Source organism: Vibrio penaeicida (genome assembly GCF_030689305.1).
Taxonomy (GTDB): Bacteria; Pseudomonadota; Gammaproteobacteria; order Enterobacterales; family Vibrionaceae; genus Vibrio; species Vibrio penaeicida_B.
Window position 1 is genome coordinate 1 of sequence record NZ_JAUYVM010000022.1, and the last position, 57,316, is coordinate 57,316.

The 57,316-nt window shown below is 46.1% G+C and carries 61 protein-coding genes and 1 tRNA gene (1 of these 62 cut by a window edge); 47 read left to right on the top strand and 15 right to left on the bottom strand.

What is annotated here, in order from left to right; all coding sequences use genetic code 11:
• A partial coding sequence (locus tag Q8W40_RS24250; RefSeq protein ID WP_305400936.1) for a hypothetical protein occupies positions 1-658 on the top strand: 658 nt, incomplete at its 5' end.
• A 164-nt stretch (positions 659-822) separates the two neighbouring features.
• Here the strand turns inward: Q8W40_RS24250 and Q8W40_RS24255 are convergent.
• From Q8W40_RS24255 to Q8W40_RS24270, 4 genes are all read right to left on the bottom strand, one after another.
• Positions 823-2,181 carry an anti-phage deoxyguanosine triphosphatase gene (locus Q8W40_RS24255; protein ID WP_305400938.1) on the bottom strand — a complete coding sequence of 453 codons (1,359 nt, stop codon included), beginning with the start codon at positions 2,179-2,181 and terminating at the stop codon, positions 823-825.
• Between the two features lie 441 nt (positions 2,182-2,622).
• A complete protein-coding gene (locus tag Q8W40_RS24260) occupies positions 2,623-8,700 on the bottom strand; it encodes a TcdA/TcdB pore-forming domain-containing protein (protein WP_305400940.1) in 6,078 nt (2,025 codons plus the stop codon).
• A gap of 816 nt (positions 8,701-9,516) precedes the next feature.
• Positions 9,517-9,607 (bottom strand) — tRNA-Ser (locus Q8W40_RS24265).
• 128 nt (positions 9,608-9,735) lie between these two features.
• Positions 9,736-11,661, bottom strand: a complete 1,926-nt coding sequence (locus tag Q8W40_RS24270; protein ID WP_305400942.1) for a sigma-54-dependent Fis family transcriptional regulator — start codon at positions 11,659-11,661, stop codon at positions 9,736-9,738.
• Positions 11,662-11,950: 289 nt separating this feature from the next.
• Here Q8W40_RS24270 and Q8W40_RS24275 point away from each other — a divergent pair, with 289 nt between their 5' ends.
• From Q8W40_RS24275 to Q8W40_RS24300, 6 genes are all read left to right on the top strand, one after another.
• The gene (locus Q8W40_RS24275; protein WP_305400944.1) at positions 11,951-13,102 is read left to right on the top strand and encodes an NAD(+)/NADH kinase; all 1,152 of its coding nucleotides are present in this window, start codon (positions 11,951-11,953) and stop codon (positions 13,100-13,102) included.
• Positions 13,095-14,078: a thiamine pyrophosphate-dependent dehydrogenase E1 component subunit alpha gene (locus Q8W40_RS24280; RefSeq protein ID WP_305400945.1), complete on the top strand. Its 984-nt coding sequence runs from the start codon at positions 13,095-13,097 to the stop codon at positions 14,076-14,078. Before Q8W40_RS24275 ends, Q8W40_RS24280 begins: the two co-directional genes overlap by 8 nt.
• 20 nt (positions 14,079-14,098) lie before the next feature.
• Entirely contained in the window at positions 14,099-15,112 is a 1,014-nt protein-coding gene (locus Q8W40_RS24285) for an alpha-ketoacid dehydrogenase subunit beta (RefSeq protein ID WP_305400946.1), read from the top strand.
• Positions 15,109-16,230 (top strand): acetoin dehydrogenase dihydrolipoyllysine-residue acetyltransferase subunit, encoded by a 1,122-nt coding sequence (locus Q8W40_RS24290; protein WP_305400947.1) that lies wholly within the window; start codon positions 15,109-15,111, stop codon positions 16,228-16,230. The genes Q8W40_RS24285 and Q8W40_RS24290 overlap by 4 nt, the downstream gene beginning before the upstream one ends.
• 278 nt (positions 16,231-16,508) lie before the next feature.
• Positions 16,509-16,958, top strand: coding sequence for a hypothetical protein (locus tag Q8W40_RS24295; RefSeq protein ID WP_305400948.1), 450 nt, complete (start codon positions 16,509-16,511; stop codon positions 16,956-16,958).
• Complete coding sequence (locus Q8W40_RS24300; RefSeq protein WP_305400950.1) at positions 16,955-17,446, top strand: hypothetical protein; 492 nt, start codon at positions 16,955-16,957, stop codon at positions 17,444-17,446. Before Q8W40_RS24295 ends, Q8W40_RS24300 begins: the two co-directional genes overlap by 4 nt.
• A 258-nt stretch (positions 17,447-17,704) precedes the next feature.
• Here Q8W40_RS24300 and Q8W40_RS24305 read toward each other — a convergent pair whose 3' ends face one another.
• The 6 genes from Q8W40_RS24305 to Q8W40_RS24330 form a co-directional block, all read right to left on the bottom strand.
• Positions 17,705-18,919: a tyrosine-type recombinase/integrase gene (locus tag Q8W40_RS24305; RefSeq protein ID WP_305400952.1), complete on the bottom strand. Its 1,215-nt coding sequence runs from the start codon at positions 18,917-18,919 to the stop codon at positions 17,705-17,707.
• Complete coding sequence (locus tag Q8W40_RS24310; RefSeq protein ID WP_022612936.1) at positions 18,919-19,116, bottom strand: hypothetical protein; 198 nt, start codon at positions 19,114-19,116, stop codon at positions 18,919-18,921. The genes Q8W40_RS24305 and Q8W40_RS24310 overlap by 1 nt, the downstream gene beginning before the upstream one ends.
• Positions 19,117-19,211: 95 nt before the next feature.
• On the bottom strand, positions 19,212-20,165 hold the full coding sequence (locus Q8W40_RS24315; RefSeq protein ID WP_305400954.1) for a RecT family recombinase: 954 nt from the start codon (positions 20,163-20,165) through the stop codon (positions 19,212-19,214).
• Positions 20,166-20,175: 10 nt separating this feature from the next.
• Positions 20,176-21,249, bottom strand: coding sequence for a YqaJ viral recombinase family nuclease (locus Q8W40_RS24320; RefSeq protein WP_305400956.1), 1,074 nt, complete (start codon positions 21,247-21,249; stop codon positions 20,176-20,178).
• The gene (locus Q8W40_RS24325) at positions 21,236-21,607 is read right to left on the bottom strand and encodes a hypothetical protein (RefSeq protein WP_305400957.1); all 372 of its coding nucleotides are present in this window, start codon (positions 21,605-21,607) and stop codon (positions 21,236-21,238) included. The genes Q8W40_RS24320 and Q8W40_RS24325 overlap by 14 nt, the downstream gene beginning before the upstream one ends.
• 266 nt (positions 21,608-21,873) lie before the next feature.
• Positions 21,874-22,497, bottom strand: a complete 624-nt coding sequence (locus tag Q8W40_RS24330) for a LexA family protein (RefSeq protein ID WP_305400958.1) — start codon at positions 22,495-22,497, stop codon at positions 21,874-21,876.
• A 93-nt stretch (positions 22,498-22,590) separates the two neighbouring features.
• On the opposite strand from Q8W40_RS24330, the gene Q8W40_RS24335 reads away from it, so the two are divergent.
• The 17 genes from Q8W40_RS24335 to Q8W40_RS24420 all read left to right on the top strand — a co-directional run bounded on the left by Q8W40_RS24335 (position 22,591) and on the right by Q8W40_RS24420 (position 35,204).
• Positions 22,591-22,794 carry a YdaS family helix-turn-helix protein gene (locus Q8W40_RS24335; protein ID WP_104401793.1) on the top strand — a complete coding sequence of 68 codons (204 nt, stop codon included), beginning with the start codon at positions 22,591-22,593 and terminating at the stop codon, positions 22,792-22,794.
• Between the two features lie 71 nt (positions 22,795-22,865).
• Complete coding sequence (locus Q8W40_RS24340) at positions 22,866-23,474, top strand: toxin YdaT family protein (protein WP_305400959.1); 609 nt, start codon at positions 22,866-22,868, stop codon at positions 23,472-23,474.
• Positions 23,471-24,370: a replication protein gene (locus Q8W40_RS24345; protein WP_305400960.1), complete on the top strand. Its 900-nt coding sequence runs from the start codon at positions 23,471-23,473 to the stop codon at positions 24,368-24,370. Before Q8W40_RS24340 ends, Q8W40_RS24345 begins: the two co-directional genes overlap by 4 nt.
• Before the next feature lie 12 nt (positions 24,371-24,382).
• On the top strand, positions 24,383-25,087 hold the full coding sequence (locus Q8W40_RS24350; RefSeq protein WP_305400962.1) for a replication protein P: 705 nt from the start codon (positions 24,383-24,385) through the stop codon (positions 25,085-25,087).
• Between the two features lie 212 nt (positions 25,088-25,299).
• Positions 25,300-26,178, top strand: a complete 879-nt coding sequence (locus Q8W40_RS24355; protein WP_305400964.1) for a hypothetical protein — start codon at positions 25,300-25,302, stop codon at positions 26,176-26,178.
• 211 nt (positions 26,179-26,389) lie between these two features.
• Positions 26,390-26,953 (top strand): hypothetical protein, encoded by a 564-nt coding sequence (locus Q8W40_RS24360; RefSeq protein ID WP_305400966.1) that lies wholly within the window; start codon positions 26,390-26,392, stop codon positions 26,951-26,953.
• 166 nt (positions 26,954-27,119) lie between these two features.
• On the top strand, positions 27,120-28,073 hold the full coding sequence (locus Q8W40_RS24365; protein ID WP_305400968.1) for a hypothetical protein: 954 nt from the start codon (positions 27,120-27,122) through the stop codon (positions 28,071-28,073).
• A gap of 118 nt (positions 28,074-28,191) precedes the next feature.
• Positions 28,192-28,623: a hypothetical protein gene (locus Q8W40_RS24370; RefSeq protein ID WP_305400969.1), complete on the top strand. Its 432-nt coding sequence runs from the start codon at positions 28,192-28,194 to the stop codon at positions 28,621-28,623.
• Between the two features lie 148 nt (positions 28,624-28,771).
• A complete protein-coding gene (locus Q8W40_RS24375; protein ID WP_305400970.1) occupies positions 28,772-29,548 on the top strand; it encodes an Abi-alpha family protein in 777 nt (258 codons plus the stop codon).
• A 394-nt stretch (positions 29,549-29,942) separates the two neighbouring features.
• Entirely contained in the window at positions 29,943-30,485 is a 543-nt protein-coding gene (locus Q8W40_RS24385) for a super-infection exclusion protein B (RefSeq protein WP_305400972.1), read from the top strand.
• Between the two features lie 154 nt (positions 30,486-30,639).
• Complete coding sequence (locus tag Q8W40_RS24390; protein WP_305400974.1) at positions 30,640-31,197, top strand: hypothetical protein; 558 nt, start codon at positions 30,640-30,642, stop codon at positions 31,195-31,197.
• 385 nt (positions 31,198-31,582) lie between these two features.
• Positions 31,583-32,395 (top strand): deaminase, encoded by an 813-nt coding sequence (locus Q8W40_RS24395; RefSeq protein ID WP_305400976.1) that lies wholly within the window; start codon positions 31,583-31,585, stop codon positions 32,393-32,395.
• A 178-nt stretch (positions 32,396-32,573) separates the two neighbouring features.
• A complete protein-coding gene (locus Q8W40_RS24400; protein WP_305400977.1) occupies positions 32,574-33,212 on the top strand; it encodes a hypothetical protein in 639 nt (212 codons plus the stop codon).
• 145 nt (positions 33,213-33,357) lie between these two features.
• A complete protein-coding gene (locus Q8W40_RS24405) occupies positions 33,358-33,783 on the top strand; it encodes a hypothetical protein (RefSeq protein WP_305400978.1) in 426 nt (141 codons plus the stop codon).
• 109 nt (positions 33,784-33,892) lie between these two features.
• Positions 33,893-34,411, top strand: a complete 519-nt coding sequence (locus tag Q8W40_RS24410) for a hypothetical protein (RefSeq protein WP_305400980.1) — start codon at positions 33,893-33,895, stop codon at positions 34,409-34,411.
• A gap of 138 nt (positions 34,412-34,549) precedes the next feature.
• On the top strand, positions 34,550-34,915 hold the full coding sequence (locus Q8W40_RS24415; protein WP_305400981.1) for a hypothetical protein: 366 nt from the start codon (positions 34,550-34,552) through the stop codon (positions 34,913-34,915).
• Entirely contained in the window at positions 34,890-35,204 is a 315-nt protein-coding gene (locus tag Q8W40_RS24420) for a hypothetical protein (protein ID WP_305400982.1), read from the top strand. Before Q8W40_RS24415 ends, Q8W40_RS24420 begins: the two co-directional genes overlap by 26 nt.
• Before the next feature lie 30 nt (positions 35,205-35,234).
• Here Q8W40_RS24420 and Q8W40_RS24425 read toward each other — a convergent pair whose 3' ends face one another.
• From Q8W40_RS24425 to Q8W40_RS24440, 4 genes are all read right to left on the bottom strand, one after another.
• Positions 35,235-35,447, bottom strand: coding sequence for a hypothetical protein (locus tag Q8W40_RS24425; protein WP_305400984.1), 213 nt, complete (start codon positions 35,445-35,447; stop codon positions 35,235-35,237).
• A 318-nt stretch (positions 35,448-35,765) separates the two neighbouring features.
• Positions 35,766-36,344, bottom strand: coding sequence for an imm11 family protein (locus Q8W40_RS24430; protein ID WP_305400986.1), 579 nt, complete (start codon positions 36,342-36,344; stop codon positions 35,766-35,768).
• An 83-nt stretch (positions 36,345-36,427) separates the two neighbouring features.
• A complete protein-coding gene (locus Q8W40_RS24435) occupies positions 36,428-37,000 on the bottom strand; it encodes a hypothetical protein (RefSeq protein ID WP_305400987.1) in 573 nt (190 codons plus the stop codon).
• Positions 36,997-37,728: an AHH domain-containing protein gene (locus tag Q8W40_RS24440; RefSeq protein ID WP_305400988.1), complete on the bottom strand. Its 732-nt coding sequence runs from the start codon at positions 37,726-37,728 to the stop codon at positions 36,997-36,999. Before Q8W40_RS24440 ends, Q8W40_RS24435 begins: the two co-directional genes overlap by 4 nt.
• 130 nt (positions 37,729-37,858) lie before the next feature.
• On the opposite strand from Q8W40_RS24440, the gene Q8W40_RS24445 reads away from it, so the two are divergent.
• The 22 genes from Q8W40_RS24445 (at position 37,859) to Q8W40_RS24550 (ending at position 56,093) form a co-directional block, all read left to right on the top strand.
• Positions 37,859-38,449 carry a hypothetical protein gene (locus tag Q8W40_RS24445; protein ID WP_305400990.1) on the top strand — a complete coding sequence of 197 codons (591 nt, stop codon included), beginning with the start codon at positions 37,859-37,861 and terminating at the stop codon, positions 38,447-38,449.
• A gap of 186 nt (positions 38,450-38,635) precedes the next feature.
• Positions 38,636-38,992: an antiterminator Q family protein gene (locus Q8W40_RS24450; protein ID WP_305400992.1), complete on the top strand. Its 357-nt coding sequence runs from the start codon at positions 38,636-38,638 to the stop codon at positions 38,990-38,992.
• Between the two features lie 152 nt (positions 38,993-39,144).
• Complete coding sequence (locus Q8W40_RS24455) at positions 39,145-39,555, top strand: glycoside hydrolase family protein (protein WP_305400994.1); 411 nt, start codon at positions 39,145-39,147, stop codon at positions 39,553-39,555.
• Positions 39,552-39,956 carry a 3TM-type holin gene (locus Q8W40_RS24460; RefSeq protein ID WP_305400996.1) on the top strand — a complete coding sequence of 135 codons (405 nt, stop codon included), beginning with the start codon at positions 39,552-39,554 and terminating at the stop codon, positions 39,954-39,956. The genes Q8W40_RS24455 and Q8W40_RS24460 overlap by 4 nt, the downstream gene beginning before the upstream one ends.
• A 3-nt stretch (positions 39,957-39,959) precedes the next feature.
• On the top strand, positions 39,960-40,154 hold the full coding sequence (locus Q8W40_RS24465; protein ID WP_200765797.1) for a phage holin: 195 nt from the start codon (positions 39,960-39,962) through the stop codon (positions 40,152-40,154).
• A gap of 30 nt (positions 40,155-40,184) precedes the next feature.
• Complete coding sequence (locus tag Q8W40_RS24470) at positions 40,185-40,619, top strand: hypothetical protein (protein WP_305401000.1); 435 nt, start codon at positions 40,185-40,187, stop codon at positions 40,617-40,619.
• Positions 40,597-42,090 carry a hypothetical protein gene (locus Q8W40_RS24475; RefSeq protein ID WP_305401001.1) on the top strand — a complete coding sequence of 498 codons (1,494 nt, stop codon included), beginning with the start codon at positions 40,597-40,599 and terminating at the stop codon, positions 42,088-42,090. The genes Q8W40_RS24470 and Q8W40_RS24475 overlap by 23 nt, the downstream gene beginning before the upstream one ends.
• The gene (locus tag Q8W40_RS24480; RefSeq protein WP_305401003.1) at positions 42,091-42,348 is read left to right on the top strand and encodes a hypothetical protein; all 258 of its coding nucleotides are present in this window, start codon (positions 42,091-42,093) and stop codon (positions 42,346-42,348) included.
• Positions 42,348-43,088 (top strand): hypothetical protein, encoded by a 741-nt coding sequence (locus tag Q8W40_RS24485; protein ID WP_305401004.1) that lies wholly within the window; start codon positions 42,348-42,350, stop codon positions 43,086-43,088. Before Q8W40_RS24480 ends, Q8W40_RS24485 begins: the two co-directional genes overlap by 1 nt.
• The gene (locus Q8W40_RS24490) at positions 43,085-45,211 is read left to right on the top strand and encodes a portal protein (protein ID WP_305401005.1); all 2,127 of its coding nucleotides are present in this window, start codon (positions 43,085-43,087) and stop codon (positions 45,209-45,211) included. Before Q8W40_RS24485 ends, Q8W40_RS24490 begins: the two co-directional genes overlap by 4 nt.
• Entirely contained in the window at positions 45,201-45,437 is a 237-nt protein-coding gene (locus Q8W40_RS24495) for a hypothetical protein (RefSeq protein WP_104401822.1), read from the top strand. Before Q8W40_RS24490 ends, Q8W40_RS24495 begins: the two co-directional genes overlap by 11 nt.
• A gap of 39 nt (positions 45,438-45,476) precedes the next feature.
• The gene (locus Q8W40_RS24500; protein WP_305401008.1) at positions 45,477-46,442 is read left to right on the top strand and encodes a hypothetical protein; all 966 of its coding nucleotides are present in this window, start codon (positions 45,477-45,479) and stop codon (positions 46,440-46,442) included.
• A gap of 26 nt (positions 46,443-46,468) precedes the next feature.
• On the top strand, positions 46,469-47,458 hold the full coding sequence (locus Q8W40_RS24505) for a DUF5309 domain-containing protein (RefSeq protein ID WP_104401824.1): 990 nt from the start codon (positions 46,469-46,471) through the stop codon (positions 47,456-47,458).
• Positions 47,459-47,517: 59 nt separating this feature from the next.
• Positions 47,518-47,724 (top strand): hypothetical protein, encoded by a 207-nt coding sequence (locus tag Q8W40_RS24510; protein WP_305401009.1) that lies wholly within the window; start codon positions 47,518-47,520, stop codon positions 47,722-47,724.
• Positions 47,721-48,041, top strand: a complete 321-nt coding sequence (locus Q8W40_RS24515; protein ID WP_022609971.1) for a hypothetical protein — start codon at positions 47,721-47,723, stop codon at positions 48,039-48,041. The genes Q8W40_RS24510 and Q8W40_RS24515 overlap by 4 nt, the downstream gene beginning before the upstream one ends.
• On the top strand, positions 48,041-48,613 hold the full coding sequence (locus Q8W40_RS24520) for a phage adaptor protein (RefSeq protein WP_305401010.1): 573 nt from the start codon (positions 48,041-48,043) through the stop codon (positions 48,611-48,613). Before Q8W40_RS24515 ends, Q8W40_RS24520 begins: the two co-directional genes overlap by 1 nt.
• A complete protein-coding gene (locus Q8W40_RS24525; protein ID WP_305401012.1) occupies positions 48,610-49,218 on the top strand; it encodes a phage adaptor protein in 609 nt (202 codons plus the stop codon). The genes Q8W40_RS24520 and Q8W40_RS24525 overlap by 4 nt, the downstream gene beginning before the upstream one ends.
• A 379-nt stretch (positions 49,219-49,597) precedes the next feature.
• Positions 49,598-50,833 (top strand): hypothetical protein, encoded by a 1,236-nt coding sequence (locus Q8W40_RS24530; RefSeq protein WP_305401014.1) that lies wholly within the window; start codon positions 49,598-49,600, stop codon positions 50,831-50,833.
• Positions 50,830-51,282, top strand: coding sequence for a hypothetical protein (locus Q8W40_RS24535; RefSeq protein WP_305401016.1), 453 nt, complete (start codon positions 50,830-50,832; stop codon positions 51,280-51,282). The genes Q8W40_RS24530 and Q8W40_RS24535 overlap by 4 nt, the downstream gene beginning before the upstream one ends.
• Positions 51,275-52,747, top strand: a complete 1,473-nt coding sequence (locus Q8W40_RS24540; RefSeq protein ID WP_305401017.1) for a tail fiber domain-containing protein — start codon at positions 51,275-51,277, stop codon at positions 52,745-52,747. The genes Q8W40_RS24535 and Q8W40_RS24540 overlap by 8 nt, the downstream gene beginning before the upstream one ends.
• The gene (locus tag Q8W40_RS24545) at positions 52,744-53,994 is read left to right on the top strand and encodes a hypothetical protein (protein WP_305401018.1); all 1,251 of its coding nucleotides are present in this window, start codon (positions 52,744-52,746) and stop codon (positions 53,992-53,994) included. The genes Q8W40_RS24540 and Q8W40_RS24545 overlap by 4 nt, the downstream gene beginning before the upstream one ends.
• Positions 53,994-56,093, top strand: a complete 2,100-nt coding sequence (locus Q8W40_RS24550; RefSeq protein WP_305401019.1) for a hypothetical protein — start codon at positions 53,994-53,996, stop codon at positions 56,091-56,093. Before Q8W40_RS24545 ends, Q8W40_RS24550 begins: the two co-directional genes overlap by 1 nt.
• On the opposite strand, the gene Q8W40_RS24555 is transcribed toward Q8W40_RS24550, so the two are convergent.
• Complete coding sequence (locus Q8W40_RS24555) at positions 56,090-56,290, bottom strand: hypothetical protein (RefSeq protein WP_305401021.1); 201 nt, start codon at positions 56,288-56,290, stop codon at positions 56,090-56,092. The two genes, Q8W40_RS24550 and Q8W40_RS24555, sit on opposite strands and share 4 nt — an antisense overlap.
• A 166-nt stretch (positions 56,291-56,456) precedes the next feature.
• On the opposite strand from Q8W40_RS24555, the gene Q8W40_RS24560 reads away from it, so the two are divergent.
• On the top strand, positions 56,457-57,316 hold the 5' portion of the coding sequence (locus Q8W40_RS24560; RefSeq protein WP_305401022.1) for a hypothetical protein. It continues 778 nt past the right edge of the window; 860 of the gene's 1,638 nt are visible here — the first part of the coding sequence; the start codon lies at positions 56,457-56,459; the stop codon falls past the right edge of the window.

The window sequence follows — 57,316 nt, forward strand, 5'->3', positions numbered from 1 at the left end:
CATAGTTCCACCTGTTGTGTACGAGGTGCATCTTAACACCTCTAATCAGGTGGCCAAATTCACTATGCCACTACACTCAGAGGTTTTGCATCTTGCATATTACATGGGGAACGACTTCAAAGAAGTATGGGATGTACCGCCAGAAGAAGACGGAAGCTCTAGAGACCAGAACATACTGAATACTTTCAGTGCCATTGAAGAAGTTATTCGTGGTCACATGGGTGTAGTTGGAGAGGCAAGCTTTAGCAACCTACAGCATGACGTATCATCTAGAGAAGTTATGAAGATGTTCAATGCGACACCTTTACAGAATCTCGTCAATGAATCATGTCAGAAGTTACTGGGAGACCTAACCAATCACTTTGAGTTTGACGATATAGCCGTAGTAGAAGGTAAATACGAAAAATACCAGTTCCCTATGAGGGAAGAACTCTCAACACTTGAATTATGGTTTGATGAAATCTCAGATAGTGAGGGAGATTTAGTGCTAACTACGCCAGACAGCGAGCATAGAGCTAGATTCACTATCCTAGATAAAAAGGTTGAAGTTGATGGAAAAGAACAGACTAAATACACCATTGATGACGATATGGGTGAGAATTTCATAAAACTATCTTTACAATCTCTTAGCTCTGTTTTTTGTAGATCGGCAGACTAACTTTGATAAAACCTACAGACTTGTAGATGCTCTATAGTTAGAAAAAGTAAGTTATGGCACCACTTGATCTACGCTATTAATAGATTTAACTAAAATGGAACGGGGCATAGCTGAGCCAGCGTATATTTAGCTGGCTCGATAATGGTTACTCCATAGCCAAGCGATTAGAGTCTATCAAAGATAGAGCCTTTTCTTGGACTGAATAACTTCTCGTAAAACCTAGTTGCATAATCATCCGTCATCCCTGAAACGAAATCACAAACTACACGCATTTGAGCTGCTACTTTCTTATCTCCATCAAGATCTTCACCAGCTTTTTTCCATCTTGCCAAAGTTGCCTTTGGAAGAAATCTTTCTGGATCTTTGGTTAGAGTTTGAAATAATTCAATAATTAGTTTCTGCCCTTTAAATTCTAATTGCTGAACGTTCTCATCTTGAATTACTTTTTCTACAACCAACTTAAATATACAAACTCTGAGTTTCTCTACCTGTTCAGTCAACTCTATGTTGAAGCGTAAAAGTGGGTCCTCACATCCTGAACCATTGTCCACAAACTTAGTACTAGTAATCATTAGGTTCACCAAAGCGCCAATAGTTTCCTTACGCTTATGACTAGCTCCAAATAGATTTGCCAAAATGCTCTTATATCGAAGGGATTCGTTATCATTTGCCACGTCATTGAACAAGGACTCTTTACCTTGAAAATGTTCTTCCCAAGAAGTTTTGGTTATCATGCCTAGAGAAAGAGCATCTTCTAAGTCATGAAGGCTATATGAGATGTTGTCAGCTAAGTTCATAATTGAGCAATCTAGTGACTTGTACAACGTTAGTTTGTGTGGCTTTTTTTTATCAACTTCAGTCTTGGTAAATTTCTTAATATCCTCTAGAGAAAAGCCATCAGATATGAATTCAAATATGTCGGCGTCTATTTCGTGATAACACTTTGGCGGTTTCTGAGTGTTAGCTTCGAAGAGCCAATATGGTGCGTGTTCATCCTTTTCAAACTTATAGGAGTCTTCATTAACCAGTTCCTTGTATGTAACCGGATATTTAAGGATGCCCAGTAACATTCTCCGAGTAGGATTCAACCCGTGATACTCAGTATATTTATCTAGTTTTCCAAGAATTCTTAATGTTTGACCGTTCCCTTCAAAGCCACCATAAGCTCTCATACAGTAATTTAATGCTACTTCTCCACCGTGACCAAATGGGGGATGACCGATATCATGAGCTAGGCATATGCTAGAAATTAGAGCTGATTCTGGCAAGTGTTTCCTTAAACTCTTATCACCATTTTTGTCAAGAAATTGAACAATCCCTCGTCCAATCTGAGCGACTTCCATAGAGTGTGTTAAACGTGTTCTATAGAAATCATTTTCGCCTAAACCTAATACCTGAGTTTTAGACTGCAATCGGCGAAAAGCAGCCGAGTGTATCAGTCTTGATTCATCTCTTTCATATTCACTACGAGTATCATTAGGTCTCGAATCTTGTTCTAATCTTCTTTGTGTTAACTTATTCATTCAGAATTTCCTGTTCATCAGGTGTCATATTGACAGGTTATTCTAGTTTAATGTTAACTCTTGTAAATCAATTATCTAGCAAACTTTAAACTACGACACCATGTGAGAGTAATAGCTTTCCCCTGCTCACAGCAGGTGAGCAGACTGAAAAAACAGAGCTTTAGAGCCGTCCAACCAGCCAAACAAGGAAATACAATTGAGATTAGAATTAGTAGGATAAACATACATTAACAGTATGTGAATGAGTAAAAGTACTAACAATTAATGGGACAAAAACCGTTTACCAAACGCGTGTTCGCATACCGAAAAAGAAAAGCTGGTAGATGCCATTGAATTTGCCATAGAAGAGGAACAAGAAGCGGTCAAAGCGTCAGCTAACGCTAGTGAAGTGAACTTGTGCTGAATGTGTTAAGCCCGCCGATTTGGCGGGCTTGTGAGTGGTTATGGGGTGTTCGAGGTAACGACGTCACTATAACTGACAACGTAACCGGTCTGCCCTGAGAGTTGGTCGACTTGATTTAAGATACCTTCAAGGCGCTTTCCTCCAATACTCATGTTTCTTTGCGCGGCTTGATCCGCATTTTGGATCAGAATGCCAGTGTTAGACTGAGGATCGTACAGAGCCAAAGCATTGCCTCTGCGTTGGAGAATCACATTGGTTGCGTTGGCAAATGGCAAGTCGAGTTTTCCATTGTTTCCTCTAGGAACAATCACGATTTCCTCATAATGGCCGAGCGCATCTTGATCAATCCGGTAATGGTAATTTTCGGCGCTGCCGCTCCAAACCACATTATGGATACCCGTGATTTGAGGTAACTCACTACTGGTTGATCCTTTTGCACCCTGAAGCACCAAACTGTGGCCAGATTCGGTCACGGCAGTGGCATACAGACCCAGTGACTTGAGTGAATCGATGATCGCGTTTGGTGAAGAGCTGTAGAGGCTTTGAGTATCACTGTCGTAAATGTAATGGTTTCCTCTTTTCCCCTGACCTAGGTAGTTCAAGACGTGCGACGTGTCCAAGTTAGGGGCTGTTATCAATTGTCTCTCGCTAGGCAGATACCAAGAGGCTTCCAAACCGAGCAATCGGACGGGTTGTGGCTGCTCGTAGATGCCACTCATCGCCTGAATACCCGCACGAATATTCTGATGTGCTTGTTGCCATTGCTCTGTTACACCACGAAGTATCGGTTTGTCTCCACGAGTTGCGTTGGCGCTCAGTTCAACGATGACACCATCTTTGGTGGTGACCTCTATAGATTCTCCTTGCTGACGGACTTTAAGGATATTTCCTTCCATTGTTGGGAACAGGTCGGCATCTGGTGCTTGAACCTGAACAACCAACTCTTCGTTTAGCATGCCATCGTGCTCAAGCACTGCCTGACGATATAAACTGGCGTCATCTTGATTGAAGATCCACGCGTGTTTTTGGTCCGCGGTCAGCCCAAGCAAAGTTAAAGACTTTCCAGCCAGGTTTCTACCCGCCTGTACGAGACGTGCGGATTGCGTGTCGTACCAGATACTGGTGGCTTGAAGCGTGTTGTTAATGTCTCTTTCTTTGGCACCCAATATCACCAATTGACTCAGTTTTGCATCGTGAGTATCGCTAATATCATGCAGACGAGCTAAGAGTTGAGTCCGGTTTGCCTTAACCCATTTTTCCGTAACACCAGCGAGTAGCGGTTTCTTATCCGCGAGCCACAGAGTGTTGTCTTTCGCGAACGCGAATAAGTGGGCTTTGTCGTTGGCGACTTTTTCAACGCCACCTACGGAACTCGGCAAACTCAGCACCGTAGCCGCCTGGTTTCTACCTGTCTGGTGATACACGGTTTTTTGATCATGAGAGTAAAAGTAGTAACTTTCACTCGCTTTACCCTGGTTTTCTACCAGTGCAAGTATCAAGTCTTTGGGGTGATTGGTCACATTGGCTTTCACCACGCCGCGTTTACCCGCTTGTTCCTCCAATACCCAGAATCGATGGTTCTGATCCTGATGCGTCGCCGAAATGGAAATCACCTCTCCCAAGGTTGCATCAATCCATTGATTCGCTCCTAAGTCCACTTGTCCACCAACACCGGTGTTTTGGGTTTTAAAGAGCTGACCCGTAGGGATATCGTTCCCCAAACCGCCGGACGTCAGTGTTGTTATGGTTTCAGTATCACCGTTGATATCCACCAACTGCAAAGTGCGTTCATCCAGTACATACGTCCATGTGGCTTTTTGACCTGACTGGGTTGATTGTTCTACCGCCCAGTACAATCGCTGATTTTCTTGCCAAACGCGGTTTGTGGTTGCGCCCTGAGCGTGATCCCAGCCGAAGGTACGGTATTGAGCGAGAATGGTGGATTGATTCACGTCGACCAACCAGACTTCACTGCCTTTATTAAACCACGCAAGATCACCGTTTATTGCGACCAGCTGTGCCTGAGCGAGAAAGTCCGCGTGAGCCGGAGCGGGGGTGTAAACAAAGCGCTTTTTATCAACCTGATAGAACGCTTGGCCTACTGCTTGTTGCTGACCTTGTGGCGTAAAGTTTTCTACGGCGACAAAGTCACTTTCAAGGTGATGTTTGTCGACTTCAGATTGAATATGCTGATGCAATTGATCCGCATTGGCCCATTGAGAGGCATTTTCTGAAGAAAGTGCCGCCGTTGTATTGGCTCTGTCTATCGTGAATACTTCCTCACGATTACCGATCACCAAAATTTGCCCAAGGTCGGCGCTGCGAAGATTGACTCGGATACCGCCAACCGTTAAGTGATCACTGGCGACGTGAATGTCACTTGCTGGCAACTGTCGAGCGTCTAGGATCCAGCGTGTTCCGGCTTGTGCTTGAGGCTCGACTTCAAGCGACAGTGTTGCTCCTGGCTGAAGGTTGACTCGGTATTCGCCACCTTTGCCTTTCAGAACATAGTTCAGCTTGCCTTTTAGCTCTTTACCCAGTTTACGCATTAGAATTTGACGATTTTGTGCGCCTAAGTTGATTGCAACGTCTGTGTTCACGTATTTTTGGGTAATTCTGGTAAGGATGAATTCAGACGGGAATGCATAGAAATCGAAGTCGAATCGACCATCAACCTCTAAGCGACGAATCACATCGAACCCTGCGTCGTGTCGGGTAGTTGCACCTGGCAATGCCGTGTATGTTGAATACCCAATGTAAGATTTAGGGGTTGCGGGCAATACGAGTGCACCTTCGGTTGAGGTGAGGGTTGCGTGGTTCCCGTATCCTATGCCCTCACGAACGTTGATTGCTTGATCTTCCTTCCTGACGATTCTGGGTTGATCCCCAATCCAGAAGAAGTAGTTGATTGCCCCAGAACCTGTGCTGCCATGATGGGTTCTGTAAATGTACTGACTGTCGAACGTAATCTGTTTCGACTCTAAATCGAGCTGAGCGATCACTGCGCCATCTTTAGGCTGAAGGAGCTGATACGATGCACCATCACCTAACGTTTTGTTCACGTGGGCATAACCGCCTTCACGATAGGCTGTGTCCACCAAGGCAAAGTATTGACCCACACCTTGGGCTCTTTGTGCTATTTCACCAAAACCTTGTGCCAATGCGGTGAAACCAATACCCAATCCGCCTAAGATGACACCCGCACCCCCAATAACCGCAGAGGCCGTACTGGCGCCAACGATGCCTGCTCCTATGCCGACGGCACTAGTGGCTAGCGACGCAGAATCAAACGCCAACTGGGTACCAAAAACGGCTTTTTGAACTTCATTCTGAGCGTGTGCTAGTTCGTACGAATCCAGAACCACAGAGGCCAACCCTAAGCCAATGCCGACTGCGGTGTTTGCCACATGGCTCACTGCCGAAAGCGTTGATTTGGTGACACTTTGCCCTTCTTGCAGAGCAGTACGATATAGGCTGACAAGCTTTGCGGCATCCATGACGGTACCATGCGCAATTTGCGTCAGGTTGATGTAGGTATGAACCTTAAGCGCTTTGCTTAGCCCATTTGGTAGTGAATCACCTGCGGCAGAGGCACGACTGTGGTTATTGAACCATGTGAGTATGGTTTGCACGGCAAACGCTGCATTCAACCCATCGACATGCTCCACATCGCTGATGTTTGCTCGGCGGATCAGTTCACCTTCGCTATAATGGTAGTTTTCTTTTAAGCGCCCAAGTGACTCTTCAAAGTGCTGTTTAAACTTCCAGATTCGGTCATCGGGTGTGATCAGCTCTCTTGTCAGGTTGTCTTCGGCATGAACCAGAGGTATGGCATAGTTCCCATCTTGCGTGCGTTTCATGTTTTCGAAAACGGGAACCCAGTCGTGCGATAGATTGTTGGTTCGATACAAGTCATCGGCTGCTTCTAAGAATCCTTGTGCTAAGTTCGCGCCTTCCAATACGCTCAGTGCCGATTGTAATTTAAGATCGGCAGATACCGCGTCACTGGTATATGCCAACCGAGCGGCGTTGTTTGATGCGCTTATGTTTGCAGCACGCTCAGAAGGGAGAGCCAAATCTAGGACATCAAAGCCGGTCGCAAGCCGAACTCTAGCCATCTGATCCGTATCGATAACCCGCATCTCGAATTCAGGGTTTTGCTCGGTACCCATTGCTTGGTAATAACGCGCAAACTTATGTTTAAGTAAGTGCGCTCTCAATGCGTTGCGCATGGCTTTGGGGGAATCGAAGTTAAATACCGCGAAGTTCGGGTCGTAGAAGAAGTAACGATCACGTCCTTCCGACATCTGTTTGCCGACAAGCATACTGTGTCTAGCGGTGTTCATGAGCATGAATTTACTTCCACCGTCAGTCAGAGGTGTCGCCGCCAAATTGTCCGTAATCGCTCGGATGTTCAGCCGACCAATGTCGCTCTCGGCGTATCTCGCGTCGGTATTGGCATGCAGAGCCCCAATCGTTTGGTAGACAGCGTTAGCCGAGGAAGAGCCTGCGCTGGCAGCGGAATCGTACAGAGACGAAGAAAAGTCCCGCGCTCCCATCTCTCCATTTTGAGCGATGGCTGTAGACATGATACGAGAGAGCGGTAAGCAGCGGCCTGGACCACAAGATAATACAAAATCTTGTGGGAGAAGCTGAGTAACGTTGGCACCGCTTGCGGTCATGTACTCACTCACCTTCGCCGTTTGATTCAATGCGATACTTTTTGTCTCGTCGCGGAATTTGTTTTCTATGTGCTTGACCAGCGCCCCTTTTTGTCTGAGGTCCAGAGGCTGAGTGTCGTCCAGCAGTAAATCTATCATTTTCAGAGACGTCAGGTTGTCAATGGGAACCGGAAGATCAACAGTAGTATGATTGACCACACCAAACTGGTAACGTTCACCTCGTTGACCCTTAAGATTTTCAAAGACTCGTTTCTGTGTATTGAATTTTTCGATGAGACGCTGATTAGGGTTGGTTTTCAAATTGACGTCGATGCCAACGACAGCATCTATGCCTTCCAGTTTCTTTTTCTCAAGCCATATCCATAGACGGTCGGTATCGACACTTTTTTCGATACTGCCCAGAAACTCTTCTTCGTAATAGGCTTTGGTGGTTTTTATCAATTCAAGCTTTTTCTCAATCTCTTGCTTTTGCGTCCCTGTAGCGCCGCGAAGTTGTGCGAACAATGCGTCTTTTTGTTGAATGGCAGGCGCAAGTTCTTTTTTCACCTCTTCTCTCAACTGGTTTCTGAACGCTTCCCACTCCGTGAGCGCAGGGTTTTCATCCACTTTGACTGTGCTGTCTTTTGTGTAAGCGCCGTCCTGCGGGACACTCGTCACTTTTATGCCAAGTCTTTTCGCATCCTGAATGAGGTGGTTCTGCGCGTTAATGCGTTCTCGGTTAAAGGCGTGAATGCGGGCTTGATCATCGGGGACCTGAGGTCGCTGAATCACCGCTTCTCCTTCTTTTCCAGTTCGTTTAACCCACGTGAAAGTGCCTTTGTCGTCGAGGATCTGTTTTTGTTTCTGAAGCATTAACTGCCATTCGCCATCTTTGACAATCAAGTAAGCTCCGGCGATTTGTTCGGTGGATTTTTTGCCTTCGTAATCGGCATAATCGACCGACATCACGACGTTGTCGTAGAGAACAGAGCTTCCCACACGGCCATCATGAAAAACACGGTAGTGGGTGTCATTTAGCTCGGTCACGACCACGGAACATCCGGTTAAAGATCCAGTGAGCATGAGTGTTCCCTCGGCGGCATTCTTAGGAATGTCCACATACGCAGGGACCGGATTAGAACGGCCATTAAACCCAAGGAAATAAGCGTTGGTTGTGTCTGCGGCTGTGGATTCTGTATATCTAAGTTTGAATCCTCCTGTGGCAGGTTCCAGCCTGACGTTGCCTTGTGTCGGCAAGCCGCCGTTTTTCACTAGCTCAATCACATCAACCGTGTGTTGATTTAAAAACTCTCGCGGTGACCGAGTAAAATTGGTGATCGCTTCGGTGGTATCTGAAGCCGTTACAGGTAACGGCATGGCATAGACATCGGGCAGGCTAACGATTTGCGCTCCCAACAACGAAGAGATGAGTACAGTCAAAAATTTCTTTTGCATTTTGTCTCCTGAGGAACAATTAAGTAAGTTCAGTTATGCAAAGTGGGCATCAGTGACCGCTAAAATAAGCCTCATTTCTTCCATTTTATTTCTCAGCAAAAATTACCCGTGAGCGCATTACAAATGAGAATATTCAGGTATGAGCACCACTGCTACGTACCTATTGAAAATCCGCAAACACAGCAATAACCGCTTGATTGCTAAGCAGTAGGTACTTTTTCACCTTAATATAAAAATCGAGCAGGAAATATTGGATAAAAAACAGAGTTTTTTATTTTTGGAACTGCGAACACGCCCAGTACCTCGGGCTCTATCTACCTTAAAAATCGGGAATTTTTTAAAATTGAGTGAGCTTGAATACGAACAGACCAGACGTGTAGTAAGTTAATGATGGTTTTAACATTAGTTGTGCTTAAAAAGTGAAGAGACAGGAAAGTTGAGAGGGTTCCACTGAGTGTTTTATCAATTAATTCACGAGTAGATAAGAGTTGTAAGTTAAACACTAAAGAGAAGGCTTAACTGAAAATTACCTAATATTCATAGGATTGTACGGTGCGTTGTTTTTTCTTTCGTTAATATTTTATAAAAAAGACAGTTATCGTAATAAAACGCAGTTAATCGCTAGAAATTAGATACAAACAATTTTAATTATTACAGGTTTGGTGAGCGAGCATAATCCGACTCAAAGTCACAAAAAGTATGCTTGGGGTAGGGGGGCAGTTTGGAACAAGGCGCAAGTTTTTCCTAAGTAGCCGTCGCCAATGACTAGAGAAAATGCAAAAAAGCCGCTGAAAAAATCAGCGGCTTTTTAGAATGTGGCGGAGAGATAGGGATTTGAACCCTAGATACGCTATTAACGTATGCCGGTTTTCAAGACCGGTGCTTTCAACCACTCAGCCATCTCTCCGTTGTTGAGGCGCATAATATATAGGGTTAGAAATCTTGTAAACCCCTAAGTGGTTTGTTTGATTGAAAAAACGTCAAAACCATCAAAAAAGAAGTTCGGCTGGTTGTGCAGTGATCGGTTTGTTGGTTTTATCGCCGGTTGGGTGGGATCAATCCACAGCGTTTCATTCGTCTGTGCACTGTGCTGCGATTAACCCCCAAGTAGTTGGCCGCTGCGGTAATGTTCCAGTTCAGGTTATTCAACAGGGTTTCAAGCTGGGTATCCACGGGCAAGGTGGGCGCGTCCTGTTGGTATTTCGAGAACGAATCGGGCAGGTGCTCGGGGTGAATCTTCTCCCCTTGGCTGAACGCCAGCGCAAACTGCAATACATTGCTCAGCTCGCGTATGTTTCCGGGCCAGTGGTGCTTGTTCAGCAGTTGAGTGGTGCCCTGGCTAATGGGTACGGGCTGGTCGGCGTATTCCAATAAAAGCTTGCTCGATAGCCATTTAATGTCCTTTCTTACCCGCAGGGGTGGCATCTCTAATTTGGCACCGGAAATGCGGTAGTACAAATCCTCTCGGAATCGCCCTTGCTTTACCAAGTCTTCAAGGTTTTGGTGCGATGCAGCCAGCACCCGAAAGGTAACAGGCACGGGGGTGTGCCCGCCCACTGGGGTCACTTCTTTCTCGGCAATTACGCGTAACAATCGGGCTTGTAAGGCGAGGGGCATGTCGCCAATTTCATCCAGAAACAGCGTGCCTCCATTGGCGCGTTCGATTAACCCTTTTTTGCCCTTTCTGTCTGCGCCTGTAAACGAGCCCGCGGTGTAGCCGAACAGCTCGCTTTCAATCAGGCTTTCTGGAATTGCGGCGCAGTTGATCGCCACAAAAGGACGCTTGCCTCTTGAAGCGTCATGAATCGCTTTGGCGAGGTATTCTTTGCCTGCACCTGTTTCGCCCGAGATCAATATCGAGATAGAGGAATTGGCGAGGGTTGAAGCCTTTTCCGCCATCGATTTCATGATCGGGTCGCGAAAGAACAGCCTTTCAAGCGGCTTGGCGATGGGGCGCTCTGTAGGAATGGATTTGGGTGCGACCGGAACGGGTTCAATTGCCTGAATGTAGAGCAAGTCACCGGATTGCGTGGTCACGGCAACCGGATTGGGGCAGTAGCGCCTTGAGTATTTCGGCAGGTCGTTGATGTCTAAGTCCAGCAGGCTATCCAATGGTACGCCGCCAAGTTGATGGGCGTTTAACGGATTGGCTGTAGCGGAATGCCCTTTCATTAATATGCCGTAAGCCGAATGGGTTAACCCTACGATTTGTCCGTCGTCATTCACCGCGAGAGCGCAATCGGGGTCGAGTTCTAAAAACTCGGGGGTTTTACTCAGTTTCAGCACCCATTGATGGCGAAAGCTGGAGAGTAGGGTGGTCATCTCGATGCGCTTGGTAACGTTGCGAATCAATTGTAACGACAGCAATTGGCTGCTTTTGGGTTCCGGCGAATGCAGGGCTGAAATGTCTAACACCGCAGCAAGGTGTCCATCTACACCATAAATGGGAGAAGCGCTGCAGGTAAGTTGCCCGTGCGTGGCATCGAAGTGGTCGGTTTGATGAACCGTAATAGGTTGACCAGTATAAATGCAAGATCCTACGCCACAGGTGCCGGCTCGTTCTTCCGACCAAGACGACCCCAAATACAATCCTGCGGATTTCAGCTCGTTTTGTTGTGTCGTGTTGCCAATGTAATCGACGGTGACGCCTTCGTGATCCGTCAGCAGCAGCACGTAGTTTTGGCCCGATATCTGTTTGTACAACATTTCTAGGGCATGGCGCGCGGTGTGAATTAGTCGATCGGTTCGTTCCTGATGAAGTTTCAGTTCGTAGCTGGGCAGTATGTAGGCTTCTTTTAAGCTGGCTGGCGCTAACTGGTGAGTCTCGACACAGCGTTTCCACGAATTGAGGATAATAGGGTCGCGCTCAACCCCGTTGCCGCTTACGGCATGTTCCACCTCTTTAATGTGAGAGCGGATAAAGGTGTTACTACGAATGGCATTCACTTCTGAACTTCTCATGATCGATTCCTTTCGATGCATACCCCAGTCACCTTAGAGCTTGAGTACATTAATACAGATCTAGCATTCACCCCACTAATTTGCATCTAAGAACGGCGTCGAAATCGGCTGTTTTGTGTGTTTCTCAATCTTGAAACGCTCTCGTGCAACACCTGTTGCAGCATCCTGTCGCGGTGCTACGAATTCCCTCAATCGCTTTTCAAATTATCACTAAAAATCAATTGGATAGATTTATTTCAAAGTCGGCATCTTGCTTGCTCTAGTAAAGGAGCTATCAAGGAGAGATGTTGTGAATCAAGGTGTTGTCGGCATGATTGCCAATCCCGTCTCCGCAAGAGACATAAGACGTGTGGTCGCGGCTTCCGGAAGCCTAACGCTGAACGATCGCGTGAGTATCGTATTGAAAATATTGTCCGGTTTGAAAGCTGGCGGCGTGCATCAGGTGTGGATGATGCCTGATAAAACCGGATTATCGGATATGGTGCAGCGAGAGGTGAATCGCGGGCAAGCGGCTTTAGCTAAATCAGCCAGATCTAAACAAACCAGTTCCAAACAAGCTGTGCCTAAAAAAACGGGCGAGCGGCAAGGCTTTCCGGAGCTCAAACTGCTGCCTATCCCGATAACTGGAACCGAGCAAGACACTATCAATGCGGCGTTTGCATGCGAAGATCGCAAGTTTAGCGCAATAGTGGTGTTGGGAGGGGATGGTACGCATCGGCTGGTGGTGAAACACGCCAGAGACACACCCATTACTGGTTATTCTACGGGTACCAATAACGCCTTTCCCGAAACGGTCGAGCCGAGTTTGATTGGTTTGGCGACGGCGCTGTATGCCAGTGGTCAAATCCCGAAAGAGACAGCGCTTTCACCCAATAAGTTGTTACAGCTTCGTATTCAAGAGAAAGCCCACTCCGGCACAGAAGGCAAAACTGCACCAATAGAAGACATTGCGTTAGTGGATGCGGCGATAACGTCCGATAGGTTTGTCGGCAGCAAAGCTGTGTGGCAACCGGATACGCTACGCGCGGTATACGTGACCTTTGCGTCTGCCATGCAGGTTGGGCTTTCTTCAATCATTGGCTTGAGTGCCCCCGTCGAGCGTACGGATCCGTGCGGGCGGTTTGTTGAGCTATCTAACAACGCGGACACTTCCAGTCTGACGAACGCTTCCAGCTTAACGGTGCCTCTGATCCCCGGAGTGTTTATGCCCGTTGCGATTCAAACCCTTTCAACCCTGAACCCGAATCAGCCCGTTGGTCTTCGTTATGGCAGTGCGGCGATTGCGCTGGATGGCGAGCGAGAGCACATCGTCGAGGCGTTAGATGATGTGACCCTCGAACTGATTCCCAATGCTTTTTTTACCATCAATGTAGAAGCCTGCATGAACGCATGCGCTGCAAGGATGCTTTTATGTAATCAACAAGGAGAATGTGATGCCTAGTATCAGCGAATCACTGAGCAAAGAGAAATTGCTCGACGCTTACCGAATGATGAAAACCATTCGTGAGTTTGAGGAACGCCTACACGTGGACTTTTCACGGGGTGATATCCCCGGATTTGTGCATTTGTACGCGGGGGAAGAGTCGGTCGCGGTGGGGATCATGATGCATCTTCACGACAAAGACCGGATTGCGTCTACCCACCGTGGTCACGGGCACTGTATTGCCAAAGGGGTGGATGTGCACGCCATGATGGCGGAGATCTACGGAAAAGAAACCGGAGCGTGTAAAGGCAAGGGAGGCTCCATGCACATCGCCGACCTATCGAAAGGCATGATGGGGGCTAACGGTATCTTGGGTGCAGGGTCGCCTTTAGTGTGTGGCGCTGGCTTTGCGGCGAAACATTTGGGGCACGACGGTGTGGGCATCAGCTTTACCGGTGACGGCGCGTCTAACCAAGGCATGTTTTTAGAAAGTTTGAATCTGGCGGCTGTGTGGGAATTACCTGTCATTTTTGTGATTGAGAATAATGGGTACGCCGAGTCGACTGCTGCGGACTGGGCGGTAGCATCCAAGTCTTACATAGACCGAGCGACAGGGTTTGGTTTACCGGGAATAACCGTAGATGGCACTGATTTCTTTGCTGTATATGAAGCGGCAGGCGAAATCGTTCAGAAAGCCAGAAAAGGTGATGGTCCGTCTTTGATGGAATGCAAAACGGTGCGTTTTTACGGGCACTTTGAAGGGGACGCGCAGACCTATCGCGCGAAAGGCGAGGTTGAAGACCTGCGAGAAAATCATGACTGCATCAAGAAATTTAAAGCGCAGGTTCTAAAAGCAGGCTTAGCAGAAGAAGGGGATTTTTCTGCTATTGATGGCGAGGTATTGGCACTGATTGACGATGCAGTTCAGCAAGCGAAAGACGCACCAGAGCCGTCACCAGAAGCACTGCATCGCGATGTTTACGTGAGCTACTAATCGAATTCAAGGAGTGAAAGATGAGCAGACAATTAACCTTTAAAGACGCGATCAATGAAGCGGTCGACCTCGAAATGACGCGAGATGAAAATGTGGTGATGATGGGGGAAGACATCGTCGGCGGCACGGGCGCACCGGGCGAGGATGACGCTTGGGGCGGCGTGCTGGGTGTTACCAAAGGGCTTTACGCCAAACACCCTAAACAGATGATCGATACCCCGTTATCTGAATCCGCTTACGTGGGTGCGGCGATTGGGGCAGCAACCTGTGGGTTAAGACCGATAGCAGAGCTGATGTTTATCGACTTTATTGGCGTATGTTACGACCAGATCCTCAATCAGGCGGCGAAGTTTCGTTATATGTTTGGCGGCCGAGCGGAGACGCCTGTCGTCATCCGTGCCATGTGTGGCGCTGGCTTTCGCGCTGCGGCACAGCACAGTCAAATGTTGACACCGATGTTTACTAACTTACCGGGAGTGAAGGTGGTGTGCCCGTCTAATGCCTACGATGCCAAGGGGCTGCTGGCGCAATCCATCCGCGACAACGATCCGGTCATCTTTTTGGAACACAAAAGCCTTTATCAGATGGAAGACGATGTGCCGCAAGAGGCTTATGCCATCCCATTTGGTGAAGCCAATGTGTTGCGAGAAGGGAACGACGTTACGCTGGTTTCTTACGGATTAACCGTCCACCGAGCAATGGAAGCGGCGAACCTAGCTGCGAAAAAGGGCATTTCGTGCGAGGTTATCGACTTGAGAACGCTTTCTCCCATCGATATGGATACGGTGTTGGAAAGTGCGGAAGTTACGGGGCGCATTGTGTGCATTGATGAAGCTAACGAAAGGTGTTCCATTGCCGCCGATGTGTGCGCCAAAGTCTGTGAGCAAGGGTTTTCGTATCTGAAAGCGCCAGCGCAAATGGTCACCGCGCCTCATACGCCTGTGCCTTTTTCTCCTAGCCTTGAAGATGCGTATGTGCCCAGTGCTGATATGATTTTGAAACGCATTGAGTACGTGATGAAGGAGGGGCTATGAGTTCAGAGAACACAGCGATCATCCCGATTGTTATGCCGAAATGGGGGCTTTCCATGACGGAAGGCACCCTGAATGAATGGCTAGTGGAAGAGGGGGATTCCATTGAAGTTGGTCAGGTAATCATGGACGTTGAGACCGACAAAATTGCCAGTATGGTGGAAGCGCCGGATGCAGGAGTGCTGAGGCGAAAAGTGGCAGAAGAGGGCGAAATCTATGATGTGAAAGCCTTGCTTGGCGTTCTAGCAGACGATTCAGTATCGGATGAGGAGATCGACGCTTACATTGAGCAGTTTGAATCTACTGTGGACGATGCAGAGGAAGAAGCTGAAGAGTCGCTTCGTTCTCAATTCATTGAGCTGAGTACGGGTACTGTTCGCTATGTGCATCGCGACGGCGAAGGCACACCTTTGCTGTTCATTCATGGATTTGGCGGCGATCTCGACAATTGGTTGTTCAACCTAGAGACATCTGGCAATCCGGTGTATGCGTTGGATTTGCCTGGTCACGGGCAATCGACAAAAGCACTCAATGGCGACCCGATTGAATGTCTGAGCCAGACTATTTCGGAGTTTGTCAGCACGCAAAACATCGAGCGTTGCCATCTTGTCGGGCATTCCATGGGCGGATTACTGGCAGCAAAGTTTGCAGTTGAAAACACCAGCTCAGTAGCTTCGCTGACTTTGTTGGCTCCGGCAGGGTTAACGTCTGATATCAGTGAAGACTACTTAGTTGGGTTTTCTGAGGCAGATTCACGCAAAGCCATGAAAGCAGCAGTTTTGCATTTGTTCGCCGATCAAAGTTTAGTGAATCGAGCCATGGTGGACGATTTGCTCAAATATAAGCGTCTGGATGGCGTAGATGCCGCGCTTCATCTGCTTCGCAATGCGTTATCAAACAACGGAAAGCAGACCATCAATTTGGTGAAACCGCTGTTAGCGTTGGAGATTCCAATTACCCTAATATGGGGGCAGAAAGATAAGGTGGTGCCAATCACCCCCGAGGTAGAGGATTCGAGCTTAAGTACTCACACCAGAATTGAACTTCTACCAGACGTTGGACATATGCCTCAAATGGAGGCAGTCGATAAGGTTAACGAGGTACTCGCTCGATTGCATTAGCCTAAACGCAAAAAACCGCTGTAAAAACAGCGGTTTTTTTTACATGGTCGGACTGAGAGGATTTGAACCAGAAAAGGTAAATTTGATCGAATCGCTTGAGACGTTTTTGGTGCAGATGAAAATGATAGTAAAGACTGTTTCAGTAAAATGTAGAGCAGTTCCAAGCTTATCGAAATCCGCTTGTGAGAAGGGAGTACAATCCACATTATGGTTGAAATTCAATAAAGGAATTCAGAAATGCCATTGGACATTACATTCAGCTGGGTAAAGAGACCATAGTGGTCAAAGATAAAGCTTCAAATGAAGTGATTATAATGACGGCAACCTCAGGAGGTTGGGATGAGCACAAACCTCTTCCAAAAGGAAAGTGGGTAATAGCAGAAAATCCAAGAGGCTTTAGAGATTACTTTGCTCTTTTTTATGTAGACTCAAACATCAATGACCAGTTTTTCGATGAAAAGTGGAGAGATGGAATCAGGTTTGGTTACCATGGAGATGAAGGCAGCCATGGATGTGTAATGACGAGGCTTTATGATAAAAATGCTATTGGGCTTAGCTTTCGAGATGTTAAAGATAAAGGCCAAATGGTTTGGGACCACGTTCAAGACCTCATTCGTAAGAAGGGTCAGAAGAAAGTAATAACGTACAAAAACAACGAGATTCCTCATAAACGTGATGATACTGCATATCGATTAACGAGCTATGGTTATTTACGTGTAGTGGATTGATTGAAGGAGTCCTCAAGATTAAAAAAATTTTTCTAGCCTTTCTTGCTACTTTTCCTTTGCTATCTGATGCTTCAGTTATCACCACGGACAGTTTTAAAGTGAAATTACCGTTATTTTTTTCTGAAGTGAGCGAAAAAAATAACGACTATAGAAAGAGTTGGAGCTTCAGCTCTCAATATGGAACTTTTAAGCTGGCACAAGAGCAATGTGAAGGCTGTCTTACTCCTACTCAGGCAAGTGTAACGGAATTGCTTGGCGATTCTAGCTATAGCGACTATGGGGCGGCTATTATCAATGTTAATGGTCTAGATGGCTTCTTAGCATATGTACCCACTCGCAAACAGGTCATGCTAGTTTCTGCTGAGTTCGTGAGTAAGAATATGAAGGTAAAAGCACAGCTTGTGACTAGAAAAGGTATAAAGCCACATGAAGTTCAAATTGCAAATGTTGAGTTTATGAGGCTGCTCAACGCGATTGAATTTAAATGAAGCGATTAGTCAAAGCCTAAACGGAAAAAACCGCTGTAAAAACAGCGGTTTTTTTAACATGGTCGGACTGACTGGATTTGAACCAGCGACCCCTGACACCCCATGTTCATGCGCTTTTTGGGTGTTTTTCCTTTCTTTTACAGATGGTTATCCTATATTTTTTTGCTTTTTTTGCATGAAAATTAGGTGGAAATGGAAAAAATCATAATTGAGGAAAAACAAAGAGTTAGTAAATTGAAAACCACTGTATATTACCACCTAAATTTCGACCTCTTTTGCTGGGATTTCGTGCCACTCAATGTTGTTTGAATCGGTGTAAATTTTGGTGGTTTCAGGTCGGGAATGTGCCATTCTTTGTTGTGGGTTTTCGCCCATTTCTTGTAGCTTTTGGGCGGCTAGTCTGCGGATTTCGTGAAAGGTTGGTCTGAGGGATTTGGGAAGGTCTGAGTATAAATTGAGCTCGTCACGCACTTTTGAAAATGTTCTGCTGATGATTTTACTGGTGCACTGGAATTGGTGATCGCATTCTTTAGCGATGCCATTGGTCAGTTTATTCTTGCGGTGGACGACATAAGGGCAGATGAGTTTGTCTTTTCGAGAGCGATCAACGGTATCCTTTATGGCTTGAGTGACCGGAATAGCCACATAACTCGCTTTGCTGTTTTTGACTTTTTGTCGGTGGATATACAGAGTGCCGTATACCGTGACGCCATTTTGATGTGTGGGCATTTCAAACCACAATATCCCACATTTGCCTGGTGCCGGCTTTTTTATGCTGTACTTGATCCGGTGCAGTTCTTTTACGGCATGAGTGGATTGAAGCGCAATTTCCATTGCTGTCCTGAGAAACAGCGGGGCTTTTTGATGGATTGCCTTAAAGTCGTCTATGGTCAAATCTAGCCTTTCTTTTGACTTATCTTCAGGGCTTAACCGACGAGGTTTCTTTTGCTCAGCAACATTGGTGTTTACTGCCGATTCATCCGCGAGGTAGGCAAAAACTTTTTTCAAAAAAGACACTTTTCGGTTGTAGACGTTTTTTGACTTGTTACCAAAGTAGTGATTCAGCCAATCATTGAGATCCGTCAGTTTTATCTGTTTCGATAGCTTATGACCGAGCCACTCAATAAGACGATCGCAATCATTCAAAAATACTGAGTAGGTGTCAGGGCTCATGTTTTCTTCGTCTGAAACCCGATTTTTCACAACCGCAATCCATTCTGATAGAGGCTTATTGAACTTGTCTGTGGGTTTAATGAATTTTTGACTCTCTAAACTGAATGACTCCATTGCTCGATGTTTGGCGTTATAGGCGATAGCAGCCTGTATCGCCTGATATTCTGTTGTCCCAACAGGAAACATTTTCTTTGTTCCATCAACGCAAGTGAATCGATAGCGAACTTTTCCAGCGCGTTTCTCTACATAGAGAAAATCTGGGAAATCTTTTCTGTTTGAGTGTCTTCGTTTTGCCGCCACTATTCCGTCTCCAGAAAGTTCAGTAGCTCCTGCGTTACTGAGTAGTTATCTGCTTCAACAAGTACTAGCCAGCGTCCCGTAGGGGTTTGTTCTCCTCTAAGCTTTCCTTTTTTTATCCAGTTTGTCACCGTTTTCGGACACATACCCGATCCAGGGTAGAACTCTTCAATATAATCTTTAGGTTTCAGCTTTCTCATATTGCTATCCTCTAACCATCCTGTAGTCATTCAAAAACGCCACGTTAGGTTGCATACGCTCATCAAGAGCAGACAAAGCGGTGAGGCGTCACTCCTCAATTCAAATCTTGATCTGAAGACTCAAGCGCCCTGAGTTTAATCAACTGCTCTTTGTAGGCTTTTCTTGCCTTAGTTTGCTCGGTATTTTTTAGATGTTTTGCATCGGCCACCAATTCGGTCAACTCCCTCTCGCTTTGGGCGTGCTCAATCTTGAGCAAAATACCATCTAACGTAACCGTCTCCTCTTCCTCGGCTGAAACCCTAGGTGTATCTGCCGTCAGTTTGCTTCGAAGCCGTTCGGTTCGAGAAGTGTGTTTCGTCGGAGTCGGATTGATACTTTTTTCTTCAACAGGCTCAAGCTCGTCGGGGGTATACACCCCCATAATGACATCCGGAGTGTGTAATCTTGCCCACCGTTTTACGGCTAAATAGGCCAGCTGTTGTTTCGGATCGGATGCCCAGAGCGTCGAGTTTCTGACTTGCGCCTGCGTTAATAGCAGCTCTAATACTCGTGGTTCGTCTTCGCCTTTCAGGGTAGCCCAAGAGCGAACGCCCAGACCCTGCTCATCTTCGGGTTTCCAATTGGGTGCCTGATAGGATTTGCCGTTCCCGTTTTGCTTGGTGGCGAACTTTCCAATGACCTTGTGCCAGTCACCAAACCACTCATAGTTAATTCGGTCTTTGGTTGGAGCCATTGCAGTAACGACTGCGTTAACAAGTTGAGCTTCGTAACCAAGCGTCCCGTTCACTAAATGCGTCTTCTGCGCGACGGCGTGTGGATTCATACGCCATTGCATGGACTGAATCGTGATGGCGAGGCAGTCACCAGGACTGCCTCTGAGATGGGCTGGAATGGTCGACTTACCCGTCGCCATCAACTCTGCAAAGCGCTCAAGCCTCCCCATAAGGTCGGGGTTAAACATCATCGTAGCAACATCAAACGATAGTGAGGTGTTATCCGGTGCCGCGCTTAGCAGTGATAACTCTTGGTCAGACAATTGTACGCTCATGATAGTCTCCTTAGACTCGAAAGACTCGGCTATGTGATTCGGTAGTAAACTGTTTGGCGATAGCCGGTTCTGCCTCTTTCAGTGCTGTCGTATCGATACGCTTGCTGCTTTGCGATTTCCAGGAGCAGAGCTTTTTACCATTGTCATCAAGTAACACTTCGGCGTTATCGCCCATGAAATGCTTAATCGCGAAATCCAGTCCGCCAATGTGTCTGCTTCCGACCACAGGACCATAGGCTTCGGTTTCCAGTGCTTTGATTTGGTCTTTGATGGTTTTCAAGCGTTTGAAGGCTTCTAAGATTTCGTCGGTTGCAACTATGCTTTGTCCGTTGTCTTTTGCATGCATGGTATCCAAATCGTGGAGGTTGACGGGAGGCGGCGGTATATCCGTAATCACATGCTCAAACCAAAACGTCTTAAGTTTTTGACTGACGATGTCGACTAGGTATTTATCATGCACCATGGTGTAAATTCGAAAATCATTGCCACCAATCAATACTGCCAAATCCCAGACTTTTTTGTCACACACCATCATGTAGTGAAGCATTTGCAGCATGTAAGATTCAGGGACTTCGTCGCATTCGTCCACACACTCAAACACACCGTTTTTCTCCATATAGTCATTGCCTCGCCCCCATAGGTCGCGGTTTGCCCACTTGTCGGCGGTTTTGCATTCCAGCCCTTTCCTAGCTCCCACAATATGGCGGTCAATATTGGCACGAAGCCAAGGCATGGTCTTGTGAATGTATGGGCTATTGCGTTTTTGTACTTTCAAACCAGTGCGTCTCGTGTATTCGCGAGCCACTGTTTCTTCCAGTTCAATGCCAAAGTGCACGCGGTCATTATTGGAAAGGTCTTCTGGCTCTTCTCGCCCGGTCTTTTCCAACCAAACATCGTGAGGCGTTCGGTAGGGACAGATACCAAGAATAGCCGCTACGTCGGAGCCTCCGATACCAAAACGTCTCTGAAAATGAAAACTCTCAATATCAGTCTGTTTCATACCATTACGACGAGCCAGAATAATTAAGGATTTCACATACTCTTTGTGTATGGACGCAAGGGATACAGCATTAGCGGTAGTCATAAAAACCTCCGTATTTACGTGATTGGTAAATGGGTTCAGCAAGTTCGCTCGCCAGAGTTTCTGCCGCAGATTCAATCATGAAGTGGTAGCGTTGCCTTTGAGCGAGAAAACCTTCGGGGTTATCTCTGTTCGTAGCCAGTGCAATGCAGGTTTCACAGAATTCTTCGGTCTCGAACGCTGTCGACAAGACATCATCGAATCCCCATTTTTGACCGCCCAGATGAACACTCTTGCCACTCAGTAGCTCGCAGGTGAGTTCTTCTCTGATGATGTCTAATGCGGCATGAACCTCATCGAGCCTGTCTTGCTCAGCGAGGTAACGGTGTAAGTCCAGGGTCATGATGCAAGGTGTTTTCATGGGGACTCCCTATCTTTAGTTGTTAACTAAAATACATAATAAACATTTATCTATTTTTCAGTCAACACATAAAGGTGTATTTTTGTTTGTTAAGGAGTATAGCTAGACAAACTGGCAATAGAGTTTGGCTGAAATCCACATGATATTAGGTGGTTAGAAAAGGCTAAGAGAAATGCGGCAGTTAAAGGTGGAGGTCTGGATCACCTTCCACCTACTTGGGATTGTAACTTGTGACTAGAGGTTTACTTTTTAACTATTTGATTTAATTAGAGCATCTGACCAGAAAATACAACAGTTCCGATGATTTTGTCACCATGGTCAATGGCAATAATCTTTTCTTGCCAGTTGGTATTGATTGCCCTTAAATATTTTTGCTTTCCCTCAATCAATAGCTGCCTAAAAGTAACATCTTCGTCTGCATTTAACTTCACTACGACGTAAGAACCGTGTTGCCACTGTGTTTGACTGTCGACAAAAATAAGATCTCCATCCTTAAACTTAGGCTCCATACTTACGCCTTGAATTTTTAGTATAAAGCCTTCGTTACTAGCTGGGGCTGGACATGGATAAAATTCAAGTTCCGAAGAGTCGAGGTCTCGAATATTGGTCCACGCAGCTGCTTGCTGCCAAGTTATAAGGGGATAAAGTCCAACTATTTCAGGTCCAGGATCAACATGCGCCAAAACTTGAGGGCTACCATTTCCGTATTGTAACCAGTCAGGTTGACAGCCTAAAACTCTAGAAAGCTCAAGGATATTTCTAGGCTTTTTTGTCGTTCCGTCTTCCAATTTGTGGATTGCATTTTGGGAAACACCGATTTTCTTGGCTAGTTGCTCTTGCGTCATCCCAAGAGATTTTCGGCGTTCTTTGATTCGATTACTTATGCTCATACAACCATTCTTACAACTTTTTGTGTTGTTGACAAACCAATTTATGTGTTTTTAAATACACATAAATCTATATCAACTTCGAGAGGAAAGAACATGTCTGCGATAGAAAGATCTGCCGAATTAGTGGGTGGTCAAACTGCTTTAGCGATCGTGCTTGGTGTTAAGCAGTCACATGTATGGAATTGGATAAATCGTCGTCAGCAAGCTCCGGCAAAATATATAAGATCCATTTCCTTAGCTACATCTGGGGCAATCAGTGTAGATGACCTCCTTAAGGATCACGAAAAGCATCCATAAAGTAATCGGTATTCTAAAGACATTTGTAAAAGCAATTGACTACATAATACATTTTGAAAGGTAGGTCTCCAATGATTAGCAACAAACATCGCTTGAGGATACTGAACAAACACATATCACTGTGGCTTGAAAGAAATGGAATCTCTCAGTTACTTATTGCTCAAAATATTGTGGAGCAATTTTCACAATTGGGTTTGAATAAGTCACTGCAGATAGAGGAGATTTCCTTCATGGATGCGGAGGATGTCTTTACGAATGCAGACACTAACCGGCAAAAGATTTTTCGCTGGCTAGGAGTTGCAGACAATGGCACTAAACGCTCACCCGCCCGCCTATTTTTTGTTGAACAAGCCATTGTTGCCGCCATGCCTCTTGACCTTCGTATTTCTTACCTAAACGAAGTCTACGACATCCCTGGTTTATACATTGGTGTCAGTCCCATCAAAATGAATGACGAGCTTTGTTGTTCGACAATTGCCGCATCTCTCACGAAGGAAAACATGGAAGCTCAAATTTCAATGATCGAGCTTGAAGGAAGTCCTAAGTCAATCCCGTTAATTCGGAAAACACATAAGGAACTCAGAGAGTCTGTAGCAACATCGCTCGCGGCTATCAACTTACTTGAAGAGCGTCATCCTGAACTCCACTCAAATCAGCAGAATACAGAGGGGGCATCATGAACCATGTAATTGGCAAAGAAAATGTCTTAAATTTTCCTGAACGCGAAAATGAAAGCAAAGAAAGGTCTATCTGCACATCTGGATTCTTTAGTATTTCTAATGGGCTGGCAGACAAATTATGCAGTACCCGGTTAAGTGACCAAGAGCATCGTGTTCTGTTTGCTGTGATGAGAAGAACCATTGGATACCACAAGTTAGTGGATTGGGTCTCTCTTGAACAGCTTCACGAGATGACCGATATCAAAAAGCCTAATTTGAGTAAGACTATCAAGACCCTTTTAGAAAGGCGAATTCTCATAAGAGAAGGGCGGAAACTGGGTATCAATCCGACGGTATCGGAGTGGGTAGACAAAGTCAGAACGTTATCCAAACAGATAACAAAAGTTATGCCAACAGATAACGATTGTTATGCCGATAGACAACCCTGCCAAGTAAAAAAAATTATGCCAATGGATAACGCTGTTATCCAAACAGATAACAATTGTTATGCGGATAGACAACCACAAAAGAATACAATATTACAAAATACAAATATAAAAAAAAGAAACAAAAAAAAGACTCTCAAACCTCCAGATCAAAAATCAACAAACCCACCTGCTGTGGATTTTTCCGTATTCGAAGGCATCACTTCAGAGCAGATCTCAGAACTCAAACGGATCCGAAAAGCCAATAGGGGTGGTCCCATTAGCCAGCGTGTCGCTAACCAGCTTGCGAGAGAATTTATTCGGGCAAGGCAATACGGATTTACACTTGATGACTGCCTGACTGAATGGGAAACACGAAGTTGGAAGTCGTTCAAAGCTGCGTGGGTTGCCCCGAAAGAGCGCTACCATTCAAAGCCTTACCCAGACTTTCACAGTGGTGACACCAGTTGGGCAAAAGACCTGGGCTGGTAGTGGGAGGCAGGCATGAAAAACGTTACTCAACTGAGCCAAGAATACCGCCAAAACCCTAAGCGGTTTACAGACAAATACGCTCCCAAGCCTTCATCAACCCAATCGATTGAGGAGGCGGCGGCTCAGATTGTCAACACCCTGTTTGCGGAGCTCCAGTCGATTTTTCCATCTTGGCGACACGCATTGCCGGATGATGAGACTTTGGCCCGAACCAAGAAAACCTGGACCAAGGCGTTCATCGAGAATCAGATTGTGACGCAAACCTTGCTGCAACAGGGACTCCGCAAAGCCCGAAGCCACAAGAGCCCATTTTTCCCGAGCGCAGGCGAATTCATTGACTGGTGCTGTGGAAGTCCAGAGCAACACGGTATCCCTGACGTTCGCAGTGCGTATCTGGAAGTTTGCAGACATGCCTCTGACCCCACTAGGTGTAATTGGACACATCCAGCACTATACGTCATGGGAAGCAAAACTGGGTGGGATGCACTGAAAACCCGTTCAGAGAAATACACATATCCTATTTTTCAGAGTCAATACCAAAAGATTTTAACGCGAGTAGCAAGAGGGGAAACCTTTACCGATTCTGTTCCCAAACCGCTACCAGACAAACTTTTGAAAGCACCGCTGAGCCGAGAGAAATCCATTGAACGTATTCAGAGTCTTCGTGACAAGTATGGGTTTCAACAAAGGGGCGGGGATATCAGCAATGATAACTAATTCAAGAGAGCTGTGCTTTCGTACATTTGATTGAAAGATGAACAATATCCGCTTTCACACCAGATAGTCGACATCATAAAGAGCCTAAGTCTTGATAATACAATGAGTTGCATGATATTGTTATGTGTGTGAATGAATATTATTGCCCCCCTGTGGATGAATTATTCAGACATTTTGTCCGATAATAATTGTTCTGTAAAAAGAGGAAAACTATGTTTCATTGGAAGAAAGAAAAACATCCGCAGGTCAAGCATACGATCGTCTATTTTGATACAGACAAAGATACAGCTGGGCGCTTTGAATCTAGACATAGTACAAACAAGCGTTTGGACATAGAGGTATGCAGTAACATTAGTGAATTATTGAGTCGAATTGATCAGCACCCAACTAAGCCAATAGATTTGATATTAATTGATTTCTATTCAAAACTCCCAGTGTCGCAATGTTCTGAACGTGAAGTGGAAAGTTACAAATCAAATTTAGAGCCAGAGAAGGCAAGTATTACTGAAGTCATAATGGACTTCCAAAAACACAAAGATCATATTAATCAACAAATAGATAAGGTTTGGTTACGTGAAGGGCTAAACGCTGCAGACACTCTGATAGATTACTTTGAGTATAAACAAATTGATGATATACAAATTGGAATGTATTCAATGTTGGGGCGTAGGCTTATAGCATCCAAAGATGCATCACGCTTGCAATCAAAAGGTGTGGTTTGGGTATGGAAGTCTAAAGATGGCCTACTTAAGGAATGTGCGAACGACGCACAGCTGACTACAGTCTCAGAAGAAGCTGTTGCTAATTCTGAGTTCGACTCTATTCACAGTGCTATTCTTTCAAAAAAGCTAAGAGGCATTAGAGTTTCTGAAGTAATAGATGATTTAAAAGATGCTAGAACTTCTCACTTGCTTACTTTGTTTGCTCTAGTTATTTCTTTGATATTTAACTTTTCAAATTTCGACTTTGGTATCGGGCATTTAGACTGGTTTGGTTATATATCTGCGTTAATTGTCTTGTTTGTGTCTATAAAAGGGGTGTACAAGACACTAAGTAAACTCAAAGCACTATCAAGTAGGAATTTTACATAACACATATGAGCCTTCCGCCTGTAAATAGGCAATAGCATTCTCTTGGCTGCGATAGCAGCCAATAGATCTCACACAACATAGCTATCCACTTCGTTTTGTCATTTCGTTCATGAATGTGCGCCTCCACCTTCGCGCCAGATAGTCAACGTCATAAAGTGCTTAAGTCTAGTATGAGCAATTAATTGCATGGTATTCTAATGGAGTGGTCAGAATGTTATTGGGCACCCTGAAGATAAATTATTCAGACATTTTGTCCCATAGTAATTGTTATGTACTTAGAGAAAAACTATATATATTTGAGGATGCAATGAGAGCAGTAGTATTGTGGCTTGCTTTAGTTTTGGTGAGTCACCCCGCATTTTCTAGTGAAAAGCATCAAGCTCTTCAGGGATTAGGTAAGTTAATTAAGTCTAGCGATGTGATTAATGATACGAGTTCGAAAGAAACAACTAGAAGTTCAATGTTGAGCAAAGACTTCGTGTTATATCGATGTGTTCTTTCCGAGTTAGAGCGACAAGGACAATATAGCAATGACAACGCAATTGTTGCTGTAATGACTAATAAAACGAGGATCATCAGTGTTACATCTGAAATTCAATATTGGATACTTGGTTTAAGTAAGGCTGCCCATTCAGGATATTCTCAAATATGCTCATCAGGTCAGTCTAATGAAGTATCATTAGTTGTTTCAGGCTTTCTCCAAAGCTCTCAGTTGTACGAAAGACTGGCAATTTTAAACGAACATGGTTGGCGTGAACCATGGCAACCAAAATAAACGAAACACGTACATAACAAACGGCTCAAGCCGACCGCTAACGCGTGGCACTTTTGGTTTGCAGTAATAACTGTGTTTAGGGCGCAATGCGGTAGCCGTTGTATTGCGTTGGCAGCGGCTTAAGCTGGTGTTATGTTTCCCTTTAAAATTAGTAGATTCAGAGATAATGATAAATAACAAAGACATTCTTAATAAATTTAGCTTTGTAATCGCAGCACTAGCATTTCTTGTGACAAGCTATGGTGTATGGGAACAAGTTAGAGACAAGAACCCCGAGATTAAGGTATCAACCATTGTTCAGGACAAAGTGACTGATTTAGCGAACATAAAAGGGTTAGTAGCTTCATATTCTTTCAACGGGGAATCAATCAAAGACCTTTGGAAAGTAAAAGTTAGACTCCAAAATGTAGGGGAAAAAACCATTATTGGTAAAGGTTCTAAAAGTGATTTAATAAAGGGAGTATTGGAGTTCTCATTTCCAAAAGGCTTTAGGATCATTGACTTGGATGAAACCAAGGATCTTGTTCGGGCAAAGCTCGAAACATACGATAGTAACTCATTCTATGTTGAGTTCGATCAGTGGCAAAGTGAAGAATATATAGATGTTGAACTGTTCCTGGAACAAATGGACTCTTCACCGAAATCTCCAAAAATCATGCTTGCATCGAGAAGTCTCATTGATGGTAACTTCAACTTATCAAAGGAAAATCCTTTGGATGTCGTGAAGCAAAAGTCACTACTGAACTTGCCGACACCACTAGTTGAACTGTCTTCTACATTCGTCGCTTACTCAAAGTCGTTACTATTCGTGCTGCTCCTATACATCGTTACCGCTGGGCTTAAAGATTGCCTAATCTATTTTCAATGGAAAAAAATGCACAAGGCTAATTTTGATGCACATGTAGACCAATTGTTTTCTGACTTTGACGAAGAGAAGTTTAAAGATATTTGCAAGCTTTACAAAGATGACCCTAACAAAGCTCCTGACTGGGTGTGGGAGGAGTTTTCGGATGAAAGAGTAAGTGGGACGGCCTTATTCGCAACAACAAGACCTACGGTGGTATTTTTCATTGTATCGTGGTTGTTTGTATTGGCTACTGTAGTTTCGGTTGTAGGGTAAACATAACAAAAACATCAAGTTGACGCGTTTTACTCGGCGGTTTTGGTAAGGAGAACGGTGTGCTTTTCTGGTTCAATGAGGCACACCTTATTGCAACTATTATACGTAAGGAATAAAAATGGAACTAGAGCGAATATATGCACTCTATGGAGCTTCAAATTCCGGAAAAACATCAACTCTAAATCAGCTAATTGGCATTCTTAGAGAGAATGCAGAAGAAGTAGTATTAGACGAAAATGTTGGTGGTACTGATCATAGGGCTGTGTTCTTAATCAAAGATAAGTATGTAGGTGTTTCGACTCAAGGGGATTGTGAATCTCATGTGGAGAGTCATTTAGATGTGATTGAGCCACTTTCCAACATAATTTTTTGTGCGACCAGAACACGAGGTGGAACTTGTCATCATGTAGCTGAACGTTTTGGCAATAAACTAACTTGGGTCCAAAACTTTGGTATATACAATAAGAAGAAATATGCCTTTGACAATAGTGCTTTCATTGAAGCTAGTTATTCGTCAATAGGGAAAATGTTGTTTACGCTTGTGCCTTAAAATTTATACATAAAAAGCATTCAATCAGAACCTCAACATGTGGCATTTTTGGTTTGCAGTTAATTTAGTGGTTAAGGCGTAGTGCGACGTGTTGTTTTGTTCGTTGGTTGCGGTTTAAGCTGGCGTTAGGTAAATAGGGTAAATTGAGATGGAAGAAATCGTTGAAGTCGTAAAAAGTGCTCCCAAAATAGTTGAAGAAGCATATTCTGATGGGGTGTCAAACACCTTGAAAGAAGCAAGTAAAATAGGCGTGGATGCCGCTAAAACTGTCCGGCTTATGTTATTTCCATTGCAATTTGGAGCAATGGCACAAGAACGGTTAGCCAAGTACATTTCTGGGTGCATCAATCGAATCCCAGAAAGTAATCGAATTGACCCCTCAGAATCGCTGGTTTTGCCAATTGCAGATAAACTCAGGTACCATGAAGAGACTAACCCTTTAACTGAAGTTTATTTAAACCTTATGTCTAGAGCCATGGATAGGGAAAGGGTTGGAGAGGCTCACCCTGCATTTATTGATATCATAAGCCAGTTATGTCCTGATGAAGTTTTGCTATTAAACCAAATTGGTAAGTCAAAGCACCTGTTATTGTATATGCTTGATGGTCGTATCGAAGCCTATAGTTACTCTGCAATTGCTAGTTACTTGGAGTCCTTAGACATACCACCACAAGCAAAAAAATCGCTAAAGATTTATGCTTTTGACCGCAATTCTATAGCTCAGCCAGAACTACTTACAACGCTTTTGGAGCACCTAGTATCTTTGGGGCTGGTTAACTATGACGTAAACCTGTTTGAACGCGAAGAGTTTTCTGTTCTTAAGGGGTTTATTTCTTACCCGAAGCATTATCTTCAAAGACCGCAACTTACAAAGTTTGGTAAACTGTTTTTTAAAGCTTGTGTAAAGTGTGAAAAATTTGCCTAACACTTATGAGCCTTCCGCCTGTCAATGGGCAATAGCATCCTATTGGCTGCGATAGCAGCCAATCCATCTCGAACACAAAGTCATCTACTTAGTTTTGTCATTTTGTTACGAATGTGCGCCTCCACATGCTTCTATTTATATACGCATTTGTGCATATTTGCTAAAGTAGCCAGCAGCTTAGGACAAGTGACGGATTTGCGGAGAATGATTTTGCCGTTGGAGTCAACGACGTGGATGCTAAAGTGTTTTTTCGCTAAGTCGGTACCGCCAAAATAAGAACAATTAAACTTGCTGCCTCCAGTGTTAATCGAAACCACCTTAATGTGGCAGATTCTAGGGAGGGAGAATTGATGTCATTCGTTAGCTCATGATTGGTAACTGGAGATAAATAAAATTGATCGATAAATTGACTGGATTAACAGATTATTTTAGAAAAATACCTGCATCCTTTTTGGTGGCAATTGTTTGTGTATTAGGTCTGATTCTATTTTTACCTAACGATATAGCAGTAACGCTTGCTGTTGATGGTTTCAGAGATGATTACCGAGTTTTCCTTGGTCCTGCTTTTTTGCTTACGTTTTCATTTTGTGTTGCGCGAATATTTATATTTCTTATGAAAAGGCATAGACAGAAAAAGAATTTAAAGCATAAACAAGATTCATTACATCAGCTTACTCCTGAGGAGAAAGGTTATTTAATTCATTACATCGAGAATGAACAGAATACCATATATGTGGGTGTTGATGATGGAATAATGGCAGGTTTAAGAGCGAAGGGCATTACTTATTTGGCCGCAAATATGGGTGATGCATTGAATGGCTTTGCATTTAATCTTCAAACTTGGGCTCGTGATTATTTATCCAAAAACCCACAACTCTTAAATGGCTATGTAGGTCGTCCGATGACACCGAGAGAAAAATTGCATGCAGGTTGGTAGTACGTTCGTTTGAGTTAATAAGGTTATCTGACGTGTTACGTTCTTCAGTTTTGGTGAGTTCATCGTGGCACACCTTATTGCAAGCGCTATGTGGTAATAGACATAGTTTAACTAAACACTATAGTGCGTCGTTTTATTTATTGTGGAGTGTTATGTGAAACGAAATATATTATTAGTTTGTTGTGTGTTGCTAATGCCCTTCACATCTAAAGCTAAAGCTCCTTTCGGGCTAGCATGGGAAATGAGCAAAGGTGATTTACTTGGTGAATACCAAGACTTAGGCAGTAAAAAGTTAAGTAAAAGGGTGATTCATACTGGTAGGTTTTTTAACTTATATGTACCAAACCCTGATGCTGCATTTGATGATTATGTAGGGTACGTAAATAATGATGGTCTATATGCTGTAGTCGCAAGTTCAATTAAGTTTGAGGATGACTATTTGGGGAAAAAAGGCATTAATCAGTTTTATCAGTATGTTAGGTTACTAGAGACTAGTGGTTTCAATAAGTATCAATCAGTCATAAAGAAGCAAGACAGTTCAAAAGGCTTTTATTCATGTAATAGCTACATTGGTTGTATTAGTTACTGGTGGAGAGGAAAAAATAAAGCTGGTGATACTGTCGATGTAACAGTGGGACCATCCTATGGTGATTCCAGTGGAAAGATTCAAGTGACGTACCTAAAGGGGAGTATTTCGATTAGTGGCTTTTGAGTCGGCATGATTGGTTCAGTACCCAAAATTGTTAGCTAAAAACTCAGCCACATTACACATATGAGCCTTTCGCCAGTCAATAGGCAATAACGTTATCCTGGCAGCGATAGCAGCCAATCCACCTCGAACAACAAAGTCATCAACTTCGTTTTGTCATTTCGTTCACGAATGTGCGCCTCCAGACGCTTTCATTAATATGCATATAAATGCACTTGTTGCTATGATAGCCAGCAGATTAGGTCGAGTATCGGATTTGTGGAGAATGACTTTCGCGTTGGAGTCAACGACGCGGATACTAAAGTGATTTTTGCTGAACCTGTACCACCTCAGTGTGGCAGATTCTACAAACGGGAATCCATGTCATTCGTTATATAAGTAGGATAGTATGTCTAAAAAATATTCAAGATCTGACTTAATGAAGATCGCTATAGAAGAGCACTTAAAGTGTACAGAGTTTCCACGAGTTGGAGTTGTTATTGCGAAAAGTGGTGAAGTATTGGCTACTGGTTATCGTGGTGAAACAAAGAATGTTCATGCTGAGCGTATTGCGATAAGAAAGCTAACTGCTGAACAGGTTAAAGGTGTAACAGTCTATACTACGTTGGAGCCATGCGTTGAATTACGTGAGGAGCAAGAGATATCATCTTGTGCTCAATTATTGATCGATTCTGGAGTCAGTGATGTTGTTATCGGTGTTCTAGACCCTAATGGAACTATTTACTCCCAAGGTTATAGAAAGCTATTGGAAAACAATATTAATGTTAGTTTCTTTAATCGAAAACTCAGGGCTGCTGTAGAAGAGGAAACTTTTGACTGTGGCAATATACATAAAATTTATGGCTGTGGTAAAAGAAGAGTCCCAGTGATACACAGTGGAAACGAAATTGAAGTCCAGTTTAGTCAGACAGATGAAAGAATAATTAATATAAAATGGGCAACATTGCAGCCAGTACATGGATGCGTTGATCTTCAATGTAGTAATGGCAATAGCTCTGTACGAGTCGCTGCTGGTGTGAGAAGTTTCGGAGATATTAGTGATCCTACGATATTTCGCTTTCCAAGCCATTACTCAAGAATGAAAATAGGTGATATTGCAATAGTTAAACCATCAAACGCCACTTTTTATGTTTTGATTCAACTGATTAAAATTTTCGATAACGATATCATCTTCAAATGGGAAGTTAGAAATGATAGGTAAGTGAGTATGAGCTGAAGGTTTACATAACAAATGTATCAACAAGATTTGTTACATTCGGCATTGTCAGTTTGTCTCAAATTTCAGTGGTTAAGACAGTAAAATTCAGTTAAGCCTGTATCGTAGCAAAAGTACTATGCAGGTGTTAGAACGTTTAAGGGTAATCTGATATGGAGGGGCTATGATAGTTGACTTAAGCCAAGTTCAAAATCGATCTTGCTTTATTTTTGGTAGTGCTCTTATTCTTTTGTCGTGGATTACACAAAACTATCTTAATTCCTCTTGGAATGAAGAGCGCCTTTTTCATGAAAGAGCTCAATTAAATAGATTAATTGAAGAGTTAGAAATCAATTTATGGACAAGTACTTTACTACTGGAAAGTTCAAAAGATAAACCTGATGAAGATGTAGTACTTCAGTCAACTTTCAAAATTGCATTGCACTCAATTAGCTTGATGACATGGCACATATCTCCCTTTTTAGACGCGCCTGAGGACATACGCTCATCTCTAAACGAGAAGCATAAGCTTGAGAGAAGGGCTAGAGAGTATTTGCAAAAAAAAGATATCAAATCGTTAACTGTACTTCAGAATATGATCGCAATAGATTTGAATAAGAACGCTATTTCCTCACGAGATCGCATTGCATCAAAGCATCAAGAGCTTTTGTTTAAGGTTAAAAGCTCTGGCAACGTATTTTTGTTCCTCTACGTGTGTGGAACGTTATTAATAGGCTTCAGTTATTTAAAAAAGAAGGAGCTGGCTTCTTCATTACCAAAGCAATTAAAACCAAAGCGGAAAACAAAAAGGCGTAAAAGGTAACGTTCTAACAAAACGCTTCAAGCCGACCGCCAACGCATGGCATTTTTGGTTTGCAGCAATAATTGTGTTTAAGACGCAATGCGGTAGCTTGATTTGTTCGCTGTCTGCGGTTTAAGTTGGCGTTATGCCACTAAGGTAAAGTTTGGTGACGAAGAAAGGTTATAAAAGAGAGCATATTTTCCCTAACGAATCTTATGTACAAGAAGCTATTGATAGATATTTTCTGACCGCTGGTTATGAAATCATAGACGACAAATATACTGACTTAGTTTGTAAGCACCCTTCAACCAAAGAAACATGGTATATCGAAGCTAAGGGTTTAACATCTCAAGTCGGTTTGGATTTCCGTACCTGTATTGGGCAGGTTGTACAAAGAATGAAAGTGCAGGGTGCAAACTATGCTATTGCAGTTCCCGACATTCAAAAATTTAGAGATCAGCTTTTAATTGTCGCTCCACATGTAAGAGAAATACTAAACTTGTACTGGGTTTTAGTGGACGAGAATCAGTCGGTAGTCATCGTGTCTCCAGAGCAAAATTTGCATAATAAATTGCCTAAGTGTGACGGTTAACCATTGGCAGTTTTGGTTTGCGGTGAAATTAGTGTTTAGAGCGCAATACAGCGGCTTGTTTTGTGCGTTGTCTGCGGCTTAAGCGAGCGTTATATAATTTGGAGATCAAATGGACATTAATAAAAAGGACTTCGTCCTTAAGATAGCACTTTCAAACACTCAAAGCGCTGCATTTCAAAGAGGATATGTTTATTCATCTAATGTTTCTGATTCAGATAAGTCTAAATTTTCGAAATATTTTCGCTCTCGTTTAAGAAGCCTAGAAAGCACGTATTCTAGTCAGCCTAATGAGATGGAGCACATAGAAATTATTGAGTCTTTCAGGGAAGACATTTCAAACAAATATGCTCACCTGCTACAGGGTAATAAGCTACGGTTTGGTACTGCACAAAAAGCAGTCAATCTATACGTAAAGTTCCTATGGACACTGGGCTACATAGAAGAGCAACCTCCACATTGCCCGATTGATGGAATAGTATTGAAATCTTTGGGGCTCAAAGACAAGTGGACTGAACTTGACTGCCGACAACGCTACAAACAGATAATCGAATCCGTCAGACAAGAAGCATCTAAAAATAAAATGACAATAGCGGAGTGGGAAATAATGCTCTGGAATGATGTGGCTTAGCTTGTACGTAAATCAGGCAAGAAATTGCCTGTATGTGAAATGCTGCATAAGTCTTCAAGACCAGTCTAGATATATACTTTCCTAGTGTTACGATTTAGCCTCAATGAGCACGTATCTATTGCTATAACAGGAGGCAGCTTGAATATCAGAGTTATCGTACTTCTTGCCATATTGGCTGGTGGTTCAGCATTTATGAATGCTTATAACACTGTCGGTGATACAGTGGAACAGGTCATTGCTTTTGTTACTCCTCTTCTTGCCTACATAGCCATTATTGCTTTGGTTGGAATTTATCAAAAAGTGAAGATATTCAGTGATAAATTCATTTCGTACTTCTCTGTCTTCTTTATTCTTTTTACAGTCATTGAGAATGTCTATCCGATGTATCTATATCGCGATCAGACGTTGCCCAGTGATTACCTACTGCTGTTCTTTTTACAATTACTCTTAAATATTTACATCGTGAAGGTGATTCGCAGTGAACAAAACTCTCAGTCAGCTTAGTCCGGCTACGCCTTTATTGTCAGTTTTACTGAAAATGAAAGGGCAAATAGACAATAAAGTTAATGCAAACGACATTTACAGAGACCTATACCCTGTATTAGAAGAATTACTGATGAAAGGGTACAGCTTTGAGTCAGCAGAAATTCAAGGGGTCGTTTCTATTCTAAGTGAATTGCCGGCATGGGGAGCAAGGAGAATACACTTTCGGAAAACCTATCTGAAAGACATATATACACTAAAGAAGCTCCCAAGAAATCCTAGACACATCCCTTCAGGGTTATGGCACTGAGGCTGAGTAAGTTTTTTTTGGAAAACTTGCTCAATACAGGTATCTCAATATCCCAATGAGTTTGCCAACAGGGCGAGAATATTGAGTTTCCCACCCCAGATATTCTCGTCCGTCACTGTCCTTGTACAACCCAAACTCTCCGTTAGGGGGTAATTTCCCAGGGTCAACCACGACCAGATCACCAACCTGTAATGCCAACTCGTTGGGTTCAACCTTCCTGACTCTCTTTGATATGTAGCGCATAGCGAAACCTCTCTTCCTTGATTTGATCAATGGTCACGTCCATGTGCGGGTCAAAAGAAAAAGTAATGCAATGCAAAACATCAAGTTAGGCAGTCAAAGGCTAAGAGCTAGCATAGGTTGTTCGTGCTGATTTTGAGAAAAATGAATACTTAGCTGAGGCTCTGTTCTATCTATATGATTTCTTTGCTTGATACACCAACTCGACGGATTTCTTGCTTTTGGATTTGTTTCTTATACATAAAACTGTATATAAAAACAGTGCTCATTTAAGTGAGTAATGTCACTTTTTGTGGTTGTGTCAACAAGCGAAGCAAGGTTTTACTCAGAATCGACTTCGATGAAGTTAACACCAGATAAGTTATTAGAGGTCACTACATCGAAAAAACCGCCTGGCTGGTCAGTGCAAAAAGTGCGCAAACCCGCTCCCTGGACTCTGAAAATCCCACCGTCCGAAATCGACTCTTTGGCTAGGACCAACTTCTTGAAAGGACGCACGCGACTTGGCTTACCGTTACGAAGGTTCACGACGGTTTTTTCTTTGTCAATGGCATCAATAGTTTTGGTGATATTCAAAGTTAACCAGCGCTCTCCATTAAGATTTAACGGCAAGAACTCGCTGCATGTTTTCAATCCATCGAACTTTTTCATTGTCTCTTCTGAGGCGGCAAGGGCAGTGGCTCCCCATGCGGCAATGTCGGGCTTAGGTAACGTGGGTTCACCGTCAACTTCTAGCCAACCAACATCGATAGAATGCCAGTCAGAAGCTAAAGATTCTCCATTCAAATCTGGGAAATTATGAGTGGTTGCCTGAAGTGACATTTCCAGGTTGCTTTCCTGAAGAATAGCAAACTCATTGGCGTTAGCGGTGACAATGAAAACTCGGTTGAATGTTGTCATAATGAACCCTTATAACTGCTTTTCAAAACTTTAGGTATGAAACTCAAAAAGCTCAGCTATGACTTACTTGAACGTATAAAGTCTTAAAACACCGCCAATAGGTTGGGTTCAAAGCGCAGTCCCTTAAATTTATGACTTTCGCACATCGACTTAAATTCATCGGTTACAAACAATGTTGGACCTACTAATTTGGATTTAAATACCAGTTTTTCGGACACATCATCCTGGTTAAATGCCAAGGTATCATACCCATCCTCGATGCCATTGAGGTATCTTTTGGAGCACAACTCCGCATCCTCTTTGCCAAACTGCAGACAGTTAAATATGTACATGGGTTCTTCATCCACTCGAATTGGCAGTAATTCTCCTTTCGATTCAAGATAGGGGGACAGAGTTTTGGCCGCTTCTGAACTTAAAACGAGATAGGTTCTAAGCCAGACAAAGACGTCCGGAATGCTAGTGTTGTCACCTAACACTTCTTTACTGGAGCACGATACTTTATCACTCCAATACGGTTGCAAACTGATATTTGATGTTGGCTGTTTACGCAATTCATTAAAGTTAACGCCATTTAGCATAGACGCCAGGGACATAACGTTGAGGCTAATTGTTCTGAAGTCTTCTGGAAGCTCCATCAATTGGTATATTGCAGTCATTGTTCATTTGTCCATTGCGTATCTTTAGCAGTTAGAATTTGTGCTGGATGTGAGCCGTTTTTTAGTCGTTGTTTAACATCGACGAGTCGGTTTGTGAACACTTCTTTTGGCAAAGTATCAAGCATGAATTTTGAGATTATCCATGTCTCGTAATTGTATCTGTGAATTTCCCTATGTCCGGGAGATTTTGGAGCTTCCCAGTTCAGTTGTTTGTGCTTTTTGAAATTTACCAGCCAGACGCCATTTAGTGGATCATTTATGCCATAGCCGTAGGCATGAAGGTTGAGCCTGACGTTCATGAGCTCATCTTGGCGATATCTTCCTTTACCTGGGATGATATGGTGAGCCTCATGGTTTGTGGTTGGTTTCGGCTCTCCTATGGCTGTCAGATTGCGAGCGAGGCGAACGGTGGGGTGGTGCTCTTCGTTATAAAGAGATTCCAAATCACCCTTGTCTGAAGCCTTTTGGGCTGAAGCTCTGTATTCACTAAGCTGGTTTTGTAAATACACTCGCGCAACTATTTGTCTACGAAGTACTTTTAAGTGCTGCCAATCTTGCCTCGCGGCTTCTTGACACTCAATGTTTTTTTTCGCGTTTTTAGGGGATGTAGCGTTTCTTTCATTGTGAAACTTCGCACACTCTTGCTCATACCGGTGAATGGCAAGTTCTAGAGGTGAAGGATTTGAAGGTCTGGGAGACGGAGTAAGCTTTTGATACTGATATTTCATACATATTTTCCAATGAAAGATATGCTTGGGATAATACATATGCAAATTAGTGTATAAATGAGTAATATGAACTTTTTAGAGGGTGTGCACAATTTTCACTGTCGTAGTTAAGGTAAGGATAATATGGCTCATGACCGTTTATAGAATCACAGAAAACCCTACTAAATTTAAAACCCTTTCATTGTTGCCGAGTAATTTGGCTGAACAATTGGGTGACTTTGACCTTGTCAGAGACATACTTCAACAACCTTCAAATAATGCGCCACTGAAACCAATATGGGGTAAGGTGAATACAGAATTTGCTGATGTCCTCAATAAAGATTCAGAAACCCCTGATATCAGTATTTGGTGCAATACATTCCTCATATTTTCACCCAAAGCCTATGATTGCTTGCACACACAGTTGTCCACGTGTGGCGAGTTTTTACCAATCGATGTAAAAAGTGAGACTTGGTACTTCTTTACAGCACTGACATTCGCAAAAGAAAACAAACAGTTAACTGTCCAAAAAATCGAATACGGTGAATTGATTGGATTGGAAGCACTGGCTTTCGACGAAGAAGACACAAAAGATAAGTACCTCTTCAAATCCATTGAGGAAGGTCCAGTAAATCTATTCTGTACTGACACCCTTCGAGACCTAGTGACAGAGCATAAGCTGACAGGCATTGGTTTCTCGAAAGACTTAACAGGTATCGATTTTATGGGTGAACCGGAGTAAACGGGCCTGAAGTGATAGCGCCATAAGCTGTCATTCAAACCGCCTAACATATTCTCTCTCCCTTTCCTTCTCGGTCATTTGCGATTATGGTTATCGCAAGGCAGTGGTGTCGGATGATGAGTTAAGCCCTTAAGTGGTCTGAGATTTCATCGCATTATCTGCACGTTCAAAAAAGAGGGGACATTTATGGCGGAGCTTATTACTCATAACACTCCATGGCTCTTAGAGCAGTGGGGACGATGGGCTAGGGTGAATAACGACTTGACCGTGGGCTATCCGTCGATCACCTCTTTCACGAAATTGCTGGGCTCGACTTTGCCTTCTCCGCTCATCAATGATGACGATGCCATGTTGGTAGACAGTGCCGTCGCCAGGCTCAATCGCCGCGATGAAGAGATGGGTCAGGCAGTGGTGTTGTTTTACACCGGTGGCAGTAATGTGTCTCAAGTCGCCAGATGGCTCGATATTGACCGACGCAGAGCGGATGTTCTAGTGAAATCCGGCACCGCTTGGGTCGACGCGGCTATAGACAACGTGGCTTAACGTTATGTCAAAATAGTTGATTTTTTGTACACAACCAACTAGATTAAATCTCATATTATGAAGATATGCGCCCTGAACTCAGTTCGGGGCGTTTTCGTTTGTAAACCCGGTTGCCTTAAGGTGCCGGGTTTTCGTGTTTTAAGGAGCGCAGAATGAATCTGACCGAGCAGTTGAAAAGGCACGAAGGGTTTCGGCGTTACCCTTATCACTGCAGCGCGGGCAAGTTAACCATTGGCTTTGGCCGTAACCTTGAAGATGTAGGCATTGATAAAGAGGAAGCCGAGCGACTTCTTGAAAACGATGTGCAGAAGGTGAAAACCGCGCTCGTCAGGAAGTTACCTTGGTATCAGACAATCTCTCCGGTCAGACAAGCCGTGCTTGAAAATATGGCGTTTAACATGGGCGTTGCCGGGCTTTTGACCTTTAAGAAAATGCTCAGAACCGTGAAATCGGGCGATTACGCCTCCGCTTCCAATGAAATGTTAGATAGCCTATGGGCGAAGCAGGTGGGCAAACGAGCCACGGAGCTTGCTGAGCAGATGAAAACCGGGAGGTGGGCATGAGCATTTGGAATGTCCTTACCGGATTGGTCAAACCCGTCACTGACGTGATTGATGCCTTGCACACCAGTGATGAAGAACGGCTTCAAATTAAAGCCAAACTGTTTGAGATGCAAAACGCCATGGCCACTCAGGTGATGGATTACGAAGCGAGGCTCCTGGAGGCGAAAGCCCAGGTCATTACCGCCGAAGCACAAGGGGCGAGCTGGTTACAGCGTAATTGGAGACCCGTCACCATGCTGACGTTCTTGGCGCTGGTCGTCGCAGATACCTTTGGTTTGACTGAGTTTCGTTTGTCAGATGAAGCCTGGACACTATTGCAGATAGGTCTGGGCGGCTATGTGGTGGGGCGCAGCGCAGAAAAAATCGTTCCCAAAGTCAACGATGTAATGAAAAAGGACTGAGGCATGGTCGAGAGAGCGGCGGTGACGACCACTTACAGCGCTTCTGCCATTACTGTGCTGGCTGGACTCACCATCAATGAATGGGTGGCACTGGGAGGGCTTCTTATCGGGTTAGCGGGCTTAGCCATAAACTGGTGGTTTAAAAAAGAGCACCTCAAACTGGTTCGAAGAAGGGAGCATGATGAAGATGAATCATAGTAACCGGCTGCGAAATGACGGAGTGTAAGTATGCCGACATGCAAACGCACTCAGCGCCGGGACAATCGATTCTTTGATGCCCTTGAAGCGGGCTTTGGGGTCGGAGAAGCGGCGCGCCGTGCTGGCTATTCCCGAAGAAGCACCTACGACTACCGAGACCAGGACGCAGACTTTGCCAAACGCTGGGAAGAGGCGATTGAGAGCCACGTTGAAGCCCTTGAAATTGAAGCGGACAGACGAGCCAGTGTTGGGGTTGAAGAGCCGGTATTTTACAAAGGGAAAGAATGCGGACGGGTTCGAAAGTACTCAGACAATCTCCTGATGTTTCGCCTGAAAGCACTGGCACCGGAAAAGTATCGAGAACGCCGGGAATTGACAGGCAAAGACGGGGGACCGATTGAGACCGCCGTGTCGTTTACCTGCATGGTACTAGAAGCCGTTGATGGACAAACCCGATCTAAATAAAGCCATTGCCTTACTGGGTGACCGGAAATGGCGGTTAAACCACCTGTATTACATCGAGGACAAAAAAGGGCAGGTCGTACGATTTCAACTGAATGCGGCGCAGGAAAACCTGCTCCATAATCTTCACTATCTCAACCTGATTTTAAAAGCCCGGCAGATGGGCTTTAGCACATTCATTCTTTTGCTTGCTTTGGATTGTTGTCTGTTCAATTCCAACTTAGCCGCCGGGTTGGTCGCGGACACGCTGGACAATGCCAAAGGCTTGCTCAGTCGTATCAAATTTGCTTATGAGCGTTTGCCCGCTGATATCAAGCAGGCAGTGCCTGTGCTGACGGACAACGCGTTAGAGGTACGATTTGGCAACGAAAGTTCGGTGGAAGTCGGGGTATCACTGCGGTCGAGCACCAAGAACTTTCTGCACATTTCTGAATACGGCAAAATTTGCGCGCAATCGCCGGACAAAGCCAGTGAGATCCGTTCGGGTGCATTAAACACGTTGGCACACGGACAACTGGGGTTCATTGAAAGTACGGCAGAGGGAAGAGGCGGGGACTTTTTCAACAAAACCGAGCAGGCGAGAAAGATCCAGGACGAAGGACGTGACCTGCTGGACATGGAATGGAAGTTTCACTTCTTTCCCTGGTTTCAGGATCCGTCCTACCAAACCCGTGACCGTATTCGGATGACGGCAGACGAGATGAAATACTTTGATGAACTCGCCACTGAGTTCGGTATTTCGCTTACAGAAGATCAACAACACTGGTACGTATTGAAATGGCGTGAACAAGCCGAAGACATGAAAAAAGAATACCCGTCGACACCGGAAGAAGCGTTTTCCGGAGCGCGTGAAGGGGCGTATTTCGGCAAACCTATTCAGGCACTGCGACAGCGTGGAAAGATTGGTGGTTTCGAGTTTGAACCTCGGAGTGTGGTCAATACGTTCTGGGATTTAGGGGTATCAGACAGCACGACCATCTGGCTTCACCAGGAAATCGCGGGCAAACATCGCTTTGTCGGGTACTACGAAAACAGTGGTGAAGGCATCGCTCATTATATTGACTGGCTCGACCGTTGGCGAACCCAACGTGATGCCCGTTTTGGTCGTCACTTCGGTCCTCATGACGTCGAGCACCGAAAACAGGGACTCGAAGCGAAATCCATCAAACACATTGCGGCGGAAATAGGTTTCGCGTTTGAGGTCGTCCCAAGAACCCCGGACAAACTCAATTCCATACAGTCGGTGAGAACTGTATTGCCGGAGTGCGAGTTTGACGCCTCCGCGTGCGATGAAGGGATCCTGCATTTGGAAAACTACAGCCGAGATTGGGATGACAAGTATGGCGTCTGGAAACGACACCCACGTCATGATGAGCACTCGCACGGGGCAGATGCATTCATGGTATTCGCAGACGGGTATCAGTCAGACACCTCGGTGAAGGTTCCAGAGTACAAAGTGAGAAAGGTGGTTTAGATGCAGACAACGCAAATACTGGTCAGGGATAATCATTGGTCAGAAATCACGCTCTCTTCGACGGGAGTTATCTTATCACGAGCCGCTGAAGGTGTCTTGCTGTCGGTGGGCAGCACCGCACCATTGCAAAACCAACATGCCCATGAAGTTTCTGGTGCTGACGCCTATAAAGGGCTTTCAATAGGTGGCTTGTCCAGTACAGACAAAGTCTATTTGAAAAGTCTCAAAGGTGATCAGTATCTTGTGGTGACGTACTGATGGAATGGGATATAGGGCGCTTTGGTTTCACCCCCGATATGACAGGGTTTCGCTTCATTCAGGTCGCCAAGCCTTTTAGACCATCGGATGTGCGAGGTTTCATTGGGTGGTACGACGCCAGCCAGGAAAACACCATCACGCTAAACGGCAATGAAATTACGCGGATAGATAACCGAGTCGCAAGTGGTCGGCCCATTGAAGCGCTGGCTTATGGTGGTCCCGATTATGTCCCAAGCCATGCTGTGGCTAACGGTATGCCCGCTGCTGTCTGGCCCCAATTAGATAACAAAAAGGGGCTAGGATTAGGGGTCGATGCCAGTGTTAAACACCTGTTTGTGGTTGCGGCTTATAAAAACGGGGTAGAAGATCGATTCAGTCAATACAACACCATCTATACCGACCTCTCTGGTATATCGGAAATTAGCTCAGCTCGCGTTATGGGGACGTTGAATGCATCAAGCATATTCAATCAAGCTGAGTTCGGTGTGTTGGCTTCGGTCAATGATAGACAATTGACCAATGCGACTACATTATTGCCGCTCCCTCTGTCTGTGTTGCATTTTAGCCAACTTGGGCCGTTTAATATCTCCGCATTTGGCTCTAATAATGCCGGTAGTGGTGCCAATCGAGCGTGGCAGGGGTGTGTATGTGAAGTGCTGGCATTCAGTTTGGACATCGCTCCCTCAGAGGTGCAGAAGATTAAAGATTACTTGTATCCAAAATGGGGGATCCAGCCGTGATTGACGAGCCCTTAGGCAAAGATCATGATCGCCTGACCAGCCATATAGCCGGGCTTATTGATGCCTGTGAGCAATACTCTGAAGAACAAAAGTCCAGTCGTGATAGGTCACTGAATTACTACAACGGAGAAATGGACGATCTGACGCCAGAGGAAGGGCGCTCGGCGTCCGTATCAAAGGACGTTCGTAGTGTCATCAAAAAGCTGATGCCCTCCATCATGCGTACGGTGTTATCGAACGACAAGATTGTCGATTACGAACCCGTTGGACCGGAAGATGAAGAGAGCGCAGAACAAGCCACCGACTACGTCAATCATGTGGTGGTACCGGAATGCGGAGCGGAGCAGGCCATTCATGATGCCGTGTTTGATGCGCTGTTGGTCAAAACGGGGGTTTTAAAATGGACGGCGTACTCTCGAAAACAGATCAAGGTCTACGAATTCACCAACCAACCTTCTTCGGCGTTACTGGGACTCGAAGGAGAAGCAGACATTGACATCATTGCGCTTCAGGAACGACCGGAAAAAGATACACCAGATAATGACCCCGACACCCAGCGCTATGATTTTAAACTTCGGCGTATTGAAGACCAGATCGATATCCAGCTTGAAGCCATACCACGAGGCGCCTTTTTGATCTATCCGGGCAGTACCAACATTGAAGAGAGTCCGATTGTGGGGGAGCGCCAAATTGTAACCCGATCCGAACTGGTGAGTCGTGGTTACGATAAAGAAGACATTGCCAGCCTGCCTGAGTATGACCGAAGTGGTGACGAGGATGACAGCCATTCGAGGCAAGGGGACGACTGGAGTGACAACCGAACGCAAACATCGAGCGCAATGGACTCTGTCCTGATTTATGAAGTGTATGTACGGCTGGATCTGGATGACGATGGTATTGCTGAACTTTACAAGATGTGTTTTGCCGAGTGCAGTCAGGACCAGGAAGGAAAACACCTAATTCTAGCCATGGAAGCGGTCAGTGACGTGCCATACGCCGAGGTGGTGGCAGAGCGTGAAGCACACCATTTTGAAGGTCATTCGGTGGCAGAAGACGTGGTGGACATACAGCGTATCAAAACCGCTTTGCTCCGGGAAACCCTCGATAACATCTACTGGCAAAATAAAAAACAACCCGCACTCGACCCTTCAAAGCTGACAGAAAGTGGGATAGAAGCCGTCTACAACCCGGCATTTGGTAAACCGATTACCTTGAAGTCCGGGGCGAACGTTCATGATGCGGTTCAGTGGATGGAGGTGCCGTTTGTGGCAGACAAGTCCTTTGGCATGATGGACTACCTGGACAACGTCGTTCGCGACCGCACCGGTATTACCGACCAGTCTGGCGGACTCGACCCCGAGGCTTTTCAGGGTATGACCGCCACCTCTGTACAGTTGATGTCTGAAAGTGGGATTGCCCAGGCGGAAATGATCATCCGTTCTCTTACACGTGGCATTCGAAAAGCCTTTAAAGGGCTACTGAAACTGGTGATTGCTCATGCGGACGAACCTCGCACGGTACGTCTTCGGGGGGAGTGGGTTGAATACGACCCTCGCCACTGGAATGTGGATATGGATTGCAAAGTGAATGTGGGGCTGGGGGCGGGTTCAAAAGAACGCGATCTGACCGTACTGCAATTGATCCTCGGTTTACAGAAAGAGATTTTGGCCTCTATCGGTGCCGACAACCCCTTCGTCAAACCCAACCAGCTGTACAACGTTTTGGAAAAAATCACCGAAACAGCGGGTTTCCCCAGTGCAGAGCCTTACTTCACCAAACCCAATGAGGAAGAGATTGCGGCAAAACTGCAGCAAGAGGGCCCGACCGAGGCAGAAATGAAACTTCAGGCACAGATGCAGTTAGAGCAGATGAAGGCGAGTGCCAGATCTGCCATTGAACAGGCTCAGATGGAAGCGGACATCCGAGTTCAACAGGCCGAATTGGAAAAAGACACTCAACTTCAGATGATGAAGGCGCAGCAAGCCCGAGAACTGGCGGTAATGAAAGGCGAACTCGACCTTTTAAAACACCGTGAAAAACTGCAGTTTGAGCGGGAAAAAGCTGGGCTCGATACTGGATCATTAAGCCCGTTTACGGCTGGACATTTATACGATGGCACATAAAGCATCACCCAATGGGGAAGCCGAAAGGCTATTGAACCACCCCCTTATTCACCAAATTTTGGACGATCTGGAACGCGACGCGTTGGACGCGATAATCAATACCAATGACGAAAAACATCGCGCAGAAAACGTTTGGGAAGTTCGTTCTATCCGATCTTTACGGCAGAAGTTAAAGACCCTTGCTGAGGGCAAGACCATCCTGCCTAAAAAAGGCACCGTAGCGTAATGCTTGGTGCGAACCGACGACATGAGAGGACGTTGAGACATGCCAGAGCAAGAACAACACCTTGAAGGCGATATCACCATCGACAAGGATACGGCAGACAGAGCATTGGATGAGGATCACGAGTTTGACACCCTTGAAGATGCGATGGATGCACTCGGAGACGATGACACCGTAATCGACGAGCCCACCGAATCTAAAGATTTGGACTCAACATCTGACGATGATCTGTCTTTGGATGCCGAAGAGGCATCTGACGAGGCGGACGTTGAAGACAGCCATGATGAGTCAGTCACGTTAGATGATGGAGAATCTGTTCAGCTGGACGAGCTGAAAAAGGGCTATTTCCGTCAAAAGGATTACACCCACAAGACTGAAGCCCTGGCGCAGGAGCGCAAAGCCGTGGCGACCTTACGAGAGAACTACGACCAACAGGCTCAGTCACTCCAAACAGCGTATCAAAACCTGACCCAGTTTTTGGAAAGCCTTATCCCACCCGAACCGGATTTGGGACTGGCACAAAGTGATCCCGCCGCTTTTCAGTACCAAACCGCCTTGCGCAATAGTGCGGTCGCGGAAATTGAGAAAGTGTATACGGCGAGTGAGCAAGCACAGAGCACGATACAGGCAGCCAGTGAGCAAGACAAAGCCCACGTGCGTTCAGAAGAAGACGCAAAACTGCTTAATGCCATGCCTATGCTTAAGGACCCCGGTCGTCGGGCATCGTTCGATGCCGCGAACAAAAAGACGGCTCTGGAGTTTGGTTTTTCTGAACAGGACATCGAATCGACAGCGGATCACCGCATCTTGCAACTGGTGCATTACGCCCGAATTGGCAAGGTCGCGGAGAAAAATCGCAAAAATGCTCGTCGCCGTCTGACTGAAAAACCGAGCAAGGGCAACCGGTCCACTCCTGCACCAGGCAAACCACCCAAAAATCGAGAGGCCATGAAACGCTTAACCGAATCAGGGACGTTGGAAGACGCCATGGCGGTGGATTTCGACTGATCCTTTGAAAAAGAGAGGAAAGCCAAATGGCAAAGCTAGCCAATACCTTTGTGTCTTCGGATGCGGTGGGTAACCGCGAAGAACTGTCTGATGTAGTCAGCCGCATCACCCCCGAAGATACTCCTATCTACTCCATGATCAAAAAAGAAAAGGCAAAATCGACACACCCGGAATGGGAGATTGACGAGTTAGCCGCGCCTGGAGAGAACTTCCATCCAGAAGGCGACGAATTTGATTTTGATCGCATTGACACCCCCGCTCGAGTCGGAAACTACACACAAATCTTTCGAAAATCCTGGGCCGTATCCCGAACACAAAATTCGGTGGATAACGCAGGGAATGCCGAGAAGATTAAGTACCAGAAGCTGAAAAAGGGCATCGAGATCCGAAAAGACATTGAATATGCCCTCTTAGATAATAAAGGGTCGGTGGCCACGGATCCGAGGAAGATGGGCGCGTTAACCTCTTGGTATGAAACCAATGTGGATCGCGGCGCTCTAGGTGCGAACGGCGGTTTTAACGCGGCGACAGGGCTGACCGTACCTGCGACTGCGGGGACTCAGCGGGCGTTCAGCAAAGCCTTACTCGACACAACCATGCAGCAGGTCTATCACTCGGGTGGTACGACGAAATTTGCGGTGTGTTCACCTTACGTCAAATCGGTGTTCACCACCTTCATGTCCGATCCTAACGTGGCGCAATTTCGCTATGCCACCACAGGAGGCAAAAATACCATCATCGCAACGGCAGATGTGTACGAAGGGGACTTTGGAAAAGTGATGATCGTTCCCAATCGGGTGCAGTCTGCAAACGCGGCGATGGCCTCAAATGTACACCTTCTTAACCCCTCTCTTTTGAGCGTTAAGATGCTCGACAAAATCAAAAATGTCCCGAACCTTGCCAAAACAGGCGATGCGGAAAAAGGCGTCGTGCTCGGGGAAGGGACGCTTTGCGTGAAAAATGAGAAAGGGTTGGGGGTCATCGCGGATGTGTATGGGATGAGTGCAACCCAATGATCGACACGTTATGGCACCGAGTAACCTGTGTTCTCGGTGCCAACTAAGGAGTGACTGACATGAGTAGAAGCAGAGCCGACCAGGCAACAACACCAAAAGAAGACACACGCACCCCGATTATTTTGCGTCGGGACTACTGGGATGAGAGCGGGAAAAGGCATTTCGAGGGAGCACAGGTCAATGTATCGGTGCCGACAGCGAAAGCCCTAATACAAGCAGGGAAAGCGGAACGCGCCGATCCTCTGCCAGGCGAAGCGTTGTCATGACCATTCAAGAGGGTGCTTGGACGCTGGTGGACCATGATCCCATGACGGGTCGAATGGTGTGGCGAACGGAGCAAGATGGAATGACTCATTTTCGCACCGACTACCCGGTGGATGCGGTGATTGATGACAATGAGAGGGCATTCAATGAGAGTTTACATCAACGATTTGGCGATGGTCAGCGGGTCGCTTCTATCCCTTTGAATGTCTACTTTGAACAATTGCATGAGGCTCACTTACAAGGGGATAAGCAGTATCTTAGCCAGTGGCTTAACGACCCGAATAACCGCGCCTTCCGGACGTTTAAAGGAAAGGTGTGATGATCCAGGACTATTCTGAACTCATTGCTGAAGCGTCCCATCGTTCAGGTGTCACTAACATTGCTCAACGCGCCAGGATGTTGGTGGGGATGGCTGAAAAAAATCTGTCCAAGCGTTTGCGACTGGCGAACATGGAAACGGTGGCGGAGCTGACAACAGACGCCAACGGATCAGCCAGTCTTCCTTCTGACTATCAGGAAATGCGGTCTGTCCGTGTCTGTGGTCGGGAGATCAAACGCCTGCCGCTTGATGTGTTGTTTGAGGGGCATCAATGGGGTTTTGCCATTCAAGGAAAGGCACTGAAATCCTCATACCAGTCCAAAGTACACCGGCTTGTTTACTATGCGGCGATCCCCAGTCTTGAAGCCGAAAACACCAGTTGGTTATTGGATGACGAGCCTGAACTCTACCTTCACGCGTTGCTTTTCCAGATCTACACCGCGATCAATGACATCGACAAAGCTCAGGCAACCGCCAGCTATCTATCCCAGTTGATTGAATCCGCAAACCAAGCCGACCACATGTACCGGCACGCGGGGACGCGCATTCACCTTGGAGGGATAGTGCCGTGACCGCGGAAACGGTGCTGACCAACGTGCTGTTGGAAATCGGGCTGGACAATCCGTCTGCTCAACTCACCAGTCACGAATACGAAATTCGCCAGATCAAAACATTCATGAATGCGGCAGGGTCCGAAATAGCCCGCCGAGCAGAATGGTATCACCTGGTGAAAGAGCTGGCTGTCTCTGGAGGGGTGAGTGAGGTGATCCTGCCAAATGATTTTCAAATGCTGACCGAACACAATGCCGTGCGTTTGAATAAGGCGGGCTTCCATCCCGTCAGGCTCACATCCAGTCCTGAAGTATGGGCATTATTGTCAGAACGCCCATCCGCGCAACCTTACTGTCATCTCCAGGCAGGAAAAATTCTGTTTTCACCCACGCTTGAGACGGAAGGCGCAACCGTCCGTTATGTGTCAACGCATTGGGTTGAAGGTAAAGCCGAAGTGACTCAGAACGGGGATAAATTGCTTGTCCCTGAACGACTGATTGAGAAAGGGACCATTTGGCGTTGGAAACGTCAGAAGGGCCTGCCGTATGATGATCTTTTAGCGGAGTTTGAAGCCGACTTTCTGACGGAAATTCACGCTGACCGAGGGGGAGAAGATGCGCATTAACCCTGCTCGTGTGCGCTCGTTTAATCGAAAAAATACCCCGAGTGACAAATCTCCGTCCGCCCAAAATCAAACCTATATGGTGCCCGTTGGCGGCATGATGACCAACACGCCTTTGGCAAGCCCAGAGCGTCAAACCGCACTGGTATTAGAAAACTTCTGGCCAACGGCAACAGGCATTGAACCGCGTGGCGGCACAAAACAACGCTGCACGATTGCCGGGGGAGTAGAGGCCCTGTTTCAATACCGTGCCGGGATCCAGCCGACCTATTTTGCAGCAGACACCCACCATGTTTATGAATTTTCTGATGCCACCTTGTCTGGCTCCACCTTATCCGCCGTTGTGACCGGACAGACCAGCGCCGACTATTCTGTTTTGGAAATGCAAACCGACGGGGGCGCATTTTTGACCATTGTCAACGGACAAGATCACGCTCAAATTTATGACGGAACACACTGGCAGCCGATCACAAATGCGTCCACACCGTTCGCCATCACCCAGGTTGCAACGGATCGGCTTAGCCACGTGTGGTCATACCGCAATCGTACATTCTTTATCGAACGAGCAACGATGAATGCTTGGTACCTGGGCATCAATTCCGTGGCGGGACCCGCGAGCAGGCTCCCGTTGTCGGGGGTGTTTAATAAAGGCGGAGCCCTGCTATTTGGGGCAACTTGGTCCTCTGACAGTGGTGCGGGTATGGATGATCGCTGTGTCTTTGCGACCAATCAAGGGGAATTTGCCGTCTTCAGTGGGGGCAACCCTGGCGATGCGTCGGACTGGCAGTTAAACGGGGTGTATAACATCGGTGAACCACTAGGCAAAAATGCCATCATGCAAGTGGGCGGCGATCTGATTGTTGCCACCAAAGCCGGTTTGATACCCATCTCCGCCGCCACCACCAAAGATCCTTCCCAACTCAAACTGGATGCCCTCAGTTTTCCTGTCGACACCGACTGGCGACGTGAAGCGATTTTGTCCGGCAATATTGGCGGATGGCGCCTGATCAAATGGGACAGCCGTAACATGGCCATTGTTGCGCCGCCACATCGTGATGCAGAACAAGGCTATTGCTGGGCAGTGAATATGGAAACAGGTGCCTGGACGAAGTTTACCGGATGGCGAATTGGAGACATTTTTGTTTTGGGGAACCATCTCTATTATGGCGATGACAGAGGCAATATCTATCGGTGTGATGTCGGCGGGTTCGATAACAACAGCGCATTTGAATGTCGTGCCTGTTTCAGCTTCGATAACCTTGGAATGCCGGGCGCACTGAAAACAGCGCATGCCGTGAAAGGCATATGGCGCTACCGCACACCTTTTTCAGTCCGCCACACCATCGGCAAAGACTATAAGCCAGCATTCGGTGCTGCCCTGTCTGTTCCACTGTCTACTGGCGGGCAGCAGGGGAAGTGGGACGAGTCTTACTGGGATCAAGTCCAGTGGGCAAACAACGACGATGGCTATCAAATCAAAGAAAAATGGGAAAGCGTTTCCGCGCATGGTGAAGTATTGGCACCCCAAGTCCAAATCACGTCTGCCCAAAGTTTCAAACTGGACTGCGAATTGGTATCGATTGATTTGATGTATTCGACAGGGGGACTTGTCGTATGAAACCCACCGTTCCCGTCTGCGATTGCCAACCTGAAATCAAAGCGTTTGTTGAAAACGGTCTATGGCAAGGCGCGCGCCAATTTGGACCCTGTCACTGCTTGGGGTTTGCCAATGATTCTGAGGGATTAGTGGCGGGCATGGTGTACCACAACTACGACCCTCACGCCGGAGTCATCGAACTGTCTGGGTATGCGGCAAGGCGGGACTGGACGAACAAGCGTTGGGTTCATCTTGTCTTTGATTATCCCTTCAGAAGTTGGGACATCCGCCTTCTAGCAGGTCGGCACAGCGAACGCAATCGTCTGGTTCGTCGTATCTGGCGCAGAGTCGGTGCATGTGAATATCTGATCCCCGAAATGTGGGGGGAAGATGAAGCCGAAGCTATTGCCGTTTTAACCCGTCAGCAGTGGGCGCAATCAAAGTTTAGAGGAGCATCTGAACATGGGTAAGAAATCCTCCCCACCACCACCTCCAGCACCGCCGCCACCAAAGGAAACGGCAGCGGCACAAACATCGACCAATATTGGGACGGCGATTGCGCAGCAGGCATTGAACAATGTCAATCAAGTCACTCCAGGCGGGAGCTTAACGTATTCTCAATCAGGCTCACACACCTACACTGACCCCGGAACCGGACAAACGCACGTTATCCCAACTTACACCGCCACACAGACACTGAGTCCTGAAAACCAGCGTATTCAGAACAAAACCGAAGAAGCGCAACTTAACTTTTCCACCTTAGCAGCAGATCAGTCAGCCCGCTTGAAAGGACTGCTTGGTCGTCCTGTAGACGCGAGTACTCTGCCTGAACGTGGGGAGGCAGAAGCCATTCGTCAGACAAACTTACAGAGAGTGGGTCAAGGTCCGGTATTACAAACTGAGTTAGGTGAAGTGGGCGATGTTCAGCGTCATATCGCGGATGCCGGACCCATCACACGCACGTATGGCACGGACTTTTCAAAAGATCGCCAACGAGTAGAAGACGCGCTGATGGCGAGAATGTCACCAAGATTAGAGCAAGATCGCCAGCGACTGGAAAGCCGCCTGGCGTCCCAAGGCATTCGTATGGGCTCTGACGCGTACCAATCGGCAATGGACGACTTCAGCCGCCAGACCAATGATGCTCGTTTTGGCGCAATACTGAATGCCGGACAGGAACAAAGTCGATTGACGGGATTAGCCGCATCACGGGCTAACTTTGAAAACGCCGCTCAGGCTCAGGCGTTTAAGCAAAATGCCGCAAATGCCCAGCTAAACAACAGCGCGCAGTCACAGGCATTTCAGCAAGAGTCGGAGCGGGTGGGACAGCGTAACGACGCTCTTCAGCAGATGCACCGCAACCGCGCCCAGGGCATCGGGATGGACAATCAGACAGCGACTCAGGAAGTCAACGCCGACATAGCCCGCTTTGATGCCATGAACAATGCTCGCAACCAGGCATTGCAAGAGCGGTTTGCCCTTCGCAATCAGCCCATCAATGAAATCACGGCGTTGATGTCAGGCTCGCAAGTGACCCAACCCAGCTTCATTACGCCCCAGACCGCGCAGCTGGCGACCACCGATACGGCCGGTATTCAGGCAGGGTATGACAACGCGATGAACAACCGTTATGCCCGGCTGATGGCCAACCGGGGTCAGAATATGGGACTGGCAGGCAGTCTGTTTGGCGGACTTGCCGGTTTGGGTGGTGCGGCGATCATGGCGTCAGATAAGCGGGTGAAGAAAGACATTAAGAGGGTGGGTAAGACCAACGATGGACAACCGATTTACACGTTCCGCTACAAAGACAGTGACGGTATCCAAATGGGCTTGATGGCTCAAGATGTGGAGAAGAAGACACCGGAAGCGGTGATAGAGCGACCTGATGGCATCAAAATGGTGAATTACGACCTCGCACTGAAGGGGGCAAAATGAGTACACAACCTTTTATTTTCGGCGGTAACACAGGTCGCTCTTACCAGGACATTAAACGAATGCGTGAGCAAGCTGAAGCGCTAAAACCTTCTGGGCGCATTTCTGGTGGTATTTCAGGGTTCGGTGACGGGCTGTCGGCACTTGGCCGCGCTTTAATGTATCGGATGACGACAGACAAAGCAGACAAGCTCGAGAAAAAGGGTCGCCAGAGTTTCAATGCCGAGTTTAACCAATGGGCAAGCCAGCCTGATTTCAAGGCTTCAGAGATGACCCAACAAAGTCAGAAACAGCCATCGACCGTTGGTGGGATAGATCCCCGCCTGGTAAAGATGAGCAGCAACGCTTTCGCCACGCCTGGGCAGCAAGCTTTAATGCAGATGATGCTCAAACGCCAGATGGATACCAGTGCGCCCGCCGACCCGATGAAGCAAGTACAGCTTCAGAAAGCCCAGTTGGAACTTGAAAAAATGCGTAATCCTGAACGCAACGTTATCCAAGGTGCAGATGGGTTTAAATATTATCAAGACACCGGTGAACGAGTATTGCCCGGTGTGGAGATACCCAATGATCCCTTAAGTGATATTCAGCTTCAAAAGGTACAGTTGGAGCTTGAAAAAATGCAGAACCCACAAGAAAACTATCGTCAAGTGTCTGGTGATACTGCTACCGCGATGGGCTTGGATGGTAAAAAATTCTACAACATTGCTCCCGATGGCAAAGTGTCTCAAATTGGCGGTGCTGGTGTGAATGTTAATGTTGGCGGCTTCAATGAATCACAAGCAAAGGCGGCTGGCTTTGCTGATCGAATGATCCAAAGCGAAAACGTTCTTCGTGATGTTGAACAAGCCGGTACTGGCATTCTGGACAACCTTGCGTCGAAACTACCCGGTAGTAACTTCATGGTGAGTGACGACTACAAACTATACGACCAAGCGCAACGTGATTTTATTAATGCGGTGCTTCGTCGTGAAAGTGGCGCGGTTATTTCTGATCAGGAATTCGACAACGCCAGAAAGCAGTATTTTCCACAGCCGGGCGATACACCGGAAGTCATGGAACAAAAGCGCAGAAACCGTGAAACGGCAATTTTCGGGATTGGTCGTGCCGCTGGTGGTAACTACAACGCACCACAGATAAAAGCGGCTCAAGAAAATGAAGGTAGTGTTCCACAGGCGGGTCAGGTTATCGGCGGCTATCGCTTCAAAGGCGGTGATCCGGGCGATCAAAACAACTGGGAGAAACAATAATGGCTGGCCCCTGGGAACAGTATCAAAAAGCAACACAACAGGCAGAAGGTCCTTGGTCTATCTACAAAAAACCGGAACAGCCTGCTGAATCTGTTGGGCAACAGGGGCAGCCTTTTGAACCGCCAGTTTTGTACACAACTAAAGACGGCGGGCGTATCTATCGCAATTCGGACGGCAAACTGGGTTATGTAAGCGAAGGTTTTGCAACAAGTGACCAAGATACTATTGCGCGATTACTGGAAGGGGCAACACCTGCCGAAGCGTCTAGCTGGGAACCCATCGTTGATCCTGGTGGTGCAGACATGTCAGGTATGCGCGGTGCTATTCAAGGATTGACGTTTGGGCTGGGTGATGAAATTGTGGCGCGTGGAGCATCCACACTGTCAGGCTGCCCCTATGAACTAGAACTGAAAGCAGAACGCCAGCGTTTAAAGCAAGGTCGTGAAGAACACCCTGTAGCAACTTATGGGGGCGAATTCGCTGGTGGAATGGCAACAGCTTTGACTGGTATTGGTGCAGCAGGACAGGCAGCGACCCGCACAGGACAAGTTGCACGGACTGCTGGCATAGGTGCAGCCGAAGGCGGTGTCTATGGGTTTAACTCTGGCGAAGGGGGCTTTGAAAACCGCGTTAAGTCAGGCGGTGATGGTGCTGCTTTCGGTGCGTTTGGTGGGGTAGCTGCCCGTCCTGTAGGTGCTGGTTTGTCCAAGCTTGGCGATTCTGGAGAGTCCGTGTTCCAAATGCTGATTGGTCGTGGTCAACCTCAAAGGGCACAAAATGCCATCGGAACTGCCCTTGAACGATCCGGCCAACAAGGTGAAGAAGTTGTGGCCGCGTTACGTCAAGCGACAAGTGAAGACCAGCCACAATATGCTATAGCGGATGCTTTGGGGCGTCCTGGTCAGCGTATGCTATCTGGTTTGATTCGATCTACCCCAGAAGTAGCGCAAGAGATTCAAGACTACCTTATTTCACGACAAGCCGGGCAAGGCAACCGTGTTGCGTCGTTTGTCGCTGATGCTTTTGATGCACCAAACAGTGCCAATGCGACAAAGGAAGCAATGGAACAGGCGCGCAGTAGGGCTGCAAATGCGAACTATAGTGCGGCCAGAAACAACGCTGATCCGGTTGATGTCCGTGGTGCGTTGGCTATCATTGATGACCGTATTGGTGGCATGCAAGGCAGCGGTGTCCGTGGTGATGGCATTGATGCAAAGTTACTCACATTCCGAAATCGTCTAGCCGCTGCTACGCCGGAAAACACCAAGTTCAACCCCACGCCAACAGCCGTTGAACTTTCAGATTTCAATCGTGTGTTGGGCGTAAAACAAGATGTTCAAGATGCTATTGGGGCTGCAATACGGGCGGGTAGAAATAACGAAGCTCGCGAGCTGGGAAAACTGGTCAGTTCTCTTGATGAAGCCTTGGAAGTATCCAGCAGCCAATACCGTCAGGCAAATGATGCTTTTGCCCGCGCTTCCCGTGAAATTGATCAAGTGGCTTCGGGTCAGCGTGCTGCCGGGTCACGTTCTCGCCCTGAAGACACCGTGGCGGCCTTCAACAAAATGACTGATGGGGAACAAGCCGCTTTTCGGGCTGGTTATGCTGATCCTCATATTGCCCGTATAGAATCTGGCGCTGTTGGTTCAAACGCGGCACGTCCGTTTACTTCACAGAAGTTTCAGCAGGAAGCGGCTGCAATGGCAACTGATCCCGAATTACTTACTAGGCGCTTGGATCGGGAAAACCAGATGTTTTCAACGAACAATACCGTGCTTGGTGGTAGCCGAACTGCTGACAACTTGATTGATATGGAAGATGTCAGCCACTTCGATACCGGAGCGCTAGCTCTTTTGCTTCGTGGACAGATCATTGATGGAACTACCCAACTTGCAGGGCCAGCGATTAACCGATTACGGGGACACGGGCCTTTAGTACGTGAAGAAATGGCCCGCATGTTGACCAGCAAAGGTGATGAAGGCGCAAGCCTTATTCAGCAACTATTAATCAACAAACAGAAAGAACAGGCAGCGCGTCAAATTATGATTGACCGCATGACGGCGGCGGGTGGTGTGGGTGCCGGGATGTCTCAGGACTAAACAGCGTGACTACCAAGGTATACGGCAACCATGCCAATAACAGCAGGTACGCCAATTGCCAGGATTGAATGCCAATCCCAGTCATCTTTTTTGTTTAACCGCCAAAAGCCATAGATAGCCCACAACGTAAGCATGTTTGCCACGAGAACCAAGGCAAGTATGTCAAAGCCGTCTAGCGGTGGATCGAAAATAGTCATACATCAATTGTAAATTATCCAAGGGTGTAGCGCATCTTTACAGATGCGCTATTTGCACTCTACGGATAGGTTTTTCAAGCTAAGATTATGCCAAAGCAACAGATTATTTTACCCAAGCCCCGCCAGTCGGGGCTTTTTTGAGACTAATTTCTAGGAGATGCAAATTATGCCATTTAACGCGAGTGGATACTTTCAGCGTCTATTCAGCTGGCGCGATGACCGTGATGCAGGTGTGAAAATTCTTGCTGAACGGATGGATCAGGAAATGGATGGGATCGTTGCCGGTATCAATGACATCGTGTCTGGCAATGTTGACTGGAAGGGGGCAATGACGGGTGTATTCGGTACCTCAGCGGCACCGGCTTATTCCTTCCAGGAAGACTCAGATACAGGCATATACCGCGAATCGACCAACACGTTGGGTTTCAGTATCGGTGGTGTCGCAGTTGCTGTATTGGAGGGAAACGGTTTAACGGTAAACGGATCGGTTGGTGCAACCAAGTTTAATGCGGGTGGTGCTGAGTACAGCACAACGGCCGGCGGTTGGTTCCTCAATAACTGGAACACGGATAAACAAAAAGGCATGGCTTTATTTGCTGATAACAATGAAATGTTTGTCAAGAATGTGACAGAAAACAATCCATCAGCAAACCCAGTTGCACCAAGTGTCCTGAAACTCTGGGATGGTGCAAACTGGAAAAAGGTACTGACCGAGGGGAGCGCGGATTTTGGCAGATATGGCAACACCCATCCCTTTACAGTGGGCGGTGACGCGAATACTTATTACCCAGTAAGAATTGATGGTCCGAGTAATTTTGATTTCGCTGATATTGGGATTAGTCGCCACTATAACTGGCCAGCGCCTAACTCATGGAATACATCAACGCACAAGGGCGGATTAACACTGAACTTTCGTTGGTCAGGTGACGGCAATTGGGGCGGTAATGATAAAACCATCCGTATAGTGCAGTTCGCAGAATCCTATACGTCAATGGTCGGCGGTATTCAACTTTCAACCGGCGGCGT

Bases quoted from the DNA above. Each gene is read 5' to 3' on its own strand.
- Q8W40_RS24400 (WP_305400977.1), top strand. From the start codon at position 32,574: ATGATAGTTGACTTAAGCCAAGTTCAAAATCGATCTTGCTTTATTTTT.
- Q8W40_RS24365 (WP_305400968.1), top strand. From the start codon at position 27,120: ATGATAAATAACAAAGACATTCTTAATAAATTTAGCTTTGTAATCGCA.
- Q8W40_RS24310 (WP_022612936.1), bottom strand. From the start codon at position 19,116: ATGAGAAAGCTGAAACCTAAAGATTATATTGAAGAGTTCTACCCTGGA.
- Q8W40_RS24445 (WP_305400990.1), top strand. From the start codon at position 37,859: ATGACCGTTTATAGAATCACAGAAAACCCTACTAAATTTAAAACCCTT.
- Q8W40_RS24395 (WP_305400976.1), top strand. From the start codon at position 31,583: ATGTCTAAAAAATATTCAAGATCTGACTTAATGAAGATCGCTATAGAA.
- Q8W40_RS24540 (WP_305401017.1), top strand. From the start codon at position 51,275: ATGGGTAAGAAATCCTCCCCACCACCACCTCCAGCACCGCCGCCACCA.
- Q8W40_RS24510 (WP_305401009.1), top strand. From the start codon at position 47,518: ATGAGTAGAAGCAGAGCCGACCAGGCAACAACACCAAAAGAAGACACA.
- Q8W40_RS24330 (WP_305400958.1), bottom strand. From the start codon at position 22,497: ATGAGCATAAGTAATCGAATCAAAGAACGCCGAAAATCTCTTGGGATG.
- Q8W40_RS24425 (WP_305400984.1), bottom strand. From the start codon at position 35,447: ATGCGCTACATATCAAAGAGAGTCAGGAAGGTTGAACCCAACGAGTTG.
- Q8W40_RS24290 (WP_305400947.1), top strand. From the start codon at position 15,109: ATGAGTTCAGAGAACACAGCGATCATCCCGATTGTTATGCCGAAATGG.
- Q8W40_RS24410 (WP_305400980.1), top strand. From the start codon at position 33,893: ATGGACATTAATAAAAAGGACTTCGTCCTTAAGATAGCACTTTCAAAC.
- Q8W40_RS24285 (WP_305400946.1), top strand. From the start codon at position 14,099: ATGAGCAGACAATTAACCTTTAAAGACGCGATCAATGAAGCGGTCGAC.
- Q8W40_RS24325 (WP_305400957.1), bottom strand. From the start codon at position 21,607: ATGAAAACACCTTGCATCATGACCCTGGACTTACACCGTTACCTCGCT.
- Q8W40_RS24255 (WP_305400938.1), bottom strand. From the start codon at position 2,181: ATGAATAAGTTAACACAAAGAAGATTAGAACAAGATTCGAGACCTAAT.
- Q8W40_RS24495 (WP_104401822.1), top strand. From the start codon at position 45,201: ATGGCACATAAAGCATCACCCAATGGGGAAGCCGAAAGGCTATTGAAC.
- Q8W40_RS24475 (WP_305401001.1), top strand. From the start codon at position 40,597: ATGGACAAACCCGATCTAAATAAAGCCATTGCCTTACTGGGTGACCGG.
- Q8W40_RS24430 (WP_305400986.1), bottom strand. From the start codon at position 36,344: ATGACAACATTCAACCGAGTTTTCATTGTCACCGCTAACGCCAATGAG.
- Q8W40_RS24515 (WP_022609971.1), top strand. From the start codon at position 47,721: ATGACCATTCAAGAGGGTGCTTGGACGCTGGTGGACCATGATCCCATG.
- Q8W40_RS24345 (WP_305400960.1), top strand. From the start codon at position 23,471: ATGAACCATGTAATTGGCAAAGAAAATGTCTTAAATTTTCCTGAACGC.
- Q8W40_RS24440 (WP_305400988.1), bottom strand. From the start codon at position 37,728: ATGAAATATCAGTATCAAAAGCTTACTCCGTCTCCCAGACCTTCAAAT.
- Q8W40_RS24455 (WP_305400994.1), top strand. From the start codon at position 39,145: ATGAATCTGACCGAGCAGTTGAAAAGGCACGAAGGGTTTCGGCGTTAC.
- Q8W40_RS24555 (WP_305401021.1), bottom strand. From the start codon at position 56,290: ATGACTATTTTCGATCCACCGCTAGACGGCTTTGACATACTTGCCTTG.
- Q8W40_RS24340 (WP_305400959.1), top strand. From the start codon at position 22,866: ATGATTAGCAACAAACATCGCTTGAGGATACTGAACAAACACATATCA.
- Q8W40_RS24550 (WP_305401019.1), top strand. From the start codon at position 53,994: ATGGCTGGCCCCTGGGAACAGTATCAAAAAGCAACACAACAGGCAGAA.
- Q8W40_RS24270 (WP_305400942.1), bottom strand. From the start codon at position 11,661: ATGAGAAGTTCAGAAGTGAATGCCATTCGTAGTAACACCTTTATCCGC.
- Q8W40_RS24370 (WP_305400969.1), top strand. From the start codon at position 28,192: ATGGAACTAGAGCGAATATATGCACTCTATGGAGCTTCAAATTCCGGA.
- Q8W40_RS24435 (WP_305400987.1), bottom strand. From the start codon at position 37,000: ATGACTGCAATATACCAATTGATGGAGCTTCCAGAAGACTTCAGAACA.
- Q8W40_RS24350 (WP_305400962.1), top strand. From the start codon at position 24,383: ATGAAAAACGTTACTCAACTGAGCCAAGAATACCGCCAAAACCCTAAG.
- Q8W40_RS24320 (WP_305400956.1), bottom strand. From the start codon at position 21,249: ATGACTACCGCTAATGCTGTATCCCTTGCGTCCATACACAAAGAGTAT.
- Q8W40_RS24280 (WP_305400945.1), top strand. From the start codon at position 13,095: ATGCCTAGTATCAGCGAATCACTGAGCAAAGAGAAATTGCTCGACGCT.
- Q8W40_RS24355 (WP_305400964.1), top strand. From the start codon at position 25,300: ATGTTTCATTGGAAGAAAGAAAAACATCCGCAGGTCAAGCATACGATC.
- Q8W40_RS24480 (WP_305401003.1), top strand. From the start codon at position 42,091: ATGCAGACAACGCAAATACTGGTCAGGGATAATCATTGGTCAGAAATC.
- Q8W40_RS24505 (WP_104401824.1), top strand. From the start codon at position 46,469: ATGGCAAAGCTAGCCAATACCTTTGTGTCTTCGGATGCGGTGGGTAAC.
- Q8W40_RS24460 (WP_305400996.1), top strand. From the start codon at position 39,552: ATGAGCATTTGGAATGTCCTTACCGGATTGGTCAAACCCGTCACTGAC.
- Q8W40_RS24535 (WP_305401016.1), top strand. From the start codon at position 50,830: ATGAAACCCACCGTTCCCGTCTGCGATTGCCAACCTGAAATCAAAGCG.
- Q8W40_RS24500 (WP_305401008.1), top strand. From the start codon at position 45,477: ATGCCAGAGCAAGAACAACACCTTGAAGGCGATATCACCATCGACAAG.
- Q8W40_RS24545 (WP_305401018.1), top strand. From the start codon at position 52,744: ATGAGTACACAACCTTTTATTTTCGGCGGTAACACAGGTCGCTCTTAC.
- Q8W40_RS24485 (WP_305401004.1), top strand. From the start codon at position 42,348: ATGGAATGGGATATAGGGCGCTTTGGTTTCACCCCCGATATGACAGGG.
- Q8W40_RS24520 (WP_305401010.1), top strand. From the start codon at position 48,041: ATGATCCAGGACTATTCTGAACTCATTGCTGAAGCGTCCCATCGTTCA.
- Q8W40_RS24260 (WP_305400940.1), bottom strand. From the start codon at position 8,700: ATGCAAAAGAAATTTTTGACTGTACTCATCTCTTCGTTGTTGGGAGCG.
- Q8W40_RS24360 (WP_305400966.1), top strand. From the start codon at position 26,390: ATGTTATTGGGCACCCTGAAGATAAATTATTCAGACATTTTGTCCCAT.
- Q8W40_RS24465 (WP_200765797.1), top strand. From the start codon at position 39,960: ATGGTCGAGAGAGCGGCGGTGACGACCACTTACAGCGCTTCTGCCATT.
- Q8W40_RS24530 (WP_305401014.1), top strand. From the start codon at position 49,598: ATGCAAACCGACGGGGGCGCATTTTTGACCATTGTCAACGGACAAGAT.
- Q8W40_RS24450 (WP_305400992.1), top strand. From the start codon at position 38,636: ATGGCGGAGCTTATTACTCATAACACTCCATGGCTCTTAGAGCAGTGG.
- Q8W40_RS24315 (WP_305400954.1), bottom strand. From the start codon at position 20,165: ATGAGCGTACAATTGTCTGACCAAGAGTTATCACTGCTAAGCGCGGCA.
- Q8W40_RS24335 (WP_104401793.1), top strand. From the start codon at position 22,591: ATGTCTGCGATAGAAAGATCTGCCGAATTAGTGGGTGGTCAAACTGCT.
- Q8W40_RS24375 (WP_305400970.1), top strand. From the start codon at position 28,772: ATGGAAGAAATCGTTGAAGTCGTAAAAAGTGCTCCCAAAATAGTTGAA.
- Q8W40_RS24470 (WP_305401000.1), top strand. From the start codon at position 40,185: ATGCCGACATGCAAACGCACTCAGCGCCGGGACAATCGATTCTTTGAT.